Annotated in this window: 55 protein-coding genes (2 of these 55 only partly in view); 32 read left to right on the forward strand and 23 right to left on the reverse strand. The window is 62.3% G+C overall.

Annotated elements, in window-relative coordinates:
• The 5 genes from EN859_RS14875 to EN859_RS14895 form a co-directional block, all read left to right on the forward strand.
• Window positions 1-632 carry the 3' portion of an acetylornithine deacetylase/succinyl-diaminopimelate desuccinylase family protein gene (locus EN859_RS14875; RefSeq protein ID WP_127853651.1) on the forward strand. Its footprint begins 649 nt before the window's first position, so only the last 632 of its 1,281 coding nucleotides appear in the window; the start codon falls outside the window, past its left edge; it ends in the stop codon at window positions 630-632.
• A 133-nt stretch (window positions 633-765) separates the two neighbouring features.
• The gene (locus tag EN859_RS14880) at window positions 766-2,244 is read left to right on the forward strand and encodes an ABC transporter substrate-binding protein (protein WP_127853652.1); all 1,479 of its coding nucleotides are present in this window, start codon (window positions 766-768) and stop codon (window positions 2,242-2,244) included.
• A 21-nt stretch (window positions 2,245-2,265) separates the two neighbouring features.
• Window positions 2,266-3,213 (forward strand): ABC transporter permease, encoded by a 948-nt coding sequence (locus tag EN859_RS14885; protein WP_127853653.1) that lies wholly within the window; start codon window positions 2,266-2,268, stop codon window positions 3,211-3,213.
• Window positions 3,210-4,079, forward strand: coding sequence for an ABC transporter permease (locus tag EN859_RS14890; RefSeq protein ID WP_127853654.1), 870 nt, complete (start codon window positions 3,210-3,212; stop codon window positions 4,077-4,079). Before EN859_RS14885 ends, EN859_RS14890 begins: the two co-directional genes overlap by 4 nt.
• Entirely contained in the window at window positions 4,076-5,698 is a 1,623-nt protein-coding gene (locus EN859_RS14895) for a dipeptide ABC transporter ATP-binding protein (protein WP_127853655.1), read from the forward strand. Before EN859_RS14890 ends, EN859_RS14895 begins: the two co-directional genes overlap by 4 nt.
• Here EN859_RS14895 and EN859_RS14900 read toward each other — a convergent pair.
• Window positions 5,695-6,126 (reverse strand): TerB family tellurite resistance protein, encoded by a 432-nt coding sequence (locus EN859_RS14900; RefSeq protein WP_127853656.1) that lies wholly within the window; start codon window positions 6,124-6,126, stop codon window positions 5,695-5,697. The genes EN859_RS14895 and EN859_RS14900 overlap by 4 nt on opposite strands.
• Window positions 6,127-6,245: 119 nt before the next feature.
• Here EN859_RS14900 and EN859_RS14905 point away from each other — a divergent pair, with 119 nt between their 5' ends.
• A complete protein-coding gene (locus EN859_RS14905) occupies window positions 6,246-7,031 on the forward strand; it encodes a TSUP family transporter (RefSeq protein WP_127853657.1) in 786 nt (261 codons plus the stop codon).
• A gap of 51 nt (window positions 7,032-7,082) precedes the next feature.
• Entirely contained in the window at window positions 7,083-7,253 is a 171-nt protein-coding gene (locus EN859_RS14910) for a hypothetical protein (protein ID WP_127853658.1), read from the forward strand.
• A gap of 89 nt (window positions 7,254-7,342) precedes the next feature.
• Here EN859_RS14910 and EN859_RS14915 read toward each other — a convergent pair whose 3' ends face one another.
• Entirely contained in the window at window positions 7,343-8,818 is a 1,476-nt protein-coding gene (locus EN859_RS14915) for a cobyric acid synthase (RefSeq protein ID WP_127853659.1), read from the reverse strand.
• Complete coding sequence (locus EN859_RS14920; protein ID WP_127853660.1) at window positions 8,818-9,432, reverse strand: dimethylsulfonioproprionate lyase family protein; 615 nt, start codon at window positions 9,430-9,432, stop codon at window positions 8,818-8,820. The genes EN859_RS14915 and EN859_RS14920 overlap by 1 nt, the downstream gene beginning before the upstream one ends.
• A 147-nt stretch (window positions 9,433-9,579) precedes the next feature.
• On the opposite strand from EN859_RS14920, the gene EN859_RS14925 reads away from it, so the two are divergent.
• On the forward strand, window positions 9,580-10,746 hold the full coding sequence (locus tag EN859_RS14925) for an isobutyryl-CoA dehydrogenase (RefSeq protein WP_127853661.1): 1,167 nt from the start codon (window positions 9,580-9,582) through the stop codon (window positions 10,744-10,746).
• Between the two features lie 24 nt (window positions 10,747-10,770).
• On the forward strand, window positions 10,771-11,655 hold the full coding sequence (mmsB, locus tag EN859_RS14930) for a 3-hydroxyisobutyrate dehydrogenase (RefSeq protein WP_127853662.1): 885 nt from the start codon (window positions 10,771-10,773) through the stop codon (window positions 11,653-11,655).
• 281 nt (window positions 11,656-11,936) lie between these two features.
• Here the strand turns inward: mmsB and EN859_RS14935 are convergent, their stop codons facing one another.
• From EN859_RS14935 to EN859_RS14960, 6 genes are all read right to left on the reverse strand, one after another.
• Window positions 11,937-12,581 (reverse strand): cytochrome c oxidase assembly factor Coa1 family protein, encoded by a 645-nt coding sequence (locus EN859_RS14935; protein ID WP_127853663.1) that lies wholly within the window; start codon window positions 12,579-12,581, stop codon window positions 11,937-11,939.
• A gap of 166 nt (window positions 12,582-12,747) precedes the next feature.
• Window positions 12,748-14,127, reverse strand: a complete 1,380-nt coding sequence (locus tag EN859_RS14940) for an aspartate aminotransferase family protein (protein WP_127853664.1) — start codon at window positions 14,125-14,127, stop codon at window positions 12,748-12,750.
• Between the two features lie 55 nt (window positions 14,128-14,182).
• A complete protein-coding gene (locus tag EN859_RS14945; protein ID WP_127853665.1) occupies window positions 14,183-14,305 on the reverse strand; it encodes a capsid protein in 123 nt (40 codons plus the stop codon).
• 33 nt (window positions 14,306-14,338) lie between these two features.
• Window positions 14,339-16,408: a prolyl oligopeptidase family protein gene (locus EN859_RS14950; RefSeq protein WP_127853666.1), complete on the reverse strand. Its 2,070-nt coding sequence runs from the start codon at window positions 16,406-16,408 to the stop codon at window positions 14,339-14,341.
• An 82-nt stretch (window positions 16,409-16,490) separates the two neighbouring features.
• Window positions 16,491-17,651, reverse strand: coding sequence for an MFS transporter (locus EN859_RS14955; RefSeq protein ID WP_127853667.1), 1,161 nt, complete (start codon window positions 17,649-17,651; stop codon window positions 16,491-16,493).
• 189 nt (window positions 17,652-17,840) lie between these two features.
• Window positions 17,841-19,748, reverse strand: a complete 1,908-nt coding sequence (locus EN859_RS14960) for a phospholipase D-like domain-containing protein (protein WP_127853668.1) — start codon at window positions 19,746-19,748, stop codon at window positions 17,841-17,843.
• Window positions 19,749-20,015: 267 nt separating this feature from the next.
• On the opposite strand from EN859_RS14960, the gene EN859_RS14965 reads away from it, so the two are divergent.
• The 4 genes from EN859_RS14965 (at window position 20,016) to EN859_RS14980 (ending at window position 27,348) form a co-directional block, all read left to right on the forward strand.
• The gene (locus EN859_RS14965) at window positions 20,016-21,593 is read left to right on the forward strand and encodes a trimethylamine methyltransferase family protein (RefSeq protein WP_127853669.1); all 1,578 of its coding nucleotides are present in this window, start codon (window positions 20,016-20,018) and stop codon (window positions 21,591-21,593) included.
• 139 nt (window positions 21,594-21,732) lie between these two features.
• On the forward strand, window positions 21,733-24,306 hold the full coding sequence (locus EN859_RS14970) for an FAD-dependent oxidoreductase (RefSeq protein WP_127853670.1): 2,574 nt from the start codon (window positions 21,733-21,735) through the stop codon (window positions 24,304-24,306).
• Between the two features lie 97 nt (window positions 24,307-24,403).
• Complete coding sequence (locus EN859_RS14975; RefSeq protein WP_189501974.1) at window positions 24,404-25,942, forward strand: glycosyltransferase family 39 protein; 1,539 nt, start codon at window positions 24,404-24,406, stop codon at window positions 25,940-25,942.
• 86 nt (window positions 25,943-26,028) lie between these two features.
• Window positions 26,029-27,348: a Xaa-Pro peptidase family protein gene (locus EN859_RS14980; protein WP_127853790.1), complete on the forward strand. Its 1,320-nt coding sequence runs from the start codon at window positions 26,029-26,031 to the stop codon at window positions 27,346-27,348.
• 1 nt (window position 27,349) lies between these two features.
• On the opposite strand, the gene EN859_RS14985 is transcribed toward EN859_RS14980, so the two are convergent.
• Together EN859_RS14985 and EN859_RS14990 are read right to left on the reverse strand one after the other, a co-directional pair.
• Window positions 27,350-28,150: a PhnD/SsuA/transferrin family substrate-binding protein gene (locus EN859_RS14985; protein ID WP_127853672.1), complete on the reverse strand. Its 801-nt coding sequence runs from the start codon at window positions 28,148-28,150 to the stop codon at window positions 27,350-27,352.
• Between the two features lie 84 nt (window positions 28,151-28,234).
• Window positions 28,235-29,245, reverse strand: a complete 1,011-nt coding sequence (locus EN859_RS14990) for a fatty acid desaturase (protein WP_189501994.1) — start codon at window positions 29,243-29,245, stop codon at window positions 28,235-28,237.
• A gap of 228 nt (window positions 29,246-29,473) precedes the next feature.
• Here EN859_RS14990 and EN859_RS14995 point away from each other — a divergent pair, with 228 nt between their 5' ends.
• Window positions 29,474-30,316 (forward strand): helix-turn-helix transcriptional regulator, encoded by an 843-nt coding sequence (locus EN859_RS14995; RefSeq protein WP_127853673.1) that lies wholly within the window; start codon window positions 29,474-29,476, stop codon window positions 30,314-30,316.
• A 90-nt stretch (window positions 30,317-30,406) separates the two neighbouring features.
• Window positions 30,407-31,423, forward strand: a complete 1,017-nt coding sequence (bmt, locus tag EN859_RS15000) for a betaine--homocysteine S-methyltransferase (protein ID WP_127853674.1) — start codon at window positions 30,407-30,409, stop codon at window positions 31,421-31,423.
• A gap of 14 nt (window positions 31,424-31,437) precedes the next feature.
• Here bmt and EN859_RS39260 read toward each other — a convergent pair whose 3' ends face one another.
• The 5 genes from EN859_RS39260 to EN859_RS15020 all read right to left on the reverse strand — a co-directional run bounded on the left by EN859_RS39260 (window position 31,438) and on the right by EN859_RS15020 (window position 35,484).
• On the reverse strand, window positions 31,438-31,593 hold the full coding sequence (locus tag EN859_RS39260; protein WP_245525581.1) for a hypothetical protein: 156 nt from the start codon (window positions 31,591-31,593) through the stop codon (window positions 31,438-31,440).
• A gap of 25 nt (window positions 31,594-31,618) precedes the next feature.
• Window positions 31,619-31,825, reverse strand: a complete 207-nt coding sequence (locus EN859_RS38105) for a hypothetical protein (protein ID WP_189501996.1) — start codon at window positions 31,823-31,825, stop codon at window positions 31,619-31,621.
• A 171-nt stretch (window positions 31,826-31,996) separates the two neighbouring features.
• Window positions 31,997-34,102, reverse strand: a complete 2,106-nt coding sequence (locus EN859_RS15010; RefSeq protein WP_127853675.1) for a VWA domain-containing protein — start codon at window positions 34,100-34,102, stop codon at window positions 31,997-31,999.
• Between the two features lie 2 nt (window positions 34,103-34,104).
• A complete protein-coding gene (locus EN859_RS15015; protein ID WP_127853676.1) occupies window positions 34,105-34,668 on the reverse strand; it encodes an RNA polymerase sigma factor in 564 nt (187 codons plus the stop codon).
• 84 nt (window positions 34,669-34,752) lie between these two features.
• A complete protein-coding gene (locus EN859_RS15020) occupies window positions 34,753-35,484 on the reverse strand; it encodes a dienelactone hydrolase family protein (RefSeq protein WP_127853677.1) in 732 nt (243 codons plus the stop codon).
• 152 nt (window positions 35,485-35,636) lie between these two features.
• Here EN859_RS15020 and EN859_RS15025 point away from each other — a divergent pair, with 152 nt between their 5' ends.
• Entirely contained in the window at window positions 35,637-35,921 is a 285-nt protein-coding gene (locus EN859_RS15025; RefSeq protein WP_127853678.1) for a hypothetical protein, read from the forward strand.
• Window positions 35,922-35,987: 66 nt separating this feature from the next.
• Here EN859_RS15025 and EN859_RS15030 read toward each other — a convergent pair whose 3' ends face one another.
• The gene (locus tag EN859_RS15030) at window positions 35,988-36,662 is read right to left on the reverse strand and encodes a 4Fe-4S dicluster domain-containing protein (RefSeq protein ID WP_245525582.1); all 675 of its coding nucleotides are present in this window, start codon (window positions 36,660-36,662) and stop codon (window positions 35,988-35,990) included.
• Between the two features lie 107 nt (window positions 36,663-36,769).
• Entirely contained in the window at window positions 36,770-38,344 is a 1,575-nt protein-coding gene (locus EN859_RS15035; RefSeq protein ID WP_127853680.1) for a trimethylamine methyltransferase family protein, read from the reverse strand.
• Window positions 38,345-38,634: 290 nt separating this feature from the next.
• Between EN859_RS15035 and EN859_RS15040 the strand changes: the two genes are divergently transcribed.
• Window positions 38,635-39,333, forward strand: a complete 699-nt coding sequence (locus EN859_RS15040; RefSeq protein WP_127853681.1) for a B12-binding domain-containing protein — start codon at window positions 38,635-38,637, stop codon at window positions 39,331-39,333.
• A 238-nt stretch (window positions 39,334-39,571) separates the two neighbouring features.
• Here the strand turns inward: EN859_RS15040 and EN859_RS38110 are convergent, their stop codons facing one another.
• Window positions 39,572-39,886, reverse strand: a complete 315-nt coding sequence (locus tag EN859_RS38110) for a hypothetical protein (RefSeq protein WP_189501976.1) — start codon at window positions 39,884-39,886, stop codon at window positions 39,572-39,574.
• 237 nt (window positions 39,887-40,123) lie between these two features.
• Window positions 40,124-40,264, reverse strand: coding sequence for an entericidin A/B family lipoprotein (locus EN859_RS15050; protein ID WP_127853682.1), 141 nt, complete (start codon window positions 40,262-40,264; stop codon window positions 40,124-40,126).
• Between the two features lie 60 nt (window positions 40,265-40,324).
• Here EN859_RS15050 and EN859_RS15055 point away from each other — a divergent pair, with 60 nt between their 5' ends.
• On the forward strand, window positions 40,325-40,954 hold the full coding sequence (locus EN859_RS15055; protein WP_127853683.1) for a DUF1638 domain-containing protein: 630 nt from the start codon (window positions 40,325-40,327) through the stop codon (window positions 40,952-40,954).
• Window positions 40,955-40,960: 6 nt separating this feature from the next.
• Here the strand turns inward: EN859_RS15055 and EN859_RS15060 are convergent, their stop codons facing one another.
• Window positions 40,961-41,887, reverse strand: coding sequence for an NAD(P)-dependent oxidoreductase (locus EN859_RS15060; protein WP_127853684.1), 927 nt, complete (start codon window positions 41,885-41,887; stop codon window positions 40,961-40,963).
• A 124-nt stretch (window positions 41,888-42,011) separates the two neighbouring features.
• On the opposite strand from EN859_RS15060, the gene EN859_RS15065 reads away from it, so the two are divergent.
• From EN859_RS15065 to EN859_RS15110, 10 genes are all read left to right on the forward strand, one after another.
• Complete coding sequence (locus EN859_RS15065; protein ID WP_127853685.1) at window positions 42,012-42,587, forward strand: DUF4893 domain-containing protein; 576 nt, start codon at window positions 42,012-42,014, stop codon at window positions 42,585-42,587.
• Window positions 42,588-42,683: 96 nt separating this feature from the next.
• The gene (locus EN859_RS15070; RefSeq protein ID WP_127853686.1) at window positions 42,684-43,466 is read left to right on the forward strand and encodes a formyl transferase; all 783 of its coding nucleotides are present in this window, start codon (window positions 42,684-42,686) and stop codon (window positions 43,464-43,466) included.
• A 45-nt stretch (window positions 43,467-43,511) separates the two neighbouring features.
• The gene (locus EN859_RS15075; protein ID WP_245525583.1) at window positions 43,512-44,423 is read left to right on the forward strand and encodes a fatty acid desaturase family protein; all 912 of its coding nucleotides are present in this window, start codon (window positions 43,512-43,514) and stop codon (window positions 44,421-44,423) included.
• A 217-nt stretch (window positions 44,424-44,640) separates the two neighbouring features.
• A complete protein-coding gene (locus EN859_RS15080; protein ID WP_127853687.1) occupies window positions 44,641-44,943 on the forward strand; it encodes a virulence factor in 303 nt (100 codons plus the stop codon).
• Entirely contained in the window at window positions 44,936-45,535 is a 600-nt protein-coding gene (locus tag EN859_RS15085; protein WP_127853688.1) for a methylenetetrahydrofolate reductase C-terminal domain-containing protein, read from the forward strand. The genes EN859_RS15080 and EN859_RS15085 overlap by 8 nt, the downstream gene beginning before the upstream one ends.
• Window positions 45,532-46,623 (forward strand): methylenetetrahydrofolate reductase, encoded by a 1,092-nt coding sequence (locus EN859_RS15090; RefSeq protein WP_127853689.1) that lies wholly within the window; start codon window positions 45,532-45,534, stop codon window positions 46,621-46,623. Before EN859_RS15085 ends, EN859_RS15090 begins: the two co-directional genes overlap by 4 nt.
• A gap of 79 nt (window positions 46,624-46,702) precedes the next feature.
• On the forward strand, window positions 46,703-47,677 hold the full coding sequence (locus EN859_RS15095) for a methyltetrahydrofolate cobalamin methyltransferase (protein WP_127853690.1): 975 nt from the start codon (window positions 46,703-46,705) through the stop codon (window positions 47,675-47,677).
• Window positions 47,631-49,757, forward strand: coding sequence for an ASKHA domain-containing protein (locus EN859_RS15100; protein ID WP_127853691.1), 2,127 nt, complete (start codon window positions 47,631-47,633; stop codon window positions 49,755-49,757). The genes EN859_RS15095 and EN859_RS15100 overlap by 47 nt, the downstream gene beginning before the upstream one ends.
• Before the next feature lie 327 nt (window positions 49,758-50,084).
• Complete coding sequence (locus tag EN859_RS15105) at window positions 50,085-50,270, forward strand: hypothetical protein (RefSeq protein WP_127853692.1); 186 nt, start codon at window positions 50,085-50,087, stop codon at window positions 50,268-50,270.
• 265 nt (window positions 50,271-50,535) lie between these two features.
• On the forward strand, window positions 50,536-51,516 hold the full coding sequence (locus tag EN859_RS15110; protein WP_127853693.1) for an alpha/beta hydrolase: 981 nt from the start codon (window positions 50,536-50,538) through the stop codon (window positions 51,514-51,516).
• A gap of 12 nt (window positions 51,517-51,528) precedes the next feature.
• On the opposite strand, the gene EN859_RS15115 is transcribed toward EN859_RS15110, so the two are convergent.
• The gene (locus EN859_RS15115) at window positions 51,529-52,428 is read right to left on the reverse strand and encodes a LysR substrate-binding domain-containing protein (RefSeq protein ID WP_127853694.1); all 900 of its coding nucleotides are present in this window, start codon (window positions 52,426-52,428) and stop codon (window positions 51,529-51,531) included.
• Window positions 52,429-52,653: 225 nt separating this feature from the next.
• Between EN859_RS15115 and EN859_RS15120 the strand changes: the two genes are divergently transcribed.
• The 3 genes from EN859_RS15120 to EN859_RS15130 all read left to right on the forward strand — a co-directional run bounded on the left by EN859_RS15120 (window position 52,654) and on the right by EN859_RS15130 (window position 54,594).
• On the forward strand, window positions 52,654-52,839 hold the full coding sequence (locus EN859_RS15120) for a hypothetical protein (RefSeq protein ID WP_127853695.1): 186 nt from the start codon (window positions 52,654-52,656) through the stop codon (window positions 52,837-52,839).
• Between the two features lie 332 nt (window positions 52,840-53,171).
• Window positions 53,172-53,306 (forward strand): hypothetical protein, encoded by a 135-nt coding sequence (locus tag EN859_RS40255; RefSeq protein ID WP_127853696.1) that lies wholly within the window; start codon window positions 53,172-53,174, stop codon window positions 53,304-53,306.
• A gap of 349 nt (window positions 53,307-53,655) precedes the next feature.
• Window positions 53,656-54,594 (forward strand): GlxA family transcriptional regulator, encoded by a 939-nt coding sequence (locus EN859_RS15130; RefSeq protein WP_348632924.1) that lies wholly within the window; start codon window positions 53,656-53,658, stop codon window positions 54,592-54,594.
• A gap of 210 nt (window positions 54,595-54,804) precedes the next feature.
• Here EN859_RS15130 and EN859_RS15135 read toward each other — a convergent pair whose 3' ends face one another.
• Window positions 54,805-56,187, reverse strand: a complete 1,383-nt coding sequence (locus EN859_RS15135; protein ID WP_127853698.1) for an FAD-binding oxidoreductase — start codon at window positions 56,185-56,187, stop codon at window positions 54,805-54,807.
• 194 nt (window positions 56,188-56,381) lie between these two features.
• Here EN859_RS15135 and EN859_RS15140 point away from each other — a divergent pair, with 194 nt between their 5' ends.
• Window positions 56,382-56,576, forward strand: the 5' end (the start) of a protein-coding gene (locus tag EN859_RS15140; protein ID WP_127853699.1) for an AraC family transcriptional regulator. Its footprint extends 813 nt past the window's final position; the window shows 195 of its 1,008 coding nt (coding positions 1-195); it begins with the start codon at window positions 56,382-56,384; its stop codon lies off the right edge, out of view.

A 56,576-nucleotide genomic window follows, 5' to 3' on the forward strand; every position in this document is an offset into this window, starting at 1 on the left:
CGTTCCTCGGCGACAATGCGGTGCGCCACATGGGCGCCGTGCTGCAGGCCTTCGAGGACGAGTTGTTTCCCGCGCTCGACCGCAAGGTGACCCGCATGCCGGTGGTGCCCGAGGGGGCCAGGCGCTCGACCATGAACATCAATTCGATCCACGGCGGCCAGACCGAGGATTTCCGTCCCGGCCTGCCCTCGCCCAACGTGCCGGATTCCTGCCGGCTGACCATCGACCGCCGTTTTCTGCTCGAAGAGGAGCTGGGCAGGGTCAAGAGCGAGGTGACTGATATCCTCGACCGACTGAAGCGCGAGCGGAAGAAATTCGACTACGAGATCCGCGACCTCATGGAGGTGCTGCCGCTGATGACCGAGCGCGATGCGCCGGTGGTGAAGGCAGTGGCGCAAGGCATCATCGAGATCTTCGACCGCGAACCGGACTATGTGATTTCGCCCGGCACCTACGACCAGAAGCACGTTGCCCGCATCGGCCACATCTATGACTGCATTGCCTATGGTCCGGGTATTCTCGACCTCGCCCACCGGCCTGACGAATGGGTTGGGATCACCGATATGGTGGAGTCGGCCAAGGTGATGGCGATTGGGCTCAATGTGCTGCTCAGGGGCGCTGCCGCGGGATAATCCGGAAGCCAAGCGGAAAAAACATTTCTCCCGGCGCGGGCGGACAGCATGAAACGCAATTTACTCAGCAGCGAAATCACGCTTCTATCCACCGGGTTTTGAGCATGTTTTTGAGCACATTGGGAGTTGCACGATGAAATTGTGGAAAACCATTCTCGCTGCTGCGGCTCTGACGCTGGCCGCCGGAACCTCGGCGATGGCCGCACGCACCGACCTGGTCATCGGCATTACGCTCGAACCGCCGCACCTCGATCCGACCGCGGGTGCTGCGGCGGCGATCGACGAGGTGCTCTACGCCAATGTGTTCGAGGGCCTGACCCGCATCGGCCCGAATGGCGAAGTGCTGCCCGACCTGGCCGAAAGCTGGGCCATTTCCGATGACGGCAAGGTCTATACCTTCAAGCTGCATACCGGCGTCAAATTCCACGATGGTACCGACTTCAATGCCGACGACGTAAAATTCTCGCTCGATCGCGCCCGCGCCGCCAACTCCGTCAACGCGCAAAAGGGCCTGTTCGCAGCCATCGACAAGGTCGACGTGGTCGACCCGGCGACCGTGAAAGTCACGCTGAAGAACCCGCAGGGTTCCTTCCTCCACAATATGGGCTGGGGCGACGCGGTGATCGTGGCGCCGGAATCGGCCGACACCAACAAGGAAAAGCCTGTCGGCACCGGCCCGTTCAAGTTCCAGAGTTGGGCCAAGGGCTCGTCAATCACGCTGGTGAAATCCGACAATTACTGGGGCATACCGGCATTCCTGGACAAGGCCGAGTTCCGCATCGTCACGGATGCGGCGGTTGCCGTGCCGGCCCTGCTTTCCGGCGACGTTCAGGCCTTCCCTTTCTTCGATCCCGACAGCGTCGCGCAGATCAGGGACGACCCTCGCTTCAAGGTGGCGATCGGCTCGACCGAGGGCGAGACCATCCTCGCCATCAACAACAAGCAGCCGCCTTTCGACAAGCTGCTGGTCAGACAGGCGATTTCCTTTGCGCTCGACCGCAAGGCGATCATCGACGGCGCCTCGGCCGGGCTCGGCGTACCGATTGGCTCGCACATGTCGCCCGCCAGCAAGGCCTATGTCGATCTCACCGGCCTCTATCCGCACAATGTGGCGAAGGCCAAGGACCTGCTGAAGGAGGCCGGCCTGGAGAACGGCTTCAAGGCGACGCTGAAACTGCCGCCGCCGTCCTATGCGCGGCTTGGCGGCGAGATCATCGCCTCGCAGCTTCGCGACGTCGGCATCGATCTGGAAATTATCCCGGTCGAATGGGCGCAATGGCTGGATCAGGTGTTCACCAAGAAGGAATACGACCTGACCATCGTCTCCCACACCGAGCCCAACGACATCGATATCTATTCGCGCAAGGATTATTACTTCAACTACGACAATCCGGCCTTCGACAAGATCATCTCCGAGTTGAACCTCACCTCCGATGCGGCCAAGCGCATGACGCTGCTCGGCGAAGCGCAAAAGGTATTGGCCGACGATGCCGTGGTCGGCTTTCTCTACGAACTGCCGAAAGTCGGCGTCTGGGACGCCAAGCTGCAGGGCCTGTGGGAAAACGCGCCGATCCAGGCCAACGACCTGACCAAGGTGAAGTGGACCGAGTGAGGCGGCGGCCCCTGCACTTCCATGACCGCCTATCTCCTCAAACGTCTCACTATCGCCCTCGTCACGCTGGTTCTGGCCTCCATGGTGGTTTTCGCCGTGCTGGAGGTCATCCCCGGCGACCCGGCACGGCTGATGCTGGGCATGAACGCCAGCGCTGATCAGGTCGAATTGCTGCGCAACCAGATGGGCCTCAACGCTCCGCTCGCCCTGCGTTACTTACACTGGGCCGCCGGCCTGCTGAGCCTCGATTTCGGCCGTTCCTACACCTATTCGGTACCGGTCATCGACCTCGTCCGCGAGCGGATAATCGTCTCGCTGCCGCTTGCACTGATTGCACTCGTTCTCTCCACTGTCATCGCCATCCCGGTCGGGCTGTTTTCCGCCAGCCGGCGCGGGCGGGCTGGCGACACGATCGCGATGGGCGCCGCACAATTTGGCGTCGCCGTGCCGAACTTCTGGTTCGCGCTGATGCTGATCTACCTCTTTGCCGTCTGGCTGCGGCTGGTGCCGGCGGGTGGCTTTCCAGGCTGGAGCGCGGGTGTGTGGCCGGCGCTGAAATCGCTGCTCCTGCCGGCCATCGCGCTCGCCCTGCCGCAAGCGGCGATCCTCGCCCGCGTCGCCCGGTCGGCGCTGATCGAAGTGCTGCACGAGGACTACATCCGCACCGCGCGCGCCAAGGGCATGCCTTACCGCGCCGTGCTGTGGCGGCATGCGCTGCGCAACGCCATGATCCCGGTGCTGACCATCCTCGGCCTACAGTTCGCCTTCCTGCTTGCCGGCACCATCATCATCGAGAACGTCTTTTACCTCCCCGGCCTTGGCCGGCTGGTGTTCCAGGCGATCAACCAACGCGACCTGATCGTGGTCGAAGGTGTCGTCATGCTGCTGGTCGCCGCCGTCATTGCCGTCAACCTGGTTGTCGATCTCTCCTATGCGATCGTCGATCCGCGCCTGAGAAGCCGGCAATGACGCTGCACTTCGATATCCCCGAGGAAACCCTTGCCAGCATCCTGGCCAAGGCGTTCACCAATCGTTCGTTCCTCACCGGCTTCGTCATCACGGCGCTGGTAGCAGCCGTCGCCATCGTCTCCTACATCTGGACGCCCTACGACGTCACCAAATTGGTCATCGCCGACAAAACCCAAGGACCCTCGCTGGCGCACTGGTTCGGCACCGACCATTTTGGCCGCGACATCCTGTCGATGATCATGGTCGGTGCCCGCAACTCGATCGCTGTGGCGCTGGTCGCCGTCGGCATCGGCATGGGCGTCGGCGTGCCGCTCGGCGCCTTTGCCGCGGCGCGTGGCGGTATCGCCGACGAAGCGCTGATGCGGCTGAACGATCTCGTTTTCGCCTTCCCGGCCTTGCTCTCGGCGATCATGATCACCGCAATCTTCGGACCGGGCGCCATCAACGCCATCATTGCCATCGGCATCTTCAACATTCCAGTCTTCGCCCGCGTCGCACGTGCCGGCGCATTGGCGATCTGGCCGCGCGAATTCATCCTCGCTGCCCGCGCCGCCGGCAAGGGTGCGACGTTGATCACTATCGAACACATACTGCCAAACATCGCGACGCTGCTTTTGGTGCAAGGCACCATCCAGTTCGCACTGGGCATCTTGGCCGAAGCCGGGCTTTCCTATGTCGGCCTCGGCGCGCAGCCACCGATGCCGAGCTGGGGACGCATGCTGTTCGATGCGCAGACCCGCATGGTTGTGGCGCCATGGATGGCGCTGTTTCCGGGCATGGCGATCGTCGTCACCGTGCTTGGGCTGAACTTGCTCGGCGACGGTATCGCCGACATCCTCGATCCGAAGTCGCGGCGGCAGCGATGAGCCTGCTCGAAATCGAGAACCTGTCGCTGACCATCGGCAACACCCAGATCCTCAGGGATGTCGGGCTTTCTGTCGCATCTGGGGAGGTGATGGGGCTGGTCGGCGAATCCGGCTCGGGCAAGTCAATGACGGCACTGACGGTGATGCAGCTTCTGCCATGGGCGGCACGCGCCACCGGGCGCGTCACCTTCGACGGCATCGACATCCTTGCCGCTAGCGAAGACCAGATGTGCGCGCTGCGCGGCGACGACATCGGCATGGTGTTCCAGGAGCCGATGACGGCGCTGAACCCTGTAAAGACCATTGGCGAGCAGGTCGCCGAAGGCATCCGCTGGCACACCAAGGCAAGCCGCGCGGATGCCGAGGACCGCGCGCGAAAAATGCTCGACCGGGTCGGCCTGCCGGCGGCAAATTTCCCGCTGTCGCGCTACCCGCACGAGCTTTCCGGCGGCCAGCGCCAGCGCGTCGTCATCGCCATTGCCTGCGCGCTGAAGCCGAAGCTGCTGATCGCCGACGAGCCGACCACGGCACTCGACGTTGTGCTGCAGGCGCAGATCCTCGACCTGCTGCGCGACCTCGTGGCGGAAAACCGCATGGGGCTGCTGCTGATCTCGCACGACCTCGCTGTGGTGACCGAGATGGCGGACCGCATCACCATCCTGCGCCATGGCGAGGTGATGGAGGCCGGCGACACCGCACGCACGCTGTCCGAACAGCTCCATCCCTACACGCGCCAGCTGGCACAGGCCTCGATGCATGTGCCGGCTCGCGCCGAAGCGCACAATGCCGGATCGGGCAAGCCTCTGCTGCAGGTCGAAAGTGTGACGCGCGATTATCCCGGGCCGCGCACGTCCCTGTTCCGGCACTCGGCCCCGACTCGCGCCGTCGACGACGTGTCCTTCTCGATGGCGCCAGGCCAGTCGGTGGCGTTGGTCGGCCGCTCCGGTTGCGGCAAGTCCACGCTCGCCCGTATGATCCTGGCGCTGGACAAGTCGACAGCGGGAACGATCCGGTTTCGCGGCGAAACCGTCACCGGCAAGAGCGAGGCGGAGCTCAAGCCGGCGCGGCGCGACATGCAGGTGGTGTTCCAGGATCCCTACGGCTCCTTCGACCCGCGCCAGAAGGTCGAGAAGCTGGTCGCCGAACCGCTGCATGTGCTGGAGAAGAAGCCTGCGCCTGCCGAGCGGCGCGAGATGGTGGCCCATGCGTTGCATGAGGTCGGCCTTAGCCCACGCGACATGGACAAATATCCGCACGAGTTTTCGGGCGGCCAGCGGCAGCGTTTGTCGATCGCTCGCGCCATCATAACCCGGCCGAAACTGGTGGTCGCCGACGAGCCGGTCTCGGCGCTCGATGTTTCGATCCGCGCCCAGATTCTCGATCTCTTCGCCGAGCTCAACCAGAAGCTCGGCATCGCCTATCTGTTCATCACCCATGATCTGACCGTCGCCCGCGCCATAACCGATGAGGTGATGGTCATGCATGACGGCAGGATCGTCGAGCGCGGCAGGACGAGCGAGGTTCTCGATCATCCGCAATCCGAGGCGGCCAAGGCGCTGGTCGCCGCCGCGCCCGACCTGCATCGCGCGATCGCACGCAGACTACAGGAGGAGGGTTAGTCGGTTGGCTTCACCACGTCGACCGGGCTGATATCGAGCAGGTCGAGCGTGCGGCGCAAAAGCTGGACCTCGCTCCTGGCCAATTGCGAATCGGCCTTGGCGATCTCCGCCATATGGCGGGCGAGCAGCTTGCGCCGATTGACGTCGAGATCGCGAAACTGCGCGATGGCCTGCGAGCCGTTGGTCTCGTAGCCAAACTCGTTGAGATATTCGATGACGCTGTCGATGCTGGCTTCCGGAATGCCGAAGGCTTCCTTGCAGATGCGCCTGAAGGCGACCATTTCGCTCTCGCTGACCGACCCGTCGGCTAGGATCATGCGGAACAGCATGAGCAATTCCGCCGACAGCACCGGATCGTCGGCAACTTTGCGCACGCCGGGGTCGCCGTCGAAAATCGAGCGTATCTGGTCCAGCAATGCCATTGCCATCAGCGTCCCTTTCCTATTCGTCCATAGGTAGCGCGGAATCGGCCTTGCGCAAACGGGTCGGCTGTGGTCGAACGCACCTCATCTTCCCACCATTCCCGTAAAATCCCGCCACCCGCCCGATGTTCGATGTCACCACCCAGACCGTCGCCATGCTCGGCGCCGCCGCCTTCGCTGCCGGCTTCGTCGATGCGATCGCCGGCGGCGGTGGCTTGATCACCATTCCGGCGCTGCTTCTCGCGGGCTTCTCGCCGGTCGAGGCGCTGGGAACCAACAAGCTGCAAGGCATGTTCGGCTCCGGCTCGGCGACCATCCATTATGCTGCGAAAGGCCATGTCGACCTGCGCCGGCAATTTCCTTCAGCCTTACTGGCGCTCGTCGGAAGTGCCGTCGGCGCCTTGCTGGCGACGATTGTGCCGGGCGATCTCTTGCGGGCTCTCCTGCCCCTGCTGCTGATCGCCATCGCCCTTTATTTCGCCCTGAAGCCCAATATGGGCGACGTCGACCGCGCCCAGCGCCTGTCGCCGTTCCTGTTCGGGCTGACCGTCGTACCGGCGATCGGCTTTTATGACGGTCTGTTCGGGCCTGGGGCTGGTTCGTTCTATATGCTGGCCTTCGTCGCCCTCGCCGGCTTAGGCGTGCTCAAGGCGACCGCGCACACCAAGCTGCTCAACTTCGCCTCCAACATTGGCGGCTTCGTCGTCTTCGCTTCCGTCGGCGTCGTCTATTGGAAGATCGGCCTGATGATGGGCGCCGCCCAGTTCCTTGGCGCCCGCGTCGGCGCTGGCCTTGCCATCCGCAACGGCGCAAAATTGATCAAGCCGCTGCTGGTTATCGTCTGTCTGGCGCTGGCCGCGAAGCTGCTGGCCGACCCGGCAAACCCGCTGCGGGCGCTGATTGGTGTATGACAGCGCGCCTGATAGCATGCGGTTGTACGAATCATGTTGGAGGAGCCACACATGAATCTTAGTGCACCTACGCAGATCGTTTTTATTATTTCCCTTGTCATCGCCATTATCGGCGTTCTCGCCGCTTTTGGCCTTCTTGCGTTTATTCCTCTGGCTGCGGTGTGGATTGTCCTCATCGCCTACATTGTGCTTGCCGCCGGTTGCTTGATGCGCGGCGCCTGAGCACTCCAATCTCAGGCAACTCGAGGCGCCCGGCCGCCAAAGCCGGGCGCTTTTGATTTTGACTATTGGTCTGCAAACGAACCCGCCGGCTAGCGCGCTAGTCGAAAAATCGCATCGCAGTCGAGATGGGTCTCCAGCTCGGCTGCGACCTCGTCCAGCGCTCGTTCGACCTCGGCGCGATAGTCGATGCCACCGCTCCTGACGCCGAGACTTTCGAGGAACCTCGCTCGAAAAGCATCGGCTGAAAACAGCCCGTGCATATAGGTGCCAAACACCTTGCCGTCGGGGGAAACAGCGCCGTCATCGACGCCGTTGATGACGGCGGACGGCCGCAGCATGTCCGGCCCGGTGGTGCGGCCGAGATGAATCTCGTAACCCTCGAGCGGCAGGCCGAAGTGCACCGAGCGTGCGCTGACATTGCGCACGGTCTTTTCCGGCTCCATCACCGTTTCGACATCGAGCAGGCCGAGCCCTTCGGTCTCGGTAATGCTGCCTTCGATGCCGTCAGGATCGCGCACCACACGGCCGAGCATCTGGAAGCCGCCGCAGATGCCGACGACATGGCCGCCGCGTTTCCTGTGAGCGACAAGGCCGCGGTCCCAGCCGTTTTCGCGGAATTTCAACAAATCGCCGATCGTCGATTTCGAGCCGGGAATGACCACCAGCCCGGCATCCTCCGGCAGGTGCTGGCCGGGAGGCACGAACACCACCTCGACCTGTGGTTCAGCCTTGAGCGGGTCGAGATCGTCGAAATTGGCAATGCGCGAAAGCATTGGCACTGCGACCTTCAATGCACGCTTCTCACCGGTCGCCAGTCTTTCGAGCACGACCGAATCTTCCGAAGGCAGACGCGCCGCCGCGTTCAGCCACGGCACGACACCAAAACAGCGCCAGCCAGTGAACTTCTCGATCGACCTGATGCCATCATCGAACAAGGAAATGTCGCCGCGGAACTTGTTTATGAGATAGCCGGCGATCATGCGCCGGTCCGCTTCTGGCAGTATGAGATGCGTGCCGGCGACTGAGGCGATGACGCCGCCGCGATCGATGTCGCCGACCAGGATCACCGGCACGTCGGCGCGCGTCGCAAAGCCCATATTGGCGATGTCGCGGTTCCTGAGATTGATCTCGGCGGGCGACCCCGCGCCCTCAACGATGACCAGGTCGGCGCCCTCGCCGATCTTTGTCCAGGAGTCCAGCACGGCATCCATCAGCCGGCCCTTCAGCGCCTGGTAATCGCGTGCCCGCGCCTCGCCGAACATCTTGCCCTGCACCACCACCTGCGCTCCAACATCCGTCTGCGGCTTGAGCAGAACCGGGTTCATGTGGACCGTCGGCGCCACGCCACAGGCGATCGCCTGCAGCCATTGGGCGCGGCCGATCTCGCCGCCGCCGACATTATTGTCGCCCGGAATGTCGGCGACGGCGGCGTTGTTCGACATGTTCTGCGGCTTGAACGGCCGCACCTTCAGCCCGCGTTTCCTCGCCGCGCGGCACAGGCCCGCGACCAGCACCGTCTTGCCGACATCTGAGCCGGTGCCCTGCAGCATGATCGCCCTGGCCATCAGCTCTTATCCTGCGCCGTCGTTCCGGTGATCGTCGACTTTGCCGCCAGCGGCCCGCCACGCCAGATGTAGAGCGCCAGCAAAGGTTCCTTGCCGGTGCGCATGGCGTGGTTGACGTTCGAGGCATGATGGATCACCTCGCCCGCGTCGCGGAGGCGAAAGCCGCTTTCGCCCATGCGCCATTCGGTGCCGCCGGTCAGCGGAATGTAGATTTCCTCGGCGACGTGATGATGGTCGGGATAGACGATATCCGGTCCGAGAATGAGCAAGCCGGCCGCGACCTCGTCATTGACGAAATGGCCGCGCGTGCCGAAAACCTCCAGCCAGCCGTAATTCTCCACGAATGTCTTGCCAAAATCCGCCGCGCTGTAGGTCTGCCCCCAGCGCAGGTCGCCTCGGCGCTCCGCAAGCAACCGCGCCAGCGGCCTGGCGCTCTCCGGAGCGAGCTCGACGATGCGGTCGAGCTGGCGCAGGCAGGCGAGCGGATGCGGAGCGAGCGGCCGGGCGGGCATGTCCCAGCCGATCCGGGACATGGCGTCGTGCACCAGCGGGCTGTCCACTGTGTCGAGAAAGCCATGGAAGCATTCGAGCAGTTCATCGAAGTCTGTCGTCACGCTTTGCTCCGAATTGCCGTTGGCGCACAGCCGTTCCGCAGATGGTCGGGTTTGCGCGGCGGCATCATTGGTCTAGATTGAGCGCCGCGCAAAGCCAAAAACAACAGGCCAGCTGACCGGCTGGCCAAAGACATCAGGGAGCACGCCATGGACGCCGCTGTCGATGCGAGCACCAGCCAGTTCGAACTCAACGAGGACCAGCGCGCCATACAAGAGATGGCCGAGGCCTTCGCTGCCGACCGCGTCGCACCGAATGCGCTTGACTGGGACCGGGCAAAACATTTCCCGGCGGATGTGATCCGCGAGACCGGCCCGCTCGGGCTTGGCGGCATCTACGTCCGCGACGATGTCGGCGGCTCGGCGCTCGGACGGTTGGATGCCGTGCTGATCTTCGAGGCGCTGTCGCGCGCCGATCCGGGCTTTTCCTCTTTCATTTCAATCCACAACATGGCGGCATCGATGATCGACCGCTTCGGCAATGACGAACAGCGCCGGCGCTTCCTGCCGAAGCTGACCTCGATGGAATGGCTGGCGAGCTATTGCCTGACCGAGCCCGGCTCGGGCTCGGACGCGGCGGCGCTGAAAACGCGTGCGGTGAAGAGCGGCGACGATTACGTGCTGAACGGCGTCAAGCAGTTCATCTCCGGCGCCGGCGACAGCGACCTCTATGTCGTCATGGCCCGGACCGGTGCCGATGGGCCGAAAGGCATTTCCACCTTCGTCGTGCCGAAGGATGCGCCAGGCCTGTCCTTCGGCACCAACGAGCACAAGATGGGCTGGCACATGCAGTCGACCCGCCAGGTCATCTTCGAGGACTGCAAGGTACCGGCGGAAAACCTGCTTTCGGCCGAGGGCGCCGGTTTTGGCATCGCTATGGCCGGGCTCGACGGCGGCCGGCTCAACATTGCCGCCTGTTCGCTGGGCGGCGCGCAGTCAGCGCTCGACAAGGCGTTGTCCTACACGGCGGAGCGCAAGGCTTTCGGCACCAAGATCAACCAGTTCCAGGCGCTGCAATTCAAGCTCGCCGACATGGAGACCGAGCTGCAGGCCGCGCGCATATTTCTCTACGCCGCCGCCTCGAAGCTCGACCGCAAGGCGCCGGATGCCGGAAAATGGTCGGCGATGGCCAAGCGCTTCGTCACCGATACCGGCTTCAACGTCGCCAACGAAGCGCTGCAGCTGCACGGCGGCTATGGCTATTTGCATGACTATGGCATCGAGAAACTGGTACGGGATCTACGCGTCCACCAGATCCTAGAAGGCACCAACGAGATCATGCGTGTCATCATTGCCCGCGCACTGATCGGCCGCTGACGGCAGAAACCCGGGAGACAAACGATGACCACGATCGCCTTCATCGGCCTCGGCAATATGGGCAATCCGATGGCTGCCAACCTCGTCAAGGGTGGATATGCCGTGCACGGCTTCGATCTTATCCCGGAGAACCTTGTCATCGCCAAGGAGCACGGCGTTGTCATCATGGCCAATGCCGTTGCCGCGGTGAAGGCAGCCGATGTGGTCATCACCATGCTGCCGGCCGGCAAGCATGTGCTGTCGGTCTATGAGGACATCGCACCCAAGGCAAAGAAGGGTGCGCTGTTCGTCGATTCCTCGACCATCGATGTCGAGTCGGCCCGAAAAGCCCACGTCATCGCAAACCGGCATGGCCTGCTCTCCATCGACGCGCCGGTTTCCGGTGGCACCGCCGGCGCCGCCGCCGGCACGCTGACCTTCATGGCCGGCGGTTCGAAGGAGGCCTTCGCCAAAGCCGAGCCCATTCTGCAGCCGATGGCCGGCCGAATCGTCCATTGCGGCGACGATGGCGCCGGACAGGCGGCGAAGATCTGCAACAACATGATCCTCGGCATTTCGATGATCGGCGTCGCCGAAGCCTTCGTGCTGGCGGAAAAGCTCGGCCTCTCGCATCAGGCGCTGTTCGACGTCGCCTCGACATCCTCCGGCCAATGCTGGTCGCTGACCACCTACTGCCCGGTGCCCGGCCCGGTACCGAAATCACCCGCCAACAATGGTTACAAGCCGGGGTTTGCTGCCGCGCTCATGCTGAAGGACCTGAAACTGTCGCAGGAGGCCGCGCAGGCCTCAGGCGCAGTGACGCCGCTCGGCGCCGAGGCCGCCCAGCTTTATGCGCTGTTCAACGCACAAGGGAATGCCGGCGCCGATTTCTCCGGCATTATTAATTTCCTCCGCGGTGCCTCAACTTAACCCACGAATTTAACAAGGCTTTTTTTGATTTTCCCGGCAGAAAGATCGCAAATTTAGATTTGCTTAAGCTCTCGCTAACCCCGCGGTAACGATGTGCCTATACAACGGACTGCGAGGCGGACATATCGCATCCGCCCGGCGCTCCGGAACAGGTCTCGCGTACCGGAGCCCGTAAGTTTCGCAAGTGTTTGGTAGCGAAACGCCATGCGTATCTGGCAAAACCGCGTTCCCGATGGGACGCGGTTTTTGCGTTTCCGCCTGCTCGACTGCGCGATCCAGTTTTATATTCCGATTGCAGCGTCCGGAACCGCGACATGGTCTTCATTGACCAGGACGATCGGCGCAACGACGCCTTCGACCCTGACGACAAGTAGACGCATGCTCCATATACCGGCTACGCGGACGGCATGGGAGAATGCGGTGCCTTTTCCCTTGGCACCATGGATCGGAATGCTGAGCTGAGCTTCGCCTGAGCCGTTCGCGTTGACATTGACGCTGCCGCCAATCCAGTAGCTGTCGGCCAGGTCCTCGCCGATGGCTGCCTTGACGCGACCGTCGGCGCGGATGGCATCCATGGTCATATGATAGGCGTCGTTGCCCTTGAGGATGTAGGGAATACTGCCGATCGTGGCCGCAAGGCCGCCGATCGCTACGACCCATACGATGAGCCCGGCGATCGCCCAGTTGCGCTGCGTCCGGCGGAACTGTTCCGCATCGCGCCAGGTGCGGTTTTTCCACGCCCAGCGGCTGCCGCGCGCGCCGAGCACGAAGATCATGACGATGTTGACGAGCGGGACCAGTGCCAGCAGCGCGATGAAAGTGCTGTTGCCGATGCCCCAGATCCAGTTGAGGAAAAATGCACCCCAGTTCCAGCGATCGAGTTCAGCCGGAATTTCGGCGGGCTGGTTAAGCGGTTCTCCGACCATGTTGTTCCCCTTCGGCGAAGATGCCTCTGCGGGTTTTAGACCATGGTGGTGAAAAGTGGAAATCGCGCGGCATGCGTCGACCACTCGTCGGCACAAGGTGAACAATGATATGCGCCCGTCATGACAGACCGGGCGCCCTCGCTGAAGGGCGCCCGGCGATCGTTTCTTACCGCTTGCGCAAGTCCGCTTCCGCCAGATCGAGCGACTTTGCAATGCGCTTGCAAGCCATGTCGATCGTCTCCCGCGTCCAGATCAGCGGCGGCGACAGGATCATCGTGTCGCCGCTGGCGCGCAGCATCATGCGCTGGGCAATTGCATGGTCGCGAACGGCCACTGCAGCACTCCCCGGGGGCATGTAGCGCTCCTTGGTCGCCTTGTCCCTGACGATCTCGATCGCCCCCATCAGCCCGATCGAACGCACCTCGCCGACCAGATTGTGGCCGGCAATGCGCTCCTGCAGCGCCCTGGCGAAATACGGTCCGGTGTCGTTCTTGACGCGCTCGACCAGGCCTTCCCGCTCGATGATTTCGAGGTTCTTCAGCGCCACGGCGCAGGCCACGGGGTGCCCGGCATAAGTATAGCCGTGATAGAACTCGCCGCCCTTCTCGACCAGCGTCGCCGCGATGCGGTCGCCGACCAGCAGCGCCGACAGCGGCTGGTAACCGGAGGTCAGCGCCTTGGCCGTGGTTATTGTGTCTGGCTCGATGCCGAAGGTCTGTGCCGCGAACCATTCGCCGGTACGGCCATAGCCGGTGATAACCTCGTCCAGCATCAGCAGGACATCGTATTTGCGGCAGATGCGCTGCACTTCCGGCCAGTAGCTCATCGGCGGGATCTTAACCCCGCCTGCGCCCATCACCGGCTCGCCGATGAAGGCGGCGATCTTGTCGGCGCCGGCTTCGAGGATGGCATCCTCGACGGCCTTTGCCGCGCGCAGGCCGAAATCATGGTCGCTTTCTCCGGGTAATGCCAGCTCGTAGGCGTAAGGCATCATCACGTGGACGATGTTGGGAACCGCGCCACCGAGTTGGTTGTGCATCTGCTCCATGCCACCCAGCGACGTGCCGGCGATGGTCGAGCCGTGATAGCCCATCTTGCGGGAGATGATGCGGTTCTTCTCCGGCTTGCCCTCCAGCGCCCAGTAATGGCGGACAAGGCGAAGCGCCGTGTCGTTGGCCTCCGAACCTGATGAGCCGTAGAATACCTGGTTGATGTGCTTCGGCGCCAATTCTGCCAGCTTCCCGGCCAGCAATACTGGCGTCGGCGTCGAGCATTTGAAGAAGGAGTTGTAATAAGGCAGTTCCTTCATCTGGGCATAGGCCGCGTCGGCCAGCTCATCGCGGCCGTAGCCGACATTGACGCACCACAGTCCGGCCATGCCGTCGAGGATTTCCGTCCCTTCGGAATCGTAGATGAACGGTCCATTGGCGTGGGTGATGATGCGCGAGCCGGCCTCGCGCATCTCCTTGTGGTCGGTGAACGGATGAAGATGATGCGCAGCATCGATCTGCTGAAGCTGCTTCAGCGAATAATTCTGATAAGTCATGGATTTGATCTTTCCTCTTGAACCAATCCGGCAATTTGCTGCCGAGGCGGATTCGTCAGAGGAAGGCAGGCGGCGAATAGCCGATACGGGCGCAAAGCCGGAGAAGCTCGGCACGAAGCGTGCGCGGCGACGGCGTCACCGCGACCCCAAATGCGCACGATGTCTTCACGCGGGCCATGCACGGCACCTTATGCCGCTTGAGGCCAGCAGTTCAAGTCGCGCCGGTCAGCGCCCGCTGCAGGAAGACGTAGCGCATCGCCGCCTGCGCTGCTTGCGGCCGGCGGTCACCGCGCCCGCCATGCCCGCCCTCCGTCTCCTCGAAGAGCAGTGTCTTGGCATGCCCGGCAGCCTGCAGCCGCGCCGCCATCTTACGGGCATGGCCGGGGTGGACCCGGTCGTCTGCCGTCGAGGTCATAAGCAGGACCGGTGGATAGGCCGCATCGGCGTCGACATGCTGATAAGGCGAATAGGCAGCGAGCCAGGCTGCCTCTTCCGGCTTCGCCGGGTCGCCATATTCGGCCATCCAGGACGAACCAGGCGGCAACTCGGTGTAGCGCAGCATGTCGAGCAGCGGCACGTCAATGATCACCGCACCGAACAGCTCTGGGTGCTGCGTCAGTGAAACGCCGGCCAGCAGCCCGCCGTTCGAGCCGCCCTGGATGCCGAGCGTGGCCGGCGTGGCAATGCCGCGCTTCACCAAGTCTTGCGCAATCGCGGCGAAATCGTCGAAGGCGTTCTGGCGATTGGCCTTGAGCGCCGCCTGGTGCCAGTTCGGGCCGAACTCGCCGCCGCCGCGGATATTGGCCTGCACATAGGCATTACCCTTCTCAAGCCACAGCCTGCCGCGCACGCCGGCATAGCCGGGCAAGAGCGGCACTTCGAAACCGCCATAGCCGTAAAGCAGCGTCGGCACCGGCCCCTCCTGGTCACGCCGCCTGACGACGAAGTAGGGGATCACGGTGCCGTCCTTCGAGCGTGCCTCGAACTGTTCGGAGACGAGAGGCGAGGCGTCGAAGCGCGCCGGCTGCGATTTTACCGTCGCCAGCGTCGCGGCATCGTCGTCCGACCAGATGATCGAGCTCGGCGTCAGGAAATCAGTGAAGGAGAACGAAACACTGGAGCCGAAACGCTCGGCATGGCTGATGCCGACATTGCCGTTCTCGGGCAGAGCGACAGCTTTAAGCGACCAGCCGCTGTCGCTGCGATCGCAGGCGACGACCTTGCCGCGTACGTTGTCCATCAAATTGATGAACAGCCGGTCTTGCGTGCGGGCGATTCCGGCGATCGACACGCGAGGCGCCGGTTCGAGCACGGTTTTGATGGGTCCAAACGCATCGGTTTCGATCCAGCGTTCGAAGTCGAGCGAATAGAGGCCGTCAGGCCGGCACCGCGTACCGTCCGGCGCCGTCCAGGAGCTGCGCACGCCGAAGACAAGCTGATCCCTAAACACTGCCGTGTCGGTGACGTCGTCCGGCAGCGGGATGCGCCTGACTTCGCCGGACGGCTGCCGCAGAAAACTGTGCGAGGCAAAGAAGTCGAGCGTCCGGGTCAGGAACACATGGCGTTTGTCGCCGTCGAACTCGACGGAACCGCCGGCGGCGAGATCGCGCTTTTGCGCCTCGAAGATCGGCGTTGCGTCTCCCCGGCTGGTGCCCCGCTTCCACAGCTTGACCACCCGCGGATAGCCGGACTGGGTCTTTTCGTCCTCCTCGAAGGCGGCCGAAACGATGACGGTGTCCTTGTCCAGCCAGCTGAAACCCGATTTCGAGGCGGGAGCACGAAAGCCGTCTTCGACAAAGGACTTGGTTTCGATGTCGAATTCACGCATCTCGCTGGCATCGCCGCCATCCGGTGACAGGCTAAGCAGGCAACGACTGAAATCAGGGTAGAGCCGGCTGGCACCGCTGAACACCCATTTCACGCCCTCTTTCGCCGACAGAATGTCGAAGTCGATGATCGTCTCCCACTCCGGCTTCTCGGTTTTGTAGGAAGCGACCGTCGTGCGGCGCCAGAGGCCGAGCACATTGGTCTTGTCCTGCCAGAAATTATAGACATGGCCGCGCAGCGCCGATCCAACTGCGATGTTGTCCTCGGCCGTCATCAGGTCGAGCGCGGTCTCGAACGACGCCTGGAAAGACGGATCGCCCTGCAATTCGGCGACCGTGACCTCGTTCTGCCGATGAACCCAGTCGAGCGCCTGTTTGCCTGTCCTGTCCTCCAGCCATAGAAACGGATCTTCGGCCGCCAAATTCGGCTGCCCCTTTGTGATGGGTTTTGTCATGCGGTCTCCGGGTGAGTCATCAGCCTCGCCAACATCGACATGGCTGCTCCGATATTCAAGACGACGCGCTGCTTTTCGGATTTCACACGATCCGCCGCCGCGTGACAGTTGTGATCGCCAACGCCAGGCAAATCGCGCCAAGCGTGACCGGCAGGCCGGCTGCGCCGAGAACATCCATTGCGCCGCCCGCCAGCGGCGGAACGGCAATGCCGCCGACGCCCCACATCAGCGAGAAGGCGGCATTGCCGGCGACCAATGTCGAGCCCTTGAACCGCTCGCCGAGCTCGATGATCGACATCGTATAGATGCCGTAGGAAACCGCGCCCCAGACGAAAACGCATGGCCAGATCAACGCCGTCTCGATGAGCAGCGGCAACAGCACACATCCAAGCAATGTCACCGACACACAGAGGAATCGCACCAGACGCGCCGTCAACCTTTCGGCCAGCAAGCCAAGCGGCACCTGCATGGCGATGTTGCCGGCGATCATTGTCGAGAGCAGCGCCGACATGCGCACCTCTGCGATGCCGTAATGCGTTCCGTAGACCGGCAGCAGCGCCAACACGCTCTGTTCGAAGCCGGCGGCCACGACGACCGCTGATAACAGCAGCCATGCCCGCGGCATGAATCCCATGACCGAAACACGGTGCCCGGCCTCGTCGACCTTCGGCAGCTGTCGCAGCACCAGCGCCAGGCAGGCGCCGCAAAAGACGAATGCGGCGATGCCTACCAGAAACGGCGGCCACCCCTCGGTGCCTACGGCAAGCAGGCACAGCGGACCGGCGGCAAAACCGGCCGAAATGATGGTCGAATAGATCCCCATGACACGACCGCGGCGCGCCGGCGGCGCCAGCGCGATCACCCAGATCTCGCTCAGCACATAAAGCGGATTGGTCACCACGCCGATCAGGAAACGCTGCGGAAACCACAGATAGACATTCTGCGTCCAGCCGATCAACGCCAGCATGACTGCGGAGAGCGCGGCGCAGGTGAGCGCGGTGCGCCCTGCCCCGAAGCGGCGCGCCAACGCCGGGATCAGCGGTGACGACAGGATGAAGCCGACCGGCGTCATCGCCGCCGACAGGCCGATCATGGCCGGCGAGAGGCCCTGGCGCTGCAGGATGAAGCTCAGCAACGGATAGCTCAGCCCTTGCGCGATGGCAAACACCGATACGGTCGCTATCACCCCGGTGATCGCCGCCCACTGCGTTGTCTCGTCGCTTTTCGATTCCGCCAGGTCCATGATCCCGCACCGATAGGGCCTGCAGCATTAGCGTTTCGACCGTTTGGCGGTAAGCACCGGTGGCGGGAACCGCTTGCGCCAGCGGCAAGGGCCGAGGCCAAAGATCACAGCGGGCAAGCGAGCAGACCGACCGTAAGCATCAAAAGGCCGGCGCCCGATGGGCCCACAACGCCGTAAGTGTCGCAGGCGCTAAGGAAAATACCGGGCAATGGCTCCCTTTTTGCCGTCCGCGTAGGGCTTCAGCCAATGATCGTCGATGGACAGCCCATCGTCGTCCGAAGGTCCTTTTCCAATCGTCCTGCGCCATGCGCGGAACTTGTAGTGGTCGAACACGTCGAGCATATGCACTGCGTAGGCTGCAGCAAACGTCTTGTCGCCTTCCACGATCACCATGTTCTCGTCGTTCTCGTAGGACGCCTTATAGCCGAGGTTATGGCTGCCGGTGATCACGGTCGCGTTGTCCGCCATCGGATCAATGATGACGATCTTGTCGTGCACGATCGCATGGCCCACGGTCAGTACCTCCGCCTGGAAATCCCGTGCTATGGAGGCCCCGGTCAGGTTCGCCGCCCTGACGATGGAGATGTTCGGCGCTTCCCAGACCTTCTCCGGAAATACGAACGGCGATTTGCCGTCCCTGTTCGACTTGTGGGTCACTGGATCCCTGGTCGGCGCGACGTAGTTAGGCATGGCCGTTTCGTCGCTGATCGCACCTTGCACGATCAGCTTCGGATTCGCCTTCGCTGCCGCGACCGCCTGGTCGACGATTGAATTGTCGCCAAGCAGCGAAGGGTTGAACACGAGAAACAGCACCGCGTCCTTCGCCGCCTTGATACGTGCGAAAACGTCTTCCAGGTCGACAGGCCGTACCGAGATATCCTTCCTGTTGCGCTGAGGATCATTCGGCGAAAACCATACTGTGAGGCCGTCCAACGGTGCTGTGGCGCCATTCAGCGGGTTCGGCCGGTGGTTTTCCGTGCGTAATGGCACGCCTTGCGCCTGCGCGACATGACCGGCAGCGCTCTCGTTCGCTGGCGGCGGGAACACGTCGGCCTTCATGCGCTCCCAATAGACGTCGAACACTTTGGCCATGGCAGGGTCGTCGCGGATGAAGGCGTTGTTGGACTGCCCGCAAATGCCCGTTGATGTCCAGTTGGTACTGCCGGTCATGACTGCCTGCGCATTGCCCTGGGCATCGCGGTAGACGGCAAATTTGTTGTGACCGATGTGGTTGTTGTTGAACAGGCGATCTGTCAGCGCGACACCAGCGTCGCGCAACCGCTTTCTGAAAGGCGCGTTGCCAGCGTCCCAGGCCTTGGTTTGGTCATCCCTGCCCGAATTCGAGAGAATGACTTCGACGACATCCCTGGCTTCGATGATCGCGTCGCACAACTCGTCATCGGCCAGTTCATAAAGGGCTAGCCGGACGGTGCCACCTTGGGTCTTGGCCCGTTTCAGCAGGCTGGTCAGTACGTCCGGCACATCACCATGCAGATAGGCGCGTATCTTGCTGCCGGGACGCTGAAGCTCGGCCCTGATCTTGTCGCGCTGCCCGACCTTGATGCCCGCTTCTTGCAGCGCATGCGACATCCACTGTGTCGACAGCACGCCATTGGTGAAGGCGACACGCGCCTTGCCGAACATCTGCCCCAGAAACACCGGCGGGCTGACAGCGCCGTTGCCGAGATAGCCGAGTGGCCGCGGCGGCCCCTCATAGGCAGGTTGGCCATCGACGACCTGGTCCGGGCGCACCGGCACCGGATCGAGGCCCGGCTTCATGTCACCGACCGGGCGTACGCGATAGGCGATCATTTCCCCGTCCGGCCTTACCTCAAGGCTGTCGCGTCGGCGTCGCACCGTAAGATCACGCCAGAATGTCTTTTGCACCGGCCATACCCCGGTGTCCTGTGGAATCCATCTTGGATTGCGCTGTCCTTTGAACGGCACCCAGGCCGCCAGGCAACGCTCCTCGCCGGTATCGGGATAAATGCGGACGATCTCGAAGCCGAGACAGCCTGGGATCATCCCGCCGAGATCCCACGACAGGAAAGCAACTTCGTTGTTTGTCGCCGCACGCACTCTGATGACGTCGGGCATCGCTATCCCCCCAAGATGCTCAACGTACAAGCATATCAGAACCAAGCGACAGAACTGTAACGCACCTCACGTTGCGGTCGCCCGCGCCGCTTGGCCGGTTCTGGATGCTTCCTCATGGCACCAACGTCGATCACGGCGATGTCATGGCTGTGAAAACTCCCCTTCAGTCATGTCGCTTCCCTAGCCCTAGTGGTCGCCGCCTCCGCAATGGCTTGGCGGCCGGCGGTCCATTATGCCGCCGTACTGTCCCAGCGTACGAGGCCTGTCATGACCGCCGCCCTTCACCCCGCCGAACCGCCATTGGCAACGGACCGCGCCCGTCGCGGCGGCCGTGCTGGAAAGCGTGCCGGCGGATCGGCGGCGTTCGAGCAGCCGCCTTTCCGCCAGCTGAAAAACCCGCTGACGCCGACCAGGCTGATTTCCGACGACGAACTGGAATCGATCCACCTCGCCTCGCTGCGCGTGCTCAGGGAAATCGGCGTCGACGTGCTGCACGACGAGGCCCGGCGCATCATGAAGGCGCATGGCGCGGATGTGCGCGAGGGTAGCGAGCGGGTGCGCTTCGACAGCGACATGATCCTCGAACTCGTTTCACACTGCCCGTCGGAATTTACCATCCATGCCCGCAATCCGGCGCACAATGTGCGCTTCGGCGGCAACAATCTGATCATCTCGATGATGGCTTCGGCGCCGAACTGTTCCGACATCGATCGCGGCCGCCGGCCGGGAAACCAGCAGGACTACCGCAACTTCCTCAAGCTCGCGCAGATGCACAACATCCTGAACTGCACGGGCGGCTATCCGGTCGAGCCGATCGACATCCATCCATCGGTCCGGCACCTAGAGTGCATCCGCGACCTCAGCGTTCTCACTGACAAGGTGTTCCACATCTATTCGCTCGGCAAGGAACGCAACGTCGACGGCATCGAGATCGCCAGGATCGCGCGCAGCATCAGCCACGAGCAGCTTCTCGAAGAACCGTCCGTGTTCACCATCATCAACACCAATTCGCCGCTCAAGCTCGACGTGCCGATGATGGAAGGCATCATTCAGATGTCGAGCAAGGGCCAGGTCGTCGTCGTGACGCCGTTCACCCTGTCGGGCGCCATGGCGCCGGTGACGATCGCCGGCGCGCTGGTGCAGCAGAATGCCGAGGCACTTTCCGGCATCGCCTTCGCGCAAATGGTACGCAAGGGCGCGCCGGTCGGCTATGGCGGCTTCACCTCGAACGTCGACATGAAGTCAGGCGCGCCGGCCTTCGGCACGCCGGAATACATGAAGGCGCAACTGGTCGGCGGCCAGCTTGCCCGCCGCTACAATATCCCCTATCGCACCTCCAACACCTGCGCCGCCAATACAGTCGACGCGCAGGCCGCCTATGAAAGCGTGTTCTCGCTGTGGGGTGCCATCCAGGGCGGCGGCAACCTGATGATGCATGCCGCGGGCTGGCTCGAGGGCGGCCTGCGCTGCTCCTACGAAAAGACCATCGTCGACATCGACCTGTTGCAGATGGTGGCTGAATTCCTGACCCCGCTCGACCTTTCCGAAGAGGCCCTTGGTTTCGACGCCATACAGTCCGTCGGTCCGGGTGGCCATTTCTTCGGCACTCAGCACACGCAGGACCGCTACAAGACCGCCTTCTATTCGCCCGTTATCTCCGACTGGCGCAATTTCGAAACATGGGCAGAGGCCGGATCGCCGACGGCTCTGGAAAAGGCCAACCGGGTCTGGAAGGAGCGGCTGGCGTCCTACGAAGAGCCCTATATGGACCCGGCGATCCGCGAGGAGCTCGACGACTTCGTTGAAAAGCGCCGGGCCGAGGGCGGCGCACCGACCGACTTTTGATCACCTTCCGGTAGGCGTCCATGAGGATTCGCGAAACCATTGCAGCGGAATGCAAGAAAATGGCTGCCTGAGATCGAAGCCACGGCCTGACCGGTACACCGCAGCCTGATTCACATTGCACAAAAATGGACCTATCTTTATGAAATCTCACGCAAAAGCGGTTGTCATCGGCGGCGGTGTCGTCGGCTGCTCGGTGCTCTATCATCTGGCCAATGCCGGCTGGACCGACATCGTGCTGATCGAGCGTTCGGAGCTCACCTCCGGCTCGTCCTGGCATGCGGCGGGCGGCTTCCACACGCTGAACGGCGATCCCAACGTTGCCAAGCTGCAAGCCTATACGGTGCAGCTCTACAAAGAGATCGAGGAGCTTTCCGGCCAGTCCTGCTCGCTGCACCTGACCGGCGGCGTGATGCTGGCCGACACGCCCGAGCGCATGGACTTCCTGCGCCTCGCCCACGCCAAGGGCCGCTATCTCGGCATGGACACCGAGCTGATTACGCCATCTGAAGCCAAGGCGATGTTCCCGCTGATGGACGAGACGAATTTTGTCGGCGCCATGTGGGACCCGGTCGAGGGCCATCTCGATCCTTCCGGAACCACCCACGCCTATGCCAAGGCCGCCAGGAAACTCGGCGCCGAGATCGTGCTACGCAACCGCGTCGTCGAGCTGACGCAGGAGGTCGACGGCACCTGGAACGTCGTCACCGAGCAAGGCACGGTGAAGGCCGAGCATGTCGTCAACTGCGGCGGCCTGTGGGCGCGCGAGATCGGCCGCATGGTCGGCGTCGAACTGCCGGTGCTGGCCATGGAGCACATGTACCTGCTGACCGAGCCGATGCCGGAGGTCGAGGAGTTCAACAAGTCGACCGGCCGCGAGATGATCGGTGTGCTGGACTTCAAGGGCGAGATCTACACCCGCCAGGAACGCAACGGCATCCTGCTCGGCACCTACGAAAAGGCCTGCAAGCCATGGTCGCCGGTCAACACTCCATGGGACTTCGGCCATGAGCTGCTGCAGCCAGACATCGACCGCATCGCGCCATCGCTCGAGATCGGCTTCAAGCATTTTCCCGGCATCGAGAAGGCCGGCATCAAGCAGATCGTCAATGGCCCGTTCACCTTCGCGCTCGACGGCAACCCGCTCGTCGGCCCGGTGCAGGGCCTGACCAATTTCTGGTGTGCCTGCGCCGTTATGGCCGGCTTCAGCCAAGGTGGTGGCGTCGGGCTGGCGCTGTCGAATTGGATGGTCCATGGCGATCCCGGCTTCGATGTCTGGGGCATGGACGTCGCCCGTTTCGGCGAATGGGCGACGCTGCGCTACACCAACGCCAAGGTGCGTGAAAACTATTCGCGCCGTTTCTCCATTCGCTTTCCCAACGAGGAATTGCCGGCTTCTCGCCCGGCGCAAACGACGCCGCTCTACGACATGATGCTCGCCAACAACGCCGTCATGGGCGACTCGTGGGGCCTTGAAACTCCGCTCTGGTTTGCACCGAAAGGTTCGGAGCCGAAGGACATCGTGTCGTTCCACCGCTCCAACGATTTCGGTCCGATCGGCGAGGAAGTGCGCACTACCCGCGAGAAGGTCGGCGTCACCGAGATCGCCAACTTCGCCAAATACGAAGTGTCCGGACCGGCGGCGGAGGAGTTTCTCAACCGGCTGATGACCAACCGCATGCCGAAGACGGGGCGCATCGTGCTGACCCCGATGCTCAACGAGTTCGGCAGGCTGATCGGCGACTTCACCATAGCCAAGGCGGGTGAAGAGCGCTTCATGATCTGGAGTTCGTCGGCGGCGCAGAAGTATCACATGCGCTGGTTCGAGAAGCACCTGCCGAAGGATGGCAGCGTGCGCATCCACCGCTTCGACCAGACGCTGGTCGGACTGTCGATCGCCGGGCCGAAATCACGCGACCTGCTGCAGAAACTTGTCGATGTCGATATCTCGACCAAGGCCTTCCGCTTCATGGATTTCCGCGAGATGGCGGTCGGTGGCGCGCCCTGCATGGTCAACCGCATCACCTACACCGGCGACCTCGGCTACGAGATCTGGATGGCGCCTGCCTACCAGCGCCTCGTCTACACGGCGATCAAGGAGGCGGGCGAGGAGTTCGGTCTCGTCGATTTTGGCATGCGTGCCCTGCTCTCGATGCGGCTCGAAAAGAATTTCCCGACCTGGTTCCGCGAACTGCGCCCGATCTACGGGCCGTTCGAAGGCTCGATGGATCGCTTCATCAAGCTGGAGAAGAACGATTTCATCGGCCGCGAGGCTGCGGCCAAGGAACAGGCGGAAGGGCCGAAGCTGCGACGCGTTTCCTTCGTCGTCGACGCCGCGGATGCCGATGTCATGGGCGACGAGCCGATCTGGGCCAAGGTTGGAGACAAGGACTACGGCACCGTGGAAAAGCCGCATGGCTATGGCGCACCACGCTTCGACACCAGCGGCAAGGAAGTGCGCGGCTCGAAGGCCGCTGAAGGCGCGTCCGCCGTGCGCGGCATCATCGACGGCGACTGGCGCGTGGTCGGCTGGGTTACCTCCGGTGGCTATGCGCATTACGTGCGGAAGTCGATGGCGCAAGGCTATGTGCCCGCGGCCCTTGCCGGGGACGAAAGCGCCGGACTGTTCGAGATCGAGATCCTCGGGAGCCGGCGGCCGGCCCGCATCAATGTCGAGCCGCCTTTCGATCCGAGCGGCGAGAAGATGCGCCTGTAGACCGTCTAAACAGTTGTTGACTCCGGTCCCTTGTTGTCCACGCCAAGACGCTCGTGCTAACGCGGGCAGCCGCGCAGGCCTTGTCGAGAATTGGCGTATGATGAAAAAACTGACCGAGTGGGTCGAATGGATCGGCGAGGGAAAGCTAGGTCCGCTTGACGCGGCGATCGCGCTCGCCGCGCTCTATTGCGCGTTCCAGGTGCTCACATCATCTCTCGTCAGCCATTTGGCGGGAACGAGCGTCAGCATCGACGATGCGGAACAGCTGATATACCTTCCCTATCTCTGGGCCGGTTATGGCGGATCGCAGCCGCCGCTTTATACCTGGATCGTCTGGACTGCCACGCATTTGCTGGGTACCAGCGTGATGACCCTGAAAATCATCAAATATGCGCTGATTTTCCTTGCGCTCTTTTCTGTCAACAGGGCGGTGCGTCGGCTCGGATTTTCTTCGACCACAGCTGCGGCCGCCAGTTTCGGATTGATGACCATCGCCCAGATCCTCTGGGAATCGCAACATACGCTCACCCATTCGGTCGCCGCACTGGCCTTTTCAGCGCTCGCCCTTCTCACTCTGGTTCGGCTTTTCAAAAGCCCCAGGCCTTTGAACTATGCTCTGTTCGGCCTGGTTGCCGCGCTGGCGATCCTGGCGAAGTTCAACGACATCATTTTCCTGTTCGCCATGCTCGCGGCAGGATTGTCGGTTCGCGAGTTCAGGCCAGCCATCCTGAGCCGTTGGCTTCTGCTCAGTGGCGTGATCGTCGTCCTTGGCCTGACGCCGACGGTTCTGTGGAGCTATCAGCACCCCGAAGCCATATTGGCCCGCGTTTACAAGTTCGGCATCGATCAGCCGCATCAGGACTTCTTTTTCGTCAGGGCAAACGGCCTGCGGGAACTGGCCGAAGCGATCTTTAATTTCTCCGTTCTGACGGCGGTTATTTGCGGCGCATCGTTCGCAGCCGAAAGGCTCAACCCCACGGCCAGACTGTCCGGAAGCAATCCAGGCGAGAAATTCGTGGGGCGGACCCTCGCCTTCGGCCTCGCCGCATTGATGCTTCTGGTCCTGGTCAGCGGCACCACGACTATCCGCGACCGCTGGCTGATGCCGCTGCTGTTCCTGCTCCCGGCTTACGCAGCCATACGGGCCCAACTGCTCGGTCCACGCGGAAAGGAAGTTCGATACCATATCATCTCGGTGGGCCTGACCCTCGCGGTCCTGGCCATTCCTGTCACCTGGTATGCGCAAGCAATGGGCGGAAAGGGCAAGTCACGAACCGTGCGGCTGGATTATCAGGCGCTTTTAAGCGACCTCCAGGCCGATGGCCCCGTCGGCACGATCCTCGCCAGCTCATCGTGGATAGGCAATTTCCGTCTCGTAGACGACAATCTGGTGCTGCTTAATCGGGAAGTTCCCAAGTTCGACGCACTGCTCCGTCAACCAGCGGTTTTGGTATGGCTGGACACCGACGAGCCCGAAACGGAAATTCTGGATCGGCTGCGTCAGATCGGCTATTCGGAGGCAGGTCAGGTCAAAACGGTAGCCGTACCCGAACGATTCGGCGGTGCCGAGGGTCGCCGCGTCAGCTTTGTCCGATTGAAGAAACAGCAACCGGCAAATCCCGCTGCGCCGGACTGACGCCTGGGAGCTTCGGCGGGTGACGGCAGGAGCGCGCATTGAACGAAAATAGTCTCGAGCGACGGTTCGGTCGTCACCGCAAAATCATGCCGTTCGAGCCGGGCGAAACCAGCGCAATCGATACGCTGCGCCTGAAGTCGCGCCAGAAGGCCGCCGAACTCAACCAGCATGTGCTAGGCTACGGCGCGCTGGCGGAAGCCGAATGGCAAGCTGCGGGTATCGCCACTCCAGATCTCCCTGCCATGCGCAGGTACCGGCTCGACCGCATCCGCGCCGAGCTGAAGCGCCGCGACTATGCCGGAGCCCTGCTCTACGATCCGGTCAACATCCGCTATGCGACTGACACCACCAACATGCAGCCCTGGGTGGCGCATAATCCGACCCGCCACTGCTTCGTCGCCACCGAGGGTCCGGTGGTGCTGTTCGATTACTTCTCCTGCGAGCACCTTTCCGATCATTCCGGCGTCGTCGACGAGGTGCGCCCGGCGGTATCGTGGATCTATCTCTATGGCGGCGAACTGACCGGAAATAGGGTCCGCCGCTGGGCGGCCGGAATCGCCGATCTGGTGACGGAACATGGCGGCGGTATCAGCCGCATCGCCGTCGACCACATCGACCCTGAAGGGGTCATGGAACTCGCTCGCCTCGGCGTGACCATCGGCAATGGCGAGGCGGTGATGGAGAACGCGCGGCTGATCAAATCGCCGGACGAGATCCTCGCCATGCGCCGGGCGATCGTCGCCTGCGAGGCGGCGATGGGCGAGATGGAGCAGGCGTTGATATCAGGCATTTCCGAAAACGAACTGTGGGCCGAATTGCATCGCGGCAACATCGCGCGCGGCGGCGAATGGATCGAAACACGGCTGCTGTCGTCGGGTCCACGCACCAATCCATGGTTCCAGGAATGCTCGTCGCGCATCATCGAAGCCGGCGACCTCGTCGCTTTCGACACCGACCTGATCGGCCCTTACGGCTTCTGCGCCGACCTGTCGCGCACCTGGCTTTGCGGCGACACGAAGCCCTCCAGCGAGCAGCGCGACTTGTTCCGCATTGCCGCCGACCAGATCGCCCACAACACCAGCCTGATTCGGCCGGGAATATCCTTCCGCGACCTTGTCGAACGCTCGGCGGTGCCGCCCGGAGATTGTTTTCCGACGCGCTACGGCGTGCTCTATCACGGCGTCGGGCTGGCCGACGAATATCCGACGCTGCCGCATGCCAGCGACTGGACGGATGACACGCCTGACGGTGTGCTTGTATCAGGCATGGTGCTGTGCGCCGAGAGCTATATCGGCCAGCTCGGCGGGCGCGAGGGCGTCAAGATCGAAGAGCAGATCCTGATTACCGAGACCGGCCATGAAAAGCTTTCGACCTATCCGCTCGACGAGCGGCTGCTGGGCGAGTGACCTATCTCAGCGCCGCGATGGCTTCACGCAACGCGGTGACGATCCTTTCCGGCGTATTCCTGGCGGTGATGAACGGCAGGCCTTTGCGCCGTCCCGTCCAGCCGACGACCGCCACCTTCCGCGCCGCAGGCTCGAAGCGCTGCGCCAAGACCCAGCTCTCGCAGTCGATCGCCGCGACATCGGCCCTGTCCTCGGTAATCGCCACGATCGAGGCACGGTGCCCGCCGCTTTCGCTGCGCGCTGCAAAGATGTCCAGGCTTTCGCCCATCGCCTCCAGGTCGCGCGTCAGCCCGATGAAGCCCGACATCGAATCCGGGTTGTTGAAAGTGAAGCGCTTGCCACGCAATAGGTCGAGCGGGACGACAGGGCGGCCATCATCAGGCGATCGAACGGACGACGCACAGCCCGCTCGCATCACGATGGCGCTCGAATAGAGTTCGCCTTGCCCGCCCTCGAATGCATCGTAATTCGGCTGTCCGATCACCTGGACATGCTCCGACAGGCCGGTTTCCATCGGACCCCAGCAGGTCTGTGCGAAGAGCAGCGCCGGATGCAGCCAGAGCCCGTGAAAATCCAGTTCGTCCGGCGGCAGCGTCGCCGGATCGGGCGCGATGACCTTTCCGGCGGCGTCGCGGATGCCGCCTTCCACGGGCCGCAGATCGCCATTGGCGCGAGCGATGGTCTGTGGCGCGTCGATGCCTCTTTGCCGGAAGCCATCACGCAGCCGTGCCCATTGGGCATCGACCTCGCTCCGCATTTCGGGCCAGTCGTACATCGGCAAGGCGGCAACGAAATCGCTCATGCCGTGACTTTGATCGTAACGCTGAGAGAATGACGAGATCATTGGTGCTCGCACCTGGGCATCGCCGCCGGCGATGCCGCAAAGTCATTCCTTTGGCGGCTCGGCGGGAACCGGCGCGCTGCCAAGCCCATTGACGCTGCGGGCCCTGACACGCGGCTTGAATGCCCGGCCGGGCTCCGGTGCGCGCCTGAGCACCGGGTGGACGACCGGTTCCTTCGCCTTGAAGGCGTAAGCCTTGAGCAGCGCAAGGTAGTTCGGATAGGTGTAGCCATTGTTCATTCGCAGCCATTCGTCACGGCGCTCGCGAAACAGCTTCGGCAGCCGGTACCAAGCCACCGTCGGGCTCTTGTGATGAACGAAGTGCAGATTGTTGTTGAGGAACAGCAAGGCCAGTGGCGAACGCTCGACGATTACCGTGCGGCCCTCCGGATGTTCCGACCATTGATGCTCGGCGAAGGTGCGGATCGAGATCAGCGACTGCCCGATCCACACCGGCACCAGGAAATACAGCCACAGGGGGATGCCGAAGCCGAACTGGACGACCGGCAGCACCACGGCGAGGCCTATGCCGTGCAGCAGCCATGCCTGGCGGATCGCCTTGTCGCCGGCGGCTATCTGCCTGGCGTCGTCAATGAAGAAGCCGGTGCAGGAGAGCCAAGGGCCGAGCACCAGGCGGCCGAGCATGGTGTTGTTGATCTTCAGCAGGAATTTCATCGTCGGCGGCAGCTCTTCATGCCGCCACAGCGCCTGATAATAGCTTTCGGGGTCGTCAAGCGGATCGGTCAGCCGTTCATCGGCATGATGCCGCAGATGAATCGTCTTGAAGCGGCGAAATGGCCAGACGAGGCCGATTGGGAGGAAGACGAAGGCTTCGTTGACCAGCGCGTTGCGGGTCGGATGGCCATGCAGGACTTCGTGCATCAGTGAGGATTGCAGTGCGGCGATCAGGCCCAGGACGGCAAGCGCCAGCAGCGGGTGAGACGGCCAGAGCAGGAAACCAACGGCAAGCCAGATGCCGTAGCAGAAGAGTGCGAGAAGCACGGTCGGCCATTCGATTGCCGGTGCGTTGCGTCGTTTATTAGCCATGCTTGTCATGCGATCGACCACTGCCCCTTCCAGTCGCCGGAATCCTTTGATTCCTGACAATATTGTGTCAGGAGTGTTGAGTTGCCGCAACGCGACAAAGCGCACAAACTGTTGCGATTGCGCATTTTCAGCTGCATATGTTATCTATTGTAAGCAGTTGTACGGATTCATTTACGTCTGAGGTGCGATCTTGGTGCCCTTGGCGCAAAATTTTCCTCCGTTGGTGGAGCAGAAGCCATGGACAAGCGCGACCTGTCGACGATCTTTCGGGAGCGTCTGAAGATGCTCCTGACACGGTCCGACCTGAACCAATCGGCCTTCGCGACAGCGGTGGGCATCGATCGCTCCGCCCTTTCGCAGCTTCTGTCGGGCGCCTCGACCCGCCTTCCCCGCGCCGAAACGCTGCTCAACATCGCCGCTGAATTCAAAGTGTCGCTCGACTGGCTGCTTGGCCTCAGCCAGGATGAAGGCGTCACCGGCGAGATCCGCGAGAGCCTGGAGATCGAGGAAGCGCCCGACGGCTTCGATCGCACCTTGCTGGCCAGATGGCACGCGGAGGCAGTAGGCACGAAAATCCGTTACGTGCCGGCCGGCATTCCCGATCTTCTGCGCACCGAAGCGCTTGTCGATTACGAAGCCGGCATCGCCAACAAGAGCCGCGAGGCGCAGGCCGGCGAAACGCAATATCGCATCGACTACAACCGGCGGCCGGAAACCGACATGGAAGTCTGCATGCCGCGCCACACGCTGGAGATCTTCGCGCGCGGCCTGGGCATATGGGATCGTTTCCCGGAGGCCGACCGCCACCAGCAGCTTCTGCACATGGCGACGCTGCTCGACGACCTCTATCCCACCTTCCGCCTGTTCCTCTACGACGGACGGATGCGCTATTCGATCCCCTATACCATCTTCGGTCCCTATCGCGCCGCGATTTATGTCGGCGACATGTATCTGGTCCTGAACGCAACCCAGCCGGTTCAGACCCTCACTCGCCATTTCGACAATCTGATCCGTGCCGCCGATATCAACGCGCATGAGTCAGCCGCCTTCACGCAAAGGCTGGCCGAAATGCGATTTTGATGCCTGGCCATGCCCATCGACATTGACGTCATATAAAGAGTTCTTTATATCGTTATCTCGATAGGGAATTCCCGGAAGGCGTATTTCACCATGACCAATCCGATCGAGGCGCTGCTTGCCGAAAAGGGCGTTCTACTGGCCGATGGTGCCACCGGCACCAATCTGTTCGCCATGGGGCTCGAGGCCGGCGAGGCTCCCGAGCTGTTGAACGAGACCGCGCCCGACACCGTCACCCGCCTGCACCAGAACTTCGTCGATGCCGGCGCCGACATCATCCTCACCAATTCCTTCGGCGGCACCCGCCACCGGCTGAAGCTGCATCACGCACAGGATCGCGTGCATGCACTGAACAAGCGTGCCGCCGAGATCGCCCGTGCCGTCGCCGACAGCGCCGGCCGCAAGGTCATCGTGGCTGGCTCGGTCGGACCGACGGGCGAGTTGCTGGTGCCGCTCGGCGCCATGAGCTATGACGAGGCCGTCGATGCCTTTGCCGAGCAGATCGAGGGCCTCAAGGCCGGCGGCGCCGAAGTCGCCTGGATCGAGACCATGTCGGCGCCGGACGAAATCCGCGCCGCCGCCGAGGCGGCAATCCGCGTCGGCCTGCCCTACACCTATACCGGCTCCTTCGACACGGCCGGCCGTACCATGATGGGGCTGTTGCCGAAGGATATCCACGGCGTCGTCGATGGGCTTTCGCAGAGGCCGCTCGGTGTCGGCGCCAATTGCGGTGTCGGCGCGTCCGACATCCTCGCCTCGCTGCTCGATATGACCGACGCGAAGCCGGAGGCGACGGTGATCGTCAAGGGCAATTGCGGCATCCCGGAATTTCGCGGCGCCGAGATCCACTATTCCGGCACGCCCGAGCTGATGGCCGACTACGTGCGGCTCGCCGTCGATGCCGGCGCAAAGATCGTCGGCGGCTGCTGCGGCACCTCGTTTGCCCACCTTGCCGCCATGCGCAAGGCGCTCGACACCCACACCAGGTCGGATCGCCCGACCGTCGAAACAATCATCGAACGTATCGGCCCGATGCGCAACAAGCAGGCGACGGCCAACGTCGCCGAGACCAGCGAAGCCCGCCGCGAGCGCCGGCGCAGCCGCGCCTGAAGCGATACCTCTGGCTATTCGCTGTTTTCAGTGTAGCGGGATTGCGCCGTCTTAAGGTCCGTGGCGGCGCCGCTCGCGTCGCCGCCCATCGTCATCAACGCACCTGACGCGCGCGGATCGGTTATCTGCTCGAGCATGACGCGGAAGCGATCGTTGTTCAGGGCCGACATCGCGGTATGACGTGCCGCATCGACGTCATCCTTGATGCGCCTGGATTCCGGCGAGGGCTCTTGCGAAGCCGTCGGTGCGGATGCGTGCACGTCCCTTGCCGTCGGTATTGGGTTCGCAATGTTCCGTATCTGCAATTTCGGCCCCCTCAAGCCAAATGATGAGCTGTTGTGTAACAAGAGGGAATTGCGATGATGTTCCCGAAAAGCCGAACAATTTAACGATCCAGCGCATCGCATAATCAAAGTGCTACCGCGTCCGTTGCGCGTCCAAAGGGAGACGCGGCGCTGTAGAAAAGGCCGGCAAGGTTTCCCTCGCCGGTCTGCCTCACCCGCCCGTGGGCCAGTCCCCGTGTCAGAACGATCTCATCTGAAGGAATCGGCCGTCATTGCCGCTACTGGGCGATTACCGGTTACCGCCAAGCGCCGAGGCAAGACGCACAAGCGAAAGGAACTCGGACCTATACCCAAACGGGTCGGCTCCTCGGGCGGCAGTGGCAATCTCCATGATCTTGTCGTAGCCGAACTTGGCAGTCGCATCCTCGTCGCGCAGCTTCTGGCCGAAGGCCGCGACAGCGACGGAGAAACGCTGGTCGGTGCCGGCCTGGTCGAAGGACGATACCTCGTTGGCAGCTGTCACCGGCGTGGTGATCAGCTTCGAGGTGTCCTCATCAGGCAGCTTGTAGCGGATCTTGACGAAGGCATATTCGTCCGCATTGGCGACGCCGCCATTGTTCACCGACGCCTGGCCATAGCGCAACGGATCGATCTGCCCACCGCTGCCCTTCGGCGTGATCTCATAGATCGCCGTCACCGAATGGCCGGAGCCGATATCGCCCGCATCGACGCGGTCATTGTTGAAATCCTCGCGGTTCAAGGCGCGGGTTTCATAGCCGATCAGGCGGTATTCCGAGACCTTGTTGGGGTTGAACTCGACCTGGATCTTCACGTCCTTAGCGATGGTTAACAGCGTCGAGGACGCATCCTCGACCAGCACCTTTTCGGCCTCGGCGAGCGTGTCGATATAGGCTGCGGTGCCGTTGCCATTCTGGGCGATGGCCTGCATCATCTGATCGTTCAGGTTGCCGCGACCGAAGCCGAACACCGACAGGAAGACGCCGGTCCTGCGCTCCTTTTCGATCAACCGCTTGAGATCGTCGTCGTCGGTCTGGCCGACGTTGAAGTCGCCGTCCGTGGCGAGCATCACGCGGTTGACCCCGTCCTTGACGAAGGATTGCTGGGCAAGCTTGTAGGCTTCCCGGATACCCGCCTCGCCCGCCGTGCTGCCGCCCGGCTGCAGTCTGTCGATGGCCGCGAGGATCTTGTCCTTCTCGGAAACCTTGGTTGGCATCAGCACAGTGCCGGCATCGCCCGCATAGGTGACGATCGAGACGGTGTCGTCGGGCTTCAGTCTGTTGACCAGAAGCCGGAAGGCCGATTGCAACAGCGGCAGCTTGTCCTGCTCGTTCATCGAGCCCGATACGTCGATCAGGAAGACCAGATTGGCCTTGGGCTGCTCGACCGGCTTGACCTCGAAGCCCTTGATGGCGACATGCATCAGCTTGGTGCGCTCGTTCCACGGCGTCGGCATGATGCTGACTGTCGAGTTGAACGGCGTCGAGGCAGAGTCCGGCCCCTTCCAGTCATATGGGAAGTAATTGATCATCTCCTCGACGCGGACCGTGTCGGCCTGCGGGATAAAACCTTCCTTCAGCGAGCGCCGCACGAAGGAGTAGGAGGCCGTGTCGACGTCGATCGAGAAGGTCGAGACCGGATCTTCGAGTGCGGCATGCACCGGATTGGTCTTGAAATCCTCGACGCGGTCGCGGTTTGCCTCTTGCGGCAGCATTTGGTCAGCGGGCGCGGCGGCAGGTTGCTGCACCATCAGCTTGGAACCAGCGGCCGCGCGGGGCATGCGGCCAGTCCGCGCGGCATCGTTGACTGCGGGGGCCGCAGTGCTTGCGCCGCCACTCAGCGCAAACTCGCCACTGGGCGCCGGCTCAGGGGCATTTGGGCTCAGCCCGTTCTGTGACAGGCCGCCGGCCACGGTCGACTCGGATTTCGGTGGCGACGCAGGCGCAGCAAGCGCCTCGGCCGCATCGCGATTTCCTGTGTCGGCATCGACCTTCTTCTGCTTGTCTGCCTCCTGCAGCACGAGCGGCTTCATCATTGCCGGCTTGTCGGCCAGCGTCTCGGTGATCTTCTCCTCCCCGCCGACCTGGGACGGTTGTTCCGCCAACATGTAGAAGGTGGCGTATCCGGCGATCGGCAGGGCGATGAGCCCAGCAATGGCCGGCGTGGCGATGAGTTTCTTTTGCATGATCTCGCTCCAGAGCCTTTGTGCTCGCTCTGTGAGACGAAGCCCGCTCGCCGATCCTTGGGCGGCAATATGAGTTTTTTCTTCCATGTCGTAGGCGCGCATGGCGGCCTCGAAGGCAAGAGCCTTCGCCTCTGCGTCCGGCGCCGGTGCTGCGATGTCGCGCAGCTTTCTGAGTTCGTTGTCGCTAACCATGGTCACACTTCCCCGGCTGAAAGCATGAGCGTCTTCAACCGTTTCTTCGCTTCATGGATGTGCCAGGAAACCGTCGCCTCCGAGAGCGCCATCGCTTCGGCGGCGGTCGCATGGCTCAGCCCTTCGCCATAGACCAGCAGCACCGCGTCGCGCTGCTTGTCCGGCAGCATCCTCACTGCCACCCAAAGCGCCTCGGCCGGGTCTTCGGGCTCGGCCGATGCCTCCCCCGAAATCAGCGCGTAGGCGCCGTAGGCTTCAGTCTTGACCGTCTCGCGGGCGGTCTTGCGCATCATGTCGCGCGCCGCATTCAACGTCATGGTGTAGAGCCAGGTCGTGAAGGCGCCGCTGCCATGATAGCCACGGATCGACCGGCCAAGCCGGACGCAGACTTCCTGGGCGATATCCTCGGCGTCGGCCTTTTTTCCGCACCAGCGATAGGCGGCGCGATAGACGAAGCCGTAGTGCCTTTCGAGCAATTTGCCGAAAGCCCCCCTGTCTCCGCCCTTCGCCCGCCCGATCAGTTCGGCGTCGGAGGCTTCGCTTTCGTTCAGCATCATCGCCTTCATTTGCCTGTTGGACGAAGGCTAATGGCGATTCCTTGGGGCGATGGAAAGAAAATTTGGCTGGCGGTCACTTGGCCAACATGAGCCCTAACCCAACGTCTCCGCGAACAACGTCGTCAGCCGCTTCAAATGGCGCTCGGCACCAGCCGCATCGAAGGCGCTATGATCCGGCACGCACCAGCCATGCGCCATGCCGGCATAGTTCTCGATAATATGGTCGACCTCAGCCACCCTGAGCGCTTCAGCCAGCCGCGCCGATTGCTCTGGTGGAAAGCTTCGATCGGTCCCGGCAACGCCGACATAGACGCGTCCCTTGATCGACGCCGCCTTCCGGTGCGGGCTGTCGGCGGCATCGCTCGCCAGATTGCCGCCATGGAAGCTGGCCGCAACGCTGATGCGGTCGGGGTAGGCCGCCGCGGCATTCATCGCCCGCGCCCCGCCCATGCAATAGCCGACGACGCCGAGCGGCCCGATGACACCTTCCGCAGCGAGCGCGTCAAGGAAGGGACCGCTGTCGCGAATGGTCATGTCTTGTGTCGTGCTGCCGGCCAGCGCCGAGAGCGCGGCCTTGCTCTTCTCCTCGCTGAATGCAGTTCTGGGCTCGAACGGGCCGTAGGGCGCGTTGCGGTAGAAAAGGTCCGGTACCAGTACCGCATAGCCCTGCTCCGCGAAACGCTCCGCCATCTGGTCGAGCGCCGGACGCGGACCGAAGACGTCCATATAGAGGACAACGCCGGCCCTGGATGACGAAGCCGAGCGGAACAATCCCGCTTTGGCCGTGCCGTCCTCGGTCGTGATTTCAATATTCTGTTTCGCCATGGCCCTCTCCGTTCGATTGTCGTGCGATACATATCCGTGACGGACGGTTGGGCAAGTCGATGATGGGCCCTCACGTTCACAAATGCGTACCTCTCGGGCTATCTTGGTCCGGACCGAACAGCGCGCTTCAATTGGCCGGGGACGGAGCTCACATGTGGCTGACGACCTTCCTTGCTTTTTTCGCCGGTGTATTTGGCGCCAATGGCGTCCCACATTTCGTGAACGGAATTACCAGGGGCTCTTACCCTTGCGTCTTCGGCAACTCCGCTGTTCCCAATCTGATCGCCGGCTGGGCGAGCTTTGTGGTGGCATCTCTCTTTGCGTATGGGAGTAACTTCGGACAGTACCCCATCGCCTCACTGATCTCGGGTGCGATCGGGGTCCTGCTGATGGGTCTCTTCCATGCGGCAGGGCTCGCCTTCGGCCGAAAATCCTGAGTTGGAGCAATCGCCCTCTTGCCCGCAGCCGGCCTTGCCTGGTCGCCTGAGTTGGAAGAGATCGCCTCAGTACTGGTGCGCGAAAGCCGCCATATGAAAAGCCTGCACATCGGCCGGATAGCGATAGGCCGTGCCATAAGGACAGGCATTGCGATCAAGGCAGCCACCTGTCCGGCAGGGCGCACCCTTCGGTCCGCGCACATGTCCGAGACAGGCTTCATGGGCAAAGCCCTGCTCGGAATAGGCATCGACCGGACAGGATTTCATGCAGGGTTTTTCGGCGCATGTATCGCAGAGGTGAACCGCTGCATCAGGTTCCGGGATCGCAATCTCCTCCTCGAACAACAAGGCGCCGCGATAGGCATGCCAGAGCCCGTATTGCGGATGCGTGAGGATGCCGAGCGGCGACGGCTTTAGCCCCTCCGCCCGCATCGCCCATTGCTGGAACGGCAGATACGGCCTGTCGGAGGGCGACACCGCATGTGCGCCGAATTTCTCTGCCACCGCGCCGATCGCCCGGCGCGACCACGTGTCGAGCGGATTGGCGACGGTCCGTGATTGCTTCTCCCGCCAGCGCAGGAAATGCGGCCATGGCGCGGCACCCGCCTGGCCTACTAGCAGGACAGATTTGGCGGCAGCGCCGGAGAGACCAAACGGTGCGTCTTCGCCATCGGCAAAAGTAAAGCCGCCGCGAAGGATGAGGCCGTCATACGTCAGCGCTGCGGCGATGTTTTCGATCATGCTACGCGCAACAATCATCCCTTCTGGTCCGGGTCGGAGAAGGCGCTCCGCCAGACTTCCTTGTGGATGATGTTGGCGACTTTAGCCCCGCCGGACTCGGGCTCCTTTCACGTGAAGGCGTCGGGCATCGACCCCTTCTTCCTGGCAATGAAGTCCTTCAGAGCATCGTCGATACCCTGATCGAGATGCGGAGCCTCGTAGCTTTCCAGCCAGCGCCGGGCGAGCTCGTTGGCGCGCTGCGGCGCGGTCTTTTCGCCTTCAGCCAGCCACTGCTCGTAGGAATTGTTGTCGGCGATGTTGGAACGGTAGAAGGCGGTCTGGAAATTGGCCTGGGTGTGGTCACAGCCGAGATAGTGGCTGCCGGGACCGACCTGGCGGATGGCGTCCATCGCCTGACCGTTTTCGGACAGGTCGACACCTTCGGAAAACTTCTGCGTCATGCCGAGCTGATCGATGTCCATCATAAACTTTTCGTAACAGGAGGCGAGCCCGCCCTCGAGCCAGCCGGCTGAGTGCAGCACGAAATTGGTGCCGGCAAGGATCGTCGAATTCAGCGTGTTGGCGCTCTCATATGCCGCTTGTGCATCCGGGATCTTCGAAGCGCAGAGCGAGCCGCCGGTGCGGAACGGCAGCCCGAGCCGACGGGCAAGCTGCGCCGCACCGTAGGAGACCAGCGACGGCTCCGGCGTGCCGAAAGTCGGCGCGCCCGACTGCATCGAGATCGACGAGGCGAAGGTGCCGAACAGCACCGGCGCGCCCGGCCGGATCAGCTGCGTGAACGACGCTCCGGCCAGCACCTCGGCCAGAACCTGCGTCAGCGTGCCGGCGACCGTCACCGGGCTCATCGCCCCGGCGAGGATGAACGGCGTGACGATGCAGGCCTGGTTGTGGCGCGAATAGACCTTCAGCGCGCCCAGCATCGTCTCGTCGAACACCATCGGCGAGTTGGCGTTGATCAGGCTGGTCAGCACCGTGTTGTTCTCGACGAAATCGTCGCCGAAAACGATCTTGGCCATCGCCACAGTGTCTTCCGCCCGCTCCGGCGCTGTCACCGACCCCATGAACGGCTTGTCCGAATATTTGATGTGGCTGTAGACCATATCGAGGTGGCGCTTGTTGACCGGTACGTCGACCGGTTCGCACACCGTACCACCCGAATGGTGGATCGACGGCGCCATATAGGCAAGCTTCACGAAATTCTGGAAATCCTCGAGCGTCGCATAGCGCCTGACACCGTCGAGGTCGCGCACGAAGGGCGGCCCGTAGACCGGTGCAAAGACGGTGGCATTGCCACCGATCTGCACCGAGCGTTCGGCGTTGCGGGCATGCTGAGTGTAGATGGCCGGCGCGGTCTTCAGCAGCGACCGGCACAGGCCCTTCGGAAAGTGCACGCGCTCGCCCTTGACGTCGGCGCCGGCGTCTTTCCAGAGCTGCAGTGCCTCGGCATCGTCTCGGAAGATGATGCCGATCTCCTCGAGCACTGTATCGGTGTTCTTCTCGATCAGCGCCAGTCCTTCCTCGTCCAGCACCTCATAAACGCTGATCTTGCGCTTGATGTAGGTGAGCTGGGTGCCGGGGCCGCCACCCGAGCGCGCAGCGCGGCGGGCAGCCGCTCCGCCGCTGGCAGCACGCCCGCGTCGCGCATTTGACGCTTCCTGGTCGACTGGCGCGTTCTGGCTCATGGTCGTTCTTCCCTGAAACTGTTCTGGCCCGAAACTGTTCTGGCCGGAAATCTGTTACGGCCGCATATCGCAGCTTCTGGCCGGATCGTAGCCATGCACCCTATTCGAAACGGCCCGCCAGCGCCAACGCCTGTCGCAAAATCGACAAGAATTCCAATAGATTTGCGGTCGCTTTCCTTTTGCGGGAAGTCGCAAATCAGCTATGGATAAGCGGCCCCCGCGGGTTAGGTATTGACGCAATAATTTTGAGCTGCCGTGATTGTTCCACGCGGCGAGGAGCCCGAGAAAAAATGGCCGACGACGAGATCATCCTTTCCGAGCTTTCCGACGACGAGTTGGTGCAGCAGATGCACGACGACCTTTATGACGGGCTGAAGGAGGAAATCGAGGAAGGCACCAACATCCTTCTTGAGCGCGGCTGGCCGCCCTACAAGGTTTTGACCGAGGCGCTGGTCGAGGGCATGCGCATCGTCGGCGAGGACTTTCGCGACGGTATCCTGTTTGTTCCCGAAGTGCTCTTGTCCGCCAACGCCATGAAGGCCGGCATGTTCATCCTGCGTCCGCTGCTCGTTGCCACCGGCGCGCCAAAGCAGGGCAAGATGGTGATCGGCACCGTCAAGGGCGACATCCACGACATCGGCAAGAACCTCGTCGGCATGATGATGGAGGGTGCCGGCTTTGACGTCATCGACCTCGGCATCAACAATGCGGTCGAAAAATACCTCGACGCCATCGAAAAGCACCAGCCGGACATCGTCGGCATGTCGGCACTGCTGACGACGACCATGCCCTATATGAAGGTCGTCATCGATACGATGAAGGAAAAGGGCATTCGCGACGACTATGTCGTGCTGGTCGGCGGCGCACCGCTCAACGAGGAATTCGGCAAGGCTGTCGGCGCCGACGCCTATTGCCGCGACGCGGCGGTGGCGGTCGAGACAGCCAAGGATTTCATGAAGCGCAAGCACAACGTCCGCGCATCGGCCTAATTTGCGGCCAAATCAATGAATTAGGCTGAGGTTTTCCCGCGCTTATAGGTGCAGCACGTTCGGCAGGAACGGTGTTGGCTGCATCCTAGGCGTGTGCACGGCTTGTCAGGAAAACCCTTTCTGCACCTCCGGCAATCAATCCTGTAGCCCAGAAGGCGGTTTCGCTATGTTTCCTTCGCTATTCTTTCAGACATAGCGGGAGGAAATCATGGACAAGTTGAGACGCATTCTTACCCTTTCAATGGCAACTGCATTGATTACCGCAGCTGCCAGCCCGTTCGCAATTGAGATTGCCAAAGCCGACGAAGGTACCGGCGGCACCGGCGATGAAGGCGGTGGCGGCGACGAAGGCGGCACCGGCGATGAAGGTGGCGGCGGCGACGAAGGTGGCGGCGGCGATGAAGGTGGTGGCGGCGACGAAGGTGGCGGCGGCGACGAAGGTGGCGGCGGCGATGAAGGTGGTGGCGGCGATGAAGGTGGCGGCGGTGGCGGCGGCGGCAAACACGCCAATAACGGATTCGGCAACGGCGGTGGCGACGGCGTCCCCGGCCATTCGGGCTTCTCCGATACCGATCGCTGACTTGTAGGAGATTCGCAGGGAGCGGTCGTTGAACACAACCGCCCCTTGCCCCTTAGTCCGGCCGGCGGTCGCTCGGGTGCTACAGACCGCACCGCGTAAAGACGGGCGCGCCGACGCAGCGTCCGCGCTTCAGACGGCTGGACAACAAACGAAGCCGCGCCTTGCAGCGCGGCTTTTTCATTCCCAGATGTGGGAACAGTGAGGTGCGGATCAGGGTTTCTTGACCGTGTCGTCGACCGCCTTGGCAGTGGATTTGAGATCCTTACCAACGCCGCGGACCGTGTTTGCGCAGGCCGAAAGAGCCAAAGCGCAAGCAAGAATGGCGATCGATACAATGCGCAACAATTTCATGAATGGTGCCTCCCTCACAAAATTCGCCAGACAGCAACGAAAATCGGTTAAACAGGTTCCATGAGCGTCGCGCGAAAACAGCAACCCGATCAAGGCGACAGGCTTCTGGTCATTGCCTGTGGGATGATTGCGCGCGAGGTTCTGGCCGTCAAGGAGCAGCTGGCGCTTGACCATCTCGCCCTGACCTGCCTGCCGGCGGAGCTCCATTTCTATCCTGACCGCATCGCGCCGGCCATGGACAAGGCGATCGAAAAGGCCAAAGCGGGCGGCTATAAGCACATCTTCGTCGGCTATGCCGATTGCGGCACCGGTGGCATGCTCGACCGCGTCTGCGAAAAGCATGGCGTCGAGCGCATGACCGGGCCGCACTGCTTTGCCTTCTACCAGGGCCTGGAAGCCTATGAGAAACTCGCCGACAACGACATGATGTCGTTCTACATGACCGACTTCCTGTGCCGCCAGTTCGACGCCTTCTTCATGAAGCCACTCGGCCTCGACAAGCATCCGGAGCTGATCAAGGACTATTTCGGCAACTACCAGAAGCTGGTCTATATTGCCCAGACAGACGATCCGGAACTCGACAAGGTTGCCGAGAAGGCTGCGAAGATGTTGGGCCTCACTTACGAACGCCGCTCGACCGGCTATGGCGATCTAACGACGGAACTGGCCAGCGCCGCCGCACACGCCTGACACAGTTCAACCAGGCAATCCCTCTTCTGCCGCGAGCGCTGCGAGCACATCGGCAAAGCTCATCTTGCAGACGAACCCCAGCCTGTCCCTTGCCCGTGATGCGTCATAGACCCTGTCGATCGAGGAAAACATCGTCCAGCCCTTTCGCGCGTAGAGTACCGGAAATTGGGGGAAATAGCGCTCAACAACGGACGGTGCGTCGGCAATCAATGCCTCGCAATCGTCGCGCTGGAACGGCGTCGGCGCCGAGACGATGAAAGTGTCGAAGCCGAGTTGCGGCGCCTTTTCCAGGGCGGCGATATGAGCCTCGGCAGCGTCTTCCACCGTCAGCCGGCGGAAAAGCAGCTCGTTGGCCTTGGTGTTGGCCTCCGACTGCTCGATCGCATGCGCCATGTCGTCGGCCTCGGGAAAGAACCGGGCCGTGCGCAGCACGATGGCCGGCAAGCCATGCTGGATATGATAGAGCCGGCAGAGGTGCTCGGCCGAAAGCTTGGTGGCGCCGTAGATGTTGCGCGGCTCAGGCGACATGTTTTCCGTCAGCCATACCGCCTTGCGCGCACCGCCCGTGAAGCCGGCACGTATGGCTTGGGAAATCATCAGCGAAGTGGTCGATGTGAAGACGAAGCGGCGAACGCCGGACGCCACCGCCGCGTCGAGAAGGTTGAGTGTGCCGCTTACATTGGTCTCGACGAAATCCTCGTTGTGGTAATGCTCGATATCGGGCTTGTGCAGTGCGCCGCTGTGGATAATGGCCTCGATGCGGTTATCCCTGACAGCCTGCATGACCAGGTCGCGATCGGCGACCGAACCGACGATTCGCGTTTCCGCAGACGGGACAGGATCGAGGCCAGTGACCTGATGGCCGAGAGCCCGCAGGCGCGGCCCCAAGGCGCCGCCCAGCCAACCCGACGATCCTGTGAGCAAAATCCGCATCGGTGAAAACTCTATTTTTGACCTGTGGCGCTGTTAAGCACGGATGACAGACTGCCGCGAACGGGTAAGTTATGCGCCAGACGGAAAAGCAGGCTGCTCCAGCCATCGACCAGGAAACACACCGATGATCGCTCGCCTATTGATTGCTGCGGCCAGTATTCTCTGCTGCACCCTCCCCGCGCTCGCCGACGGCGAGGTGCAGAAACTGATCACCGCCGCCGACAAGGCGCGGCTCGACAAATATGGCGACACGCGCAAGGCAGCCCTTGATGAAGCGAAAGCGGGCGATCCGATCGAGGTGAAGCAACTCGACGCATTGCTGGCAAAGCCGCTGGTGTCGTTTTCCGACAAGGACCTGACCGGCAACTGGCAGTGCCGCACCATCAAGGCCGGTGGGCTCAGTCCGCTCGTCATCTATGGCTGGTTCAAATGCAAGGTGAGCGACGACGGTTCCGGTTGGATGCTGGAAAAGGTCAGCGGCTCGCAACGAACCAAGGGCCGCTTCTTCGACGATGGCGAAAAGCGCGCGATCTATCTCGGCTCCTTCTATGTCAACAACGATCCCGCAAAACCCTATGGCAGCGGCCCGGAAAGCGACCAGGTCGGCTATGCCTTCCGCAACGGCGCCAGCGAATGGCGCGTCGAGTTTCCAGCGCCCTACTACGAATCGAAGCTCGACATCCTCGAATTCAAGCGCTGATCCCGCATGCCTGGTCCCGATCACCAAGGATTAACCCGGTCACCCTAGCATCTGGCCTGCATAGAGCACGTCTTTGCGGGCGGCACGTCACGAACCATGGAACCGTCGAAAACAAACTCGCGGCCGATCGTCGTCGTCACCGAGGGCGGTCCGCACATCTGGGCCATCGTCAACGCCATCGACGACCAGCTAGGCTCTGTCAGCGTTATCCTCGAAAGCCCTGAATCCAAAAAACAATTGCTGCTCGGGCGTGCCCGTCGCCTGGGCTGGATCCCGGCCGTTGGACAACTTGGTACGATGATGCTGACGCGGCTCGGCAAGCGTTTTTTCGCCGGGCACGCAGCCCGCTTGATTGCCGAGGAGAAGCTGCAGACCGAGCCTAAGCCCGGGCAAAAGATCATACGTATTGTCTCAGCCAATGCGCCGGAATGCCTGCAGGCGATCGAGGCCATTCAGCCCGGCGTCGTACTGCTCGCCGGTTGCCGCCTGCTGTCGAGGCAGACTCTGGCGAAAATCCCATGCCCGGTCCTCAATTATCATGCCGGCATCGCACCGAAATATCGCGGCATGAATGGCGGTTACTGGGCGCTCGCCTTGGGCGACGCGGAAAATTTCGGCACGACGGTGCACCTGGTCGATGCTGGCGTCGATACCGGTGGTGTGCTGCGGCAGGCACGCGGCAGGCCAAAACCGGGCGACACCATTTCAAGCTATGCGCTGCGGCAAGCGGCGTTCTCGCGCGAAATCTGCGTCGAGGCGGTCTGCGATGCGCTGGCTGGCAAGCTTGCCACATCGGATCGCGGCCTGCCGTCGAAGCAATGGTACCACCCGACGATCTGGTCCTATCTCTGGACCGGCGTAAAGGGCGGTGTCTGGTAACACGCACCGGTTTACCGGGCAGAGCCTCGGCGCTAAGATTTTTGCATGAGCGAGATCGACCACCGCGCCATCGTCGCCGGCCTTTCGGTCGAGGATCGTCGCGACCTCACCACCAAGGCGGATGCGCCCGGCATTTTCCGGCTGGCCGTCCATGGCGGGCTGGTCGTCGTGCTGGGCGCCTTGGTCGCTGCCCGCATCCCGCTCTGGCCGGTCCTGGTGCTGCCGCAGGGAATCCTGATCATATTTCTCTTCACCACGCTGCACGAGACCATTCACGAGACGGCGTTCAGGACGCCTTGGCTCAATCGCGCTATTGCCACCGTCACCGGCTTTCTGATCCTGCTGCCGCCGGCATGGTTCCGCTATTTCCATTTCGCGCATCATCGCCACACGCATGACCCGGACAATGATCCTGAACTGATGAGCCCGAAGCCCGAGACAACTGGTGAGTATCTGCGCTATCTGTCCGGCGGCCCTTACTGGATCGGCATGGTGCGCGTGGTCGCGACCAACGCCGCCGGGCGCAACTGCGACACCTTCGTGCCGGAAAAAGGCCGCGATAAGGTCGTTCTGGAAGCGCGCGTGTTCGTGATTGCCTATGCGGTGCTGCTGGCCGGCTCGCTGGCCGCGCAATCGGCGCTGCTGCTGTGGGTCTGGATCGTGCCGGTGCTCGTCGGCCAGCCCTTCTTGAGGGCCTACCTGCTGGCCGAGCACTCACGCTGCCCGCATGTCGCCAACATGCTCGAGAACACACGCACCACCTTCACCACCAGGCTGGTGCGTTTCATCGCATGGAACATGCCCTACCACGCCGAGCACCATTCCTATCCGGCCGTTCCCTTCCACCGCTTGCCGCGTTTCCACGAGATCGTCGCGGAGCATCTGCGCACCACCGAACGCGGCTATGTCCGCTTTCACCGGAAGCTTCTGGGCAGCTTCCACCGTCCAGCCGGCTGAGATTCCCCGCTTTCATTTTGCGACATCCAAATGCGTCGCTTTTGAATGCGCGCGCGTCGTCCCATAACAAGCAGCCCAGCAGCGCATACGGCAATGCTCGAAACACTGCATCGGCCCGAAAATCGGAATCGATCTTCGGAAGGCATGATGCAGCTGAGTTAAAGTGACGAGCGTCCTTTCCGATTGGGCGTACGGCGCTCTACGGGAGTGAGAATTCATGGCCGATCTGATCGTCGTCTACTGGCGCGACATCCCCGCCCAGGTCATCGTCCGGAAAGGCCGGCAGAACGCCAAGCGCGAACTGCCGCTGCGCTTTACCGAGGCGATCGACATGTGCGCCATGCGCACCGGCGCGGGCGGCACCGACGATTACCTGGCCGAATGGCGCAAGGCCGATCCGGTTCCGGTCGGCGACGACCTCGAAGCCGAGGCTGAAAAGGCCCTGCAGCACCTCGACGCGAAATACGACCGCGAGCGGCTGGTCGCTCTGGTCAAGGCGGGCGGCAAGGAAAATGTCTGAAACCACCCCGACGGTCACTCAGGCCACACTGGTCAAGAAGGCAGCGCCGAAATCCGACTACAAGCCGGCCGACGTGTCGCCGCAGCGGCGCGTGCAGCGCTCCTTCGCAGTGCGGCTGTGGTCGGTGCGGCACTCGCGCTTGCTCGAATGGTTCTACGCCAGGTTCGCCGACATGTTCCTGCTCCTGCATCCACTGTGGAAGGGCATCGGCTACGGCCGCGTCGAAGGTCCGGTCAAATTCGTCGAAAAGCGGGTCAAGGGCTTCATGTTCGACTGCCGCATGTGCGGCCAGTGCATTCTGTCCTCCACCGGCATGTCATGCCCGATGAACTGCCCCAAGCAATTGCGCAACGGCCCCTGCGGCGGCGTGCGCGCCAACGGCAATTGCGAGGTCGAGCCGGATATGCCGTGCGTCTGGGTCAAGGCCTGGGAAGGATCGCAAAACATGGTGCATGGCGACAAGATCCTCGACGTGCAGAAGCCGGTCGACCAGTCGCTGCGCGAGACATCTGCCTGGTTACGGGTCACCGCGCAGGCGGCAGCCGCCCGCGAGGCCGCCCGCAACACCGCAAAGCCTGGGGCGTCGGCATGATCGGACGCCAGCGCGACGAGAACCCGGCCGGCATCCATCTGCCGCTCGATCCCTTGCCCGGCCATACATCACGTGGCCGGCTGGAGCGCGTCTTGAGGCGCGGTGAGTTCGCAGTGACCACCGAGCTCAACCCGCCCGACAGCGCCGATCCGGAAGATGTCTACAACCGTGCGAAAATCTTCGACGGCTGGGTCGATGCCATCAACGCCGTCGACGCGTCCGGCGCCAACTGCCACATGTCGTCGGTCGGCATTTGCGCGCTGCTGACCCGCATGGGCTACGCACCGATCATGCAGATCGCCTGCCGTGACAGGAACCGCATCGCCATCCAGGGCGACGTTCTGGGCGGCGCGGCGATGGGCGTCGCCAACATGCTATGCCTCACCGGCGACGGCGTGCAGGCCGGCGACCAGCCCGGCGCCAAGCCGGTGTTCGACCTCGACTGCATGTCGCTGCTCGAAACCTGCCGCATCATGCGCGACAACGGCAAGTTCCTGTCGGGCCGCAAGTTGACCACGCCGCCGCAGATCTTCCTTGGCGCTGCGATCAACCCTTTCGCGCCGCCTTACGATTTCCGGCCGTATCGGCTCGGCAAGAAGATCGCCGCCGGTGCGCAGTTCGCGCAGAGCCAGTACTGCTTCGACGTCCCGATGTTCCGCGCTTACATGCAGAAGGTCCGCGACCTCGGCTACGACGAAAAATGCTTCATCCTGTGCGGCGTCGGACCGCTGGCTTCTGCCAAAACGGCCAAGTGGATCCGCTCGAACGTGCCGGGCATTCATATCCCCGATGCGATCGTCAAGCGGCTGGAAGGCGCCCAGGATCAGAAGAAGGAAGGCAAGCAGCTCTGCATCGACATCATCAACGAAGTGAAGGAAATTCCCGGCGTTTCCGGCGTCCATGTGATGGCCTACCGCCAGGAGGAGTATGTCGCCGAGATCGTCGATGAATCGGGCGTGCTGAAGGGCCGCCAGCCATGGAAGCGCGAAATCCGCCGCGACGACCAGCTCGTCGCCGACCGACTCGACCACATACTGCACGACGAGGTTACCGAAACGCAGGTGGACATGGTGAAGACCGCGCATTGAAGGCGCGAACGGTCACCATCCGCTTGATCAAAATCAGATAACGATATAAAGAACTCTTTATATCATGAGGAGAGATTTCATGACCCGCACCATCGTCGCCTCGGCGACACGAGAAATCATCATCGGCTTCGACCAGCCTTTCTGCGTGATTGGCGAGCGCATCAATCCGACCGGCCGCAAGAAGCTGGCCGCCGAGATGGTAGCGGGCAATTTCGAGACCGTCATCAAGGACGCGCTGGAACAGGCCGCCTGTGGCGCGACAATGCTTGACGTCAATGCCGGCGTCACTGCCGTCGATCCCAACGCCACCGAACCGGCGCTGCTGGTTCAGACGCTGGAGATCGTGCAGGGGCTGGTAGACCTGCCGCTGTCGATCGACAGTTCTGTGTCCGCCGCGATCGAGGCGGCGCTAAAGGTCGCCAAGGGCCGCCCGCTGGTCAATTCGGTCACCGGCGAGGAGGAAAAGCTCGAAGCCATCCTGCCGCTGGTCAAGAAATACAACGTTCCGGTCGTCGCCATTTCCAACGACGAGACCGGCATTTCGATGGACCCCGACGTGCGCTTCGCCGTCGCCAAGAAGATCGTGCAACGCTGCGCTGATTTCGGCATTCCCTCGCATGACGTGGTCGTCGACCCGCTGGTCATGCCGATCGGCGCGCTGGGCGATGCCGGCCGCCAGGTGTTCGCACTGCTGCGGCGGCTGCGCGAGGAACTCAAGGTCAACACCACCTGCGGCCTCTCCAACATCTCGTTCGGCCTGCCGCATCGTCATGGCATCAACGCCGCCTTCATCCCGATGGTGATCGGCGCCGGCATGACTTCGGCGATCATGAACCCGGTGCGCCCGCAGGAAATGGAAGCCGTGCGCGGCGCCAATGTGCTCAACGGCACCGACGAGAACTGCACCAACTGGATCAGGACCTACAAGGACTACAAGCCGTCAGAAGGCGGTCAGGCCATTGCCGCCCCCACGCAAGTCAACGCGCCGGGCAACGGCGGCAATAACAATGGCCGCAGGCGCGGCGGCCGTGAAGCCCGGATGGCCCGAGGATAAGCGCGTAATCGTGAACTCTCCTGCCAACATAACCGATCCGCTCGTGCTGTTCATGCCGTCCGGCAAGCGCGGGCGGTTTCCGGTCGGCACGCCGGTGCTCGATGCCGCGCGCCAGCTCGGCGTCTACGTCGAAAGCGTGTGCGGCGGACGCGCCACCTGCGGGCGCTGCCAGGTCGAGGTGCAGGAAGGCAATTTCGCCAAGCACAAGATCGTTTCCTCCAACGACCACATTTCGCCTAAAGGGGCGAAGGAAGAGCGCTACGAGCGCGTGCGTGGCCTGCCCGAACGGCGCCGCCTGTCCTGCTCGGCGCAGATCCTCGGCGACCTCGTCGTCGACGTGCCGCAGGACACAGTCATCAACGCGCAGACCATCCGCAAGGACGCCGACACCAGGATCATTGCCCGCGATTCGGCAATACACATGTGCTACGTCGAGATTGAAGAGCCCGACATGCACAAGCCGCTTGGCGATCTCGATCGCCTGAAGATCGCGCTGATGAAGGACTGGGGTCTCAAGAGCCTCGATTTCGACTTCCATCTGCTGCCGCAGGTGCAGGGCATATTGCGCAAGGGCAACTGGACAGCGACCGCAGCCATCCACAAGGACGCCGACAGCGAGACCGCGCGGGTCATTGCTTTGTGGCCGGGCCTCAAGAACGAGGCCTACGGGCTTGCCTGCGATATCGGCTCGACCACCATCGCCATGCATCTGGTGTCGCTGCTGTCCGGCCGCGTTGCCGCCTCGTCGGGCACGTCCAACCCGCAGATCCGCTTCGGCGAGGATCTGATGAGCCGCGTTTCCTACGTGATGATGAACCCGGACGGCCGCGAAGGCATGACGGTTGCCGTGCGCGAGGCAATCTCCGGCCTTGTCGACAAGGTCTGCGCGGAAGGCAATGTCCAGCGCAACGACATCCTGGATTCCGTCTTCGTCGGCAATCCGATCATGCATCACCTGTTCCTTGGCATCGATCCGACCGAACTCGGCGGCGCGCCCTTTGCGCTCGCTGTCTCGGGCGCCGTGCACATCAAGGCGTCCGATCTCGGCCTGAAGCTCAACCAGGGCGCCCGGCTCTACATGCTGCCCTGCATTGCCGGCCATGTCGGCGCCGATGCGGCGGCGGTGACGCTGTCGGAAGGCCCGCACCGCCAGGACGAGATGATGCTGATCGTCGATGTCGGCACCAATGCCGAGATCGTGCTCGGCAACCGCCAGCGAGTGGTGGCAGCCTCCTCGCCCACCGGCCCGGCCTTCGAGGGTGCGGAAATCTCCGGCGGCCAGCGCGCCGCGCCCGGTGCCATCGAGCGCGTGCGCATCGATCCGGAAACGCTCGAACCGAAATACCGCGTCATCGGTTCGGAACGGTGGTCCGACGAGCCGGGCTTCCTCGACAGCGTGCAGGCGACCGGCGTCACCGGCATCTGCGGCTCCGGCATCATCGAGGTGGTCGCCGAGATGTATCTCGCCGGCATAATCTCCGAGGACGGCGTCATCGATGGATCGCTCGGCGCGCGCTCGCCGCGCGTCGTCACCAGTGGCCGCACCTTCTCCTACGTGCTGAAGGAAGGCGAGCCGAAGATCACCATCACCCAGACCGACGTGCGCGCCATCCAGCTTGCCAAGGCAGCACTCTATGCCGGCACCAAGCTGCTGATGGAAAAGCAGCATACCGATCATGTCGACCGCATCCATTTCGCCGGCGCCTTCGGCTCGTTCATCGATCCGAAATACGCCATGGTGCTGGGACTGATCCCTGACTGCGACCTCGAGAAGGTCCAGGCTGTCGGCAATGCTGCCGGTGCCGGGGCACGCATGGCGCTCTTGAACCGGGGCTATCGCCGTGAGATCGAAGAAACCGTAAGTCGGATCGAGAAGATCGAGACCGCGCTGGAGCCGAAATTCCAGGAGCATTTCGTTTACGCCATGGCGCTGCCGAACAAGATAGACCCGTTCCCGAAACTGTCGGCTGCGGTGAAACTCCCGCCCAGGAAGACCGTCAGCGAGGACGGCGTTGCTGGCGACGCCGCCCCGCGGCGGCGTTCGCGCGAAGGCCATGCCGCAAGGCGCAGCCGCGGATAAAAAAGACCCAGGTACTATCGCACGTCGTCCATGAAGTGCTTCCTGGTCTTTGCGCTGCCCCTCAACCGGCTGCCGCCACCCGTTTAGTCGATGTGGGGCGGCGCCAACTTTCTGATTGAACTGATTGAGAGCAGCCAATCTCGCGCGCCGGTCAGCTCAAATCACCATTCGATTTCATATGTATGCAAATGTTTCCAGATCATGCAGATCTGGAAACGAAGACGCTGTTTTCGCGAAATTCGGCCGATACATGCGCGGCGCATTTAACAGGTATCGAACGGCGGCAGAGGATATTTCTGCCGCCGTAACGTTTCAAGGGAGACAACAATGTCGATGTTCGAAAGTCTTGGCCGCTATGCCGCGGCCATCAAACATGCACACAACAGGAACAGGTCCGTCCGGACTCTAAACAGCCTGCCGCCCGAAATCCAGAAGGACATCGGTTGGCCCGCCTCGCCTCCCAGTGACCCGCAGGCGGCCCTCGCGGCACTGCTCCTGGGCTCCGCGCGCTGATGACCTTCGCCGACAAATGCATACTGCTTGGCCTGCGCCGGGAACGTCATGCGGCCCCGGCGGGCGACAACAAGCTGGGTGCCGCACTGCTGCCTAGGGGCTGAGACTGCGGCGGCCGCGAGCAGGCCAAATGTTTGCCCTGGTCACCAGCCGGATCACACAACCGTGTTGAGATCGCGCAAATCTTGACTTTTTGGATGAAGGCACAATCTTCGAAACAGTGGGGGAATTCTCTTGTCGGCTGTGCCGAAATCCGTGTATCTGCATGCCCAGTCTCAAAAGTTATGTCGTGTCGTACGTTCTCAGGTACAGCCGCAAGAAGGCCTTTTCCAGCCCGGAAAACCTGCAGCGTTGGATTGCCTATGCCCGCAAGACGGAGACCCATCAGCCGCCCGCGTCACTGCGGTCGCAGCTCGACATCAAAACGCGCACCGTGGGCGGCTTCCCCGCATACGAGATCGCTCCCAAACCCGGTGAACGGAAGCGGATTCTCTACCTGCACGGTGGCGCCTATGTCTTTCAAATCACATCCTACCACTGGCGACTGATCGCCGATATGGCCGACCGGCTGGGGTTCGGTTTTACCGTGCCGATCTATCCGATCGCTCCGGAGTACGACTTCCATGCCATGTTCGGCATGGTTGGGGACGTCTACCGGCAGATGCTCGACGAAACGGACGCGCAGGACATCGTCTTCATGGGTGATTCCGCCGGCGGCAACATGGCCGTGGTACTGACTATGATGGCTGCGCAAGAAGGCCTGCCCTTGCCGTTGCGCCACGTGCTGATCTCGCCTGGCCTCGACGTGTCGCTCACCAATCCCGAAATCTTCGAGGCGGAGCGGAATGACCCTTGGCTGGGCATTGCCGGCGGACTGGAAGCGATCCGGCTTTACAGCGCCGGCATAGATCCCAGCGATTGGCGTATCAGCCCGATATACGGCGATCTTTCGGTACTGCCGAAAACACTGCTGCTGACCGGATCGCGCGATATGCTCACCCCCGACAATCTGGTCTTTGCGCAGAAGGCTCGAGCTGCCGGCGTCGAGGTGGAGGTCGTCTACGAGGAAGGCATGTTCCACGCCTGGCCACTGATCGACATGCCTGAGGCGCGACGTGCACGCGACAGCATCGTGGCGTTTTTGACCAGCGAAACCGAAAGATATCAGGCCAAGGCCGGCGAATTGTTACTGCAACGGCCAGATCGCGATTTGGCCGCTCGCGACATCGCTGCGCCGTTGAGATAGTCCTGGCCTAGGTCAGAACTTCCCGGTCTCCCTGAACAACTCGAAGGTCGCGCGAATGTGGTCGGCGACCGCCTTCACCGGTGCGCTGGCGTCCGGCGCCACGACCATGGCAAGGTTGTAGGTACCGATATCAGGCATGCCGTCTTTCGGGCAAAGCTCGACCATGTCGTTGCCGAGGAACGACTTCGGCAGCGGCGCCACCGCAAGATCGGACATGATCGCGGCGCGCTGGCCGGCTGTATGCGCACTCATATAGGCGATGCGGTAATTGCGGCCTTCGCGACCAAGCGCCTCGAGAGCTCCAGCTCGCCACGCGCAGCCTTCTTCCCACAAGGAAACCGGCAGTGGCTCACGTAGATGCGCGCAGCCACCCTTGGCGCCTGCCCAGACAATCGGTTCGGTGAGCAGCACTTCAGCGCCGACAGCGCTGGTCTTGTAGGAGTTGGTCAGCAGCGTGATATCGAGTGCCCGGTCGTCCATGCGCCGGCGCAGATTGACGCTCTGGTCGATAGTGACATCGACCGCGATCGAAGGGTGCGACTGCGCGAAACGCTTCAACACGTGCGGCAGGACGCGCTCGCCATAGTCGTCCGGCGAGCCGAGCCGCACCACTCCGACAATGTCGGGGATGATGAACTTCGACACCACTTCCCGGTTGATCGAAAGCAGCCGGCGGGCATAGCCGAGCAGCATCTCGCCATCCGTGGTCAGCGTCACCGACCGCGCGTCGCGCGCGAACACCGAACGGCCGAGAATGTCCTCCAGTTTCTTGATCTGCATGGAGACGGCCGATGGCGTGCGGAAGACGGCATTGGCCGCGGTTGTGAAACTGCCGGTCTCGGCAATCGCCACGAAAGTACGCAAAACGTCGAGATCGAGCAACGGCAACGGATGATTGAGCGGGGCATTCATCGGAAGTAGCCTTCAATTTTTCTGATGCAAACCATCATTCCATTTCGTTTGATTGAACATCAGTTTGGGAGGATAGTCAACTCCATCGAAGCGGAACGTATCAATAGCGGTCACGAAGCGACCATGACACCGACCTGCGACCTGAAATGAAGCTGAAACAAACCGGTTGTAATCCCTGACGAAGCCAGCGCCGGACACTTCCGGCCCAACACGAAGGAGAATGAGATGTCTATCCTGTCATCCATCGGTCGGCTCGCGACCGAATTCAGCGCAGCCCGCGCCCGCTACCAGACCGAACGCGCCATCCATGCGCTGCCGATCGAACTGCAGAAGGATATCGGCTGGCCCGAAGCTGCCGATGCCAGGACTGGCGCCCGCCACGGTGTCGGATCCTGGGCTGGAGCGAAGTAGACCGTGTGTATCAAGAGCTGAAGGCCTGCCGCGCAGACCGCTCGGCAGGCCTTTTACTTTGTAGTCAAATGATTTTCGGAGCCATGTTCCCGCCGCATGGCGCATATGAGCAAGCCGCATAGCAGCTCATTTTCTCAATAACGCGTTGTAAATAATCGTAAATCCTGGGCAGATTGCCCAAAATTATCGCAGCCGGTGTCGCTTTTCATATCAAGTGCTTCGCTTTTGCGATTTAGTTTTCCCTCACGCAAGACTATATCGACGCCAGCAAACGAGCTGCCCCACTCCATCAAGCGAAGGCGACCCGTCTGAGCAACCGAATGGAGATGATCATGAAGCTTTTTGCCCGCCTCTTCCCCCGCCGTGAAATGAACCTGACCACCGCGCTCGAGCGCCAGCGCCTTGCCAACACCATGCCCGGCCAGACCGGCGCCATGGCTGCCGCGCGCCTCGGCTTCGTTGCCTGATCCAACAACTTTTCGAGCGGCACTCCCTGCCGCTGCATCGAAGTTGATCCCAGCGCCGCTTCGGCCTTGCCGAGGCGGCGTTTTCGCTTCGCGTCGGCCACGTCCTGCACCTTGCTCGTTTTGGCAGCATGTTGTGCCCGCCGCGCAGAGCAATTGCCCATTTGCGACCCATGTCGCAAATTTAATCTTCTCACGGCCGCCTAGCCGATTGACATGAATGGTTTTTCCTGATGTCGCTATGCTGTTAGCGACATTCTGTTCGCGTCATGGCTGCGTGAGGTTTCCCGTGAATGCCGTAAAGCATCCGATCAGGCGATCGTTTGTGTTCTTCCTCGTCCCCGATTTCACCATGATCGCTTTTGCGACGGCGCTCGACCCGCTGCGCTCGGCCAACCGGATGCTCGGCTACGAGGCCTACCGCTGGCGCCTCGCCAGCATCGACGGCAAGCCTGTGCGCGCCTCGAACGGCGTCGAATGCGCCGTCAACACCTCGCTTGAGGAAGAGCGCAAGAAGATGGCCGGGCCGGAACGGCCGAACATGGCGATCGTCTGCAGCGGCATCAATGTCGAGCAATATCACAACAAATCGACGTTCGCCTGGCTGCGTGAGGAATACAATCGCGGCGTCGCCGTCGGCGGCCTGTGCACCGGTGCGCATATCCTGGCTGCCGCCGGCCTGTTGTCCAACAAGCGCTGTGCCATCCACTGGGAGAACCTGCCGGGCTTTTCCGAGGCGTTCCCGAAGGCCAATGTCTTTGCCGACCTCTTCGAGATCGACCAGAACATCTACACTTGCGCCGGCGGCACCGCGGCACTCGACATGATGCTGAAGCTGATCGGCGACGATTTCGACGAGAGCCTCGTCAACCGGGTGTGCGAACAGGTGCTGACCGACCGTGTGCGCAGCCCGACCGACCGCCAGCGCCTGCCGCTGCGCGCACGCCTCGGCGTGCAGAACTCCAAGGTGCTGACCATCATCGAGCTGATGGAGGCGAACCTTTCCGAGCCGCTGTCGCTGATCGAGATCGCCGATCATGTCGATCTGTCGCGCCGTCAGATCGAGCGCCTGTTCCGCACCGAGATGGGCAGGTCCCCTGCCCGCTACTATCTGGAGATCCGGCTCGACCGGGCAAGGCACCTGCTGATCCAGTCGTCGCTGCCGGTGGTCGAAGTGGCGGTCGCCTGCGGCTTCGTCTCCGCCTCGCATTTCTCCAAATGCTATCGCGAGCTCTACGCCCGCTCGCCGCAGCAGGAGCGCGTCGACCGCAAGCAGCTTTTGGCGGCCTGATCGGGCCGCCAGCCAAGAGAGACCTTTTTGGGTCAAAACCCAATCACTCTGACGACCGAGTTTCCGCCCTTCCTGTGTCGGACATCGCTGAACGTAACCGGTGGGCCGACTGTCGCGTCCTGACCCGCCTCCTCATCGTGCCGGCCGGGGCCTTCGTTGGCCCATAGCCGGTACGGCACAGCACGTGCCGGTCTTACGAGCGGCCCCTCGTCAGGCAGTTGGCCGGATGTTTTGGTTCACCCGGAAGAGGTTGGTCGGGTCATATTTCTTCTTCAGCGTAGCTAGGCGATCGTAGTTGTCGCCATAGGCCGCCTTGAGTCTTGCATCGCCCTCGTCATCCATCATGAAGTTCGGGTAGGCGCCACCCAGATCGAATGGATGCACCGCCTCCCAATAGGTCTTGGTCCAGCGCGTGACCGGCCCCGCTTTCTGCGGGTTCGGATCGATCCCTGCGATGACCATCGACCAGGTCGCATCGCGGCAATTCCAGGCTGTCTCGTCTTTGCCGATGCGATGGACGGCGCCATCGATCGGATAGAGATGCATGAGCGATAGTTCGCTCGGCGTCTTCGCCGCCTGCTCGAGATGGGCGTCAATCGCTGCGTCAGATAGTGTCTTGACGAAATCGCCCCGCCAGTACCACTGCATCCCCTTCGGGTAGAGCCCATCGAACATGCTCTGCACGGCGGGATAGGGCATCGTTCCCATCCAATTGAACCAAGGCGCGGGGAGCGCATCGATGAGCGGGGCTAGCGCCTCTCTACCCTTTTCCTCTGGACCGCTGTAGCAACACATCAGGAGACACATCCGCTTTCCCCAAAACTCTTCCGGGAACGGCGCGCTCGAGAGGATCGTCTTGAGCCCGAGGAAGATCCCGAGTTCCTCGGGCGCGCGCGGCAGGAACTCGCGATAACGCTGCATGATGGTGCGGGCGTGGTCCTGATCCCATGCGATCGGCCCCGCAAAGACCATCTTGACCGGGTGAAGCTGGAACACAAAACTGGTGACGACGCCGAAATTGCCGCCACCGCCGCGAAGCGCCCAGAACAGGTTAGGGTTCCGTTCCTTGCTGGCGGTGACGAAGCTTCCGTCGGCAAGCACGACATCGGCCTCGATCAGATTGTCGATGGTCAGACCATATTTGCGCGTCAGATAGCCGTGGCCGCCACTCAGCGTCAGTCCGGAGATCCCGGTGGTCGAGATGATGCCCGCCGGTACGGCCAGCCCAAAGGCATGGGTGGCGTGGTCGACGTCGCCCTGAGTGCAGCCCGCGCCTACCCGCGCCGTACGGGCGTCCGGATCGACGCGCACGCCGTTCATCGCCGACAGGTCGATCACGAGACCGTCGTCGCAGCTCCCTAATCCTGGTCCGTTATGGCCGCCGCCACGTACGGCAACCAGCAAATTGTTATCGCGGCCGAATTTCACCGCTGTGATCACGTCGGCGACATCGACACAGCGGGCGATGATCAGCGGCCGCTTGTCGATCATTCCGTTGTAGAGCTTGCGGGCTTCGTCATAGCTGGCGTCGCCGGTGCGGATGACTTCACCCCGCAGGCTTGCTGCGAATTTTGTGATGTCTTCGTCGTTCATGATATTCCTCCCTACCGAACCTGTCGGCCTATCCAGGAACGCTAGTCCCGTCAGGCGTTCCCGCAAATGTCACATCGTCCAGTTCTATTGCCCGATCGTTCAGAGTAGGATCACGCCAGACGCGCGCTCGCTCGTGCGCCCGGCAGAAAACTCGTCATCAAGGGAGTAGTCGATCGTTTCCGGAGATGTAGTGCATGGATGTCCTTTCCGATGTGCTCCGAGCCGTTCGCCTCACAGGTGCGATCTATTTCGACGTCGACGCTAGTTCTCCCTGGGTCGCTGAGTCGCCGGGTACGGCTGAGATTGCCGCCGCCATCATGCCAGAGGCAGAGCACATCATTTCTTTTCATGCTGTGATGTCGGGCTCGTGCTGGGCCGCGCTGGGAGAC

It is taken from the genome of Mesorhizobium sp. M00.F.Ca.ET.216.01.1.1 (assembly GCF_004010325.2).
GTDB lineage: Bacteria > Pseudomonadota > Alphaproteobacteria > Rhizobiales > Rhizobiaceae > Mesorhizobium.

Coding starts and splice junctions, on each gene's coding strand:
- EN859_RS14880 (WP_127853652.1), top strand. CDS start 766: ATGAAATTGTGGAAAACCATTCTCGCTGCTGCGGCTCTGACGCTGGCC.
- EN859_RS14885 (WP_127853653.1), top strand. CDS start 2,266: ATGACCGCCTATCTCCTCAAACGTCTCACTATCGCCCTCGTCACGCTG.
- EN859_RS14890 (WP_127853654.1), top strand. CDS start 3,210: ATGACGCTGCACTTCGATATCCCCGAGGAAACCCTTGCCAGCATCCTG.
- EN859_RS14895 (WP_127853655.1), top strand. CDS start 4,076: ATGAGCCTGCTCGAAATCGAGAACCTGTCGCTGACCATCGGCAACACC.
- EN859_RS14900 (WP_127853656.1), bottom strand. CDS start 6,126: ATGGCAATGGCATTGCTGGACCAGATACGCTCGATTTTCGACGGCGAC.
- EN859_RS14905 (WP_127853657.1), top strand. CDS start 6,246: ATGTTCGATGTCACCACCCAGACCGTCGCCATGCTCGGCGCCGCCGCC.
- EN859_RS14910 (WP_127853658.1), top strand. CDS start 7,083: ATGAATCTTAGTGCACCTACGCAGATCGTTTTTATTATTTCCCTTGTC.
- EN859_RS14915 (WP_127853659.1), bottom strand. CDS start 8,818: ATGGCCAGGGCGATCATGCTGCAGGGCACCGGCTCAGATGTCGGCAAG.
- EN859_RS14925 (WP_127853661.1), top strand. CDS start 9,580: ATGGACGCCGCTGTCGATGCGAGCACCAGCCAGTTCGAACTCAACGAG.
- mmsB (WP_127853662.1), top strand. CDS start 10,771: ATGACCACGATCGCCTTCATCGGCCTCGGCAATATGGGCAATCCGATG.
- EN859_RS14935 (WP_127853663.1), bottom strand. CDS start 12,581: ATGGTCGGAGAACCGCTTAACCAGCCCGCCGAAATTCCGGCTGAACTC.
- EN859_RS14940 (WP_127853664.1), bottom strand. CDS start 14,127: ATGACTTATCAGAATTATTCGCTGAAGCAGCTTCAGCAGATCGATGCT.
- EN859_RS14945 (WP_127853665.1), bottom strand. CDS start 14,305: ATGGCCCGCGTGAAGACATCGTGCGCATTTGGGGTCGCGGTGACGCCG.
- EN859_RS14950 (WP_127853666.1), bottom strand. CDS start 16,408: ATGACAAAACCCATCACAAAGGGGCAGCCGAATTTGGCGGCCGAAGAT.
- EN859_RS14955 (WP_127853667.1), bottom strand. CDS start 17,651: ATGGACCTGGCGGAATCGAAAAGCGACGAGACAACGCAGTGGGCGGCG.
- EN859_RS14960 (WP_127853668.1), bottom strand. CDS start 19,748: ATGCCCGACGTCATCAGAGTGCGTGCGGCGACAAACAACGAAGTTGCT.
- EN859_RS14965 (WP_127853669.1), top strand. CDS start 20,016: ATGACCGCCGCCCTTCACCCCGCCGAACCGCCATTGGCAACGGACCGC.
- EN859_RS14970 (WP_127853670.1), top strand. CDS start 21,733: ATGAAATCTCACGCAAAAGCGGTTGTCATCGGCGGCGGTGTCGTCGGC.
- EN859_RS14975 (WP_189501974.1), top strand. CDS start 24,404: ATGATGAAAAAACTGACCGAGTGGGTCGAATGGATCGGCGAGGGAAAG.
- EN859_RS14980 (WP_127853790.1), top strand. CDS start 26,029: ATGCCGTTCGAGCCGGGCGAAACCAGCGCAATCGATACGCTGCGCCTG.
- EN859_RS14985 (WP_127853672.1), bottom strand. CDS start 28,150: ATGAGCGATTTCGTTGCCGCCTTGCCGATGTACGACTGGCCCGAAATG.
- EN859_RS14990 (WP_189501994.1), bottom strand. CDS start 29,245: ATGACAAGCATGGCTAATAAACGACGCAACGCACCGGCAATCGAATGG.
- EN859_RS14995 (WP_127853673.1), top strand. CDS start 29,474: ATGGACAAGCGCGACCTGTCGACGATCTTTCGGGAGCGTCTGAAGATG.
- bmt (WP_127853674.1), top strand. CDS start 30,407: ATGACCAATCCGATCGAGGCGCTGCTTGCCGAAAAGGGCGTTCTACTG.
- EN859_RS39260 (WP_245525581.1), bottom strand. CDS start 31,593: ATGTCGGCCCTGAACAACGATCGCTTCCGCGTCATGCTCGAGCAGATA.
- EN859_RS38105 (WP_189501996.1), bottom strand. CDS start 31,825: ATGCGCTGGATCGTTAAATTGTTCGGCTTTTCGGGAACATCATCGCAA.
- EN859_RS15010 (WP_127853675.1), bottom strand. CDS start 34,102: ATGGTTAGCGACAACGAACTCAGAAAGCTGCGCGACATCGCAGCACCG.
- EN859_RS15015 (WP_127853676.1), bottom strand. CDS start 34,668: ATGAAGGCGATGATGCTGAACGAAAGCGAAGCCTCCGACGCCGAACTG.
- EN859_RS15020 (WP_127853677.1), bottom strand. CDS start 35,484: ATGGCGAAACAGAATATTGAAATCACGACCGAGGACGGCACGGCCAAA.
- EN859_RS15025 (WP_127853678.1), top strand. CDS start 35,637: ATGTGGCTGACGACCTTCCTTGCTTTTTTCGCCGGTGTATTTGGCGCC.
- EN859_RS15030 (WP_245525582.1), bottom strand. CDS start 36,662: ATGATCGAAAACATCGCCGCAGCGCTGACGTATGACGGCCTCATCCTT.
- EN859_RS15035 (WP_127853680.1), bottom strand. CDS start 38,344: ATGAGCCAGAACGCGCCAGTCGACCAGGAAGCGTCAAATGCGCGACGC.
- EN859_RS15040 (WP_127853681.1), top strand. CDS start 38,635: ATGGCCGACGACGAGATCATCCTTTCCGAGCTTTCCGACGACGAGTTG.
- EN859_RS38110 (WP_189501976.1), bottom strand. CDS start 39,886: ATGGCCGGGGACGCCGTCGCCACCGCCGTTGCCGAATCCGTTATTGGC.
- EN859_RS15050 (WP_127853682.1), bottom strand. CDS start 40,264: ATGAAATTGTTGCGCATTGTATCGATCGCCATTCTTGCTTGCGCTTTG.
- EN859_RS15055 (WP_127853683.1), top strand. CDS start 40,325: ATGAGCGTCGCGCGAAAACAGCAACCCGATCAAGGCGACAGGCTTCTG.
- EN859_RS15060 (WP_127853684.1), bottom strand. CDS start 41,887: ATGCGGATTTTGCTCACAGGATCGTCGGGTTGGCTGGGCGGCGCCTTG.
- EN859_RS15065 (WP_127853685.1), top strand. CDS start 42,012: ATGATCGCTCGCCTATTGATTGCTGCGGCCAGTATTCTCTGCTGCACC.
- EN859_RS15070 (WP_127853686.1), top strand. CDS start 42,684: ATGGAACCGTCGAAAACAAACTCGCGGCCGATCGTCGTCGTCACCGAG.
- EN859_RS15075 (WP_245525583.1), top strand. CDS start 43,512: ATGAGCGAGATCGACCACCGCGCCATCGTCGCCGGCCTTTCGGTCGAG.
- EN859_RS15080 (WP_127853687.1), top strand. CDS start 44,641: ATGGCCGATCTGATCGTCGTCTACTGGCGCGACATCCCCGCCCAGGTC.
- EN859_RS15085 (WP_127853688.1), top strand. CDS start 44,936: ATGTCTGAAACCACCCCGACGGTCACTCAGGCCACACTGGTCAAGAAG.
- EN859_RS15090 (WP_127853689.1), top strand. CDS start 45,532: ATGATCGGACGCCAGCGCGACGAGAACCCGGCCGGCATCCATCTGCCG.
- EN859_RS15095 (WP_127853690.1), top strand. CDS start 46,703: ATGACCCGCACCATCGTCGCCTCGGCGACACGAGAAATCATCATCGGC.
- EN859_RS15100 (WP_127853691.1), top strand. CDS start 47,631: ATGGCCGCAGGCGCGGCGGCCGTGAAGCCCGGATGGCCCGAGGATAAG.
- EN859_RS15105 (WP_127853692.1), top strand. CDS start 50,085: ATGTCGATGTTCGAAAGTCTTGGCCGCTATGCCGCGGCCATCAAACAT.
- EN859_RS15110 (WP_127853693.1), top strand. CDS start 50,536: ATGCCCAGTCTCAAAAGTTATGTCGTGTCGTACGTTCTCAGGTACAGC.
- EN859_RS15115 (WP_127853694.1), bottom strand. CDS start 52,428: ATGAATGCCCCGCTCAATCATCCGTTGCCGTTGCTCGATCTCGACGTT.
- EN859_RS15120 (WP_127853695.1), top strand. CDS start 52,654: ATGTCTATCCTGTCATCCATCGGTCGGCTCGCGACCGAATTCAGCGCA.
- EN859_RS40255 (WP_127853696.1), top strand. CDS start 53,172: ATGAAGCTTTTTGCCCGCCTCTTCCCCCGCCGTGAAATGAACCTGACC.
- EN859_RS15130 (WP_348632924.1), top strand. CDS start 53,656: ATGATCGCTTTTGCGACGGCGCTCGACCCGCTGCGCTCGGCCAACCGG.
- EN859_RS15135 (WP_127853698.1), bottom strand. CDS start 56,187: ATGAACGACGAAGACATCACAAAATTCGCAGCAAGCCTGCGGGGTGAA.